56 protein-coding genes and 1 riboswitch (1 of these 57 running past the window's edge) are annotated in these 55947 nt (G+C 70.6%); of the genes, 27 read left to right on the top strand and 29 right to left on the bottom strand.

The window, feature by feature from the left end:
* From OG959_RS11510 to OG959_RS11495, 4 genes are all read right to left on the bottom strand, one after another.
* On the bottom strand, positions 1–180 hold the beginning of the coding sequence (locus OG959_RS11510) for an ABC transporter substrate-binding protein (RefSeq protein ID WP_326658063.1). 966 nt of this gene lie to the left of the window's left edge; only the first 180 of its 1146 coding nucleotides appear in the window; its start codon is at positions 178–180; the stop codon falls past the left edge of the window.
* 32 nt (positions 181–212) lie between these two features.
* Positions 213–1085 carry an ABC transporter permease gene (locus OG959_RS11505; RefSeq protein ID WP_326658062.1) on the bottom strand — a complete coding sequence of 291 codons (873 nt, stop codon included), beginning with the start codon at positions 1083–1085 and terminating at the stop codon, positions 213–215.
* The gene (locus OG959_RS11500) at positions 1082–1900 is read right to left on the bottom strand and encodes an ABC transporter ATP-binding protein (protein ID WP_326658061.1); all 819 of its coding nucleotides are present in this window, start codon (positions 1898–1900) and stop codon (positions 1082–1084) included. Before OG959_RS11500 ends, OG959_RS11505 begins: the two co-directional genes overlap by 4 nt.
* Before the next feature lie 203 nt (positions 1901–2103).
* Positions 2104–2523, bottom strand: coding sequence for a Fur family transcriptional regulator (locus tag OG959_RS11495; protein WP_326658060.1), 420 nt, complete (start codon positions 2521–2523; stop codon positions 2104–2106).
* Positions 2524–2699: 176 nt separating this feature from the next.
* On the opposite strand from OG959_RS11495, the gene OG959_RS11490 reads away from it, so the two are divergent.
* The gene (locus tag OG959_RS11490) at positions 2700–4151 is read left to right on the top strand and encodes a catalase (protein ID WP_326658059.1); all 1452 of its coding nucleotides are present in this window, start codon (positions 2700–2702) and stop codon (positions 4149–4151) included.
* Positions 4152–4286: 135 nt separating this feature from the next.
* Here the strand turns inward: OG959_RS11490 and OG959_RS11485 are convergent, their stop codons facing one another.
* The gene (locus tag OG959_RS11485) at positions 4287–4688 is read right to left on the bottom strand and encodes a CBS domain-containing protein (RefSeq protein ID WP_326658058.1); all 402 of its coding nucleotides are present in this window, start codon (positions 4686–4688) and stop codon (positions 4287–4289) included.
* A 196-nt stretch (positions 4689–4884) separates the two neighbouring features.
* The gene (hisN, locus tag OG959_RS11480) at positions 4885–5685 is read right to left on the bottom strand and encodes a histidinol-phosphatase (RefSeq protein WP_326658057.1); all 801 of its coding nucleotides are present in this window, start codon (positions 5683–5685) and stop codon (positions 4885–4887) included.
* 153 nt (positions 5686–5838) lie between these two features.
* Between hisN and OG959_RS11475 the strand changes: the two genes are divergently transcribed.
* On the top strand, positions 5839–6537 hold the full coding sequence (locus OG959_RS11475; protein WP_326658056.1) for a TetR/AcrR family transcriptional regulator: 699 nt from the start codon (positions 5839–5841) through the stop codon (positions 6535–6537).
* Here OG959_RS11475 and OG959_RS11470 read toward each other — a convergent pair.
* The 4 genes from OG959_RS11470 to OG959_RS11455 all read right to left on the bottom strand — a co-directional run bounded on the left by OG959_RS11470 (position 6467) and on the right by OG959_RS11455 (position 10067).
* A complete protein-coding gene (locus tag OG959_RS11470; RefSeq protein WP_030915586.1) occupies positions 6467–6790 on the bottom strand; it encodes a DMT family transporter in 324 nt (107 codons plus the stop codon). The genes OG959_RS11475 and OG959_RS11470 overlap by 71 nt on opposite strands.
* A gap of 151 nt (positions 6791–6941) precedes the next feature.
* Complete coding sequence (gene rsgA / locus OG959_RS11465; protein ID WP_326658055.1) at positions 6942–7958, bottom strand: ribosome small subunit-dependent GTPase A; 1017 nt, start codon at positions 7956–7958, stop codon at positions 6942–6944.
* A 3-nt stretch (positions 7959–7961) separates the two neighbouring features.
* Entirely contained in the window at positions 7962–9302 is a 1341-nt protein-coding gene (gene aroA, locus OG959_RS11460) for a 3-phosphoshikimate 1-carboxyvinyltransferase (protein WP_326658054.1), read from the bottom strand.
* A 51-nt stretch (positions 9303–9353) separates the two neighbouring features.
* The gene (locus tag OG959_RS11455) at positions 9354–10067 is read right to left on the bottom strand and encodes a M50 family metallopeptidase (RefSeq protein WP_326658053.1); all 714 of its coding nucleotides are present in this window, start codon (positions 10065–10067) and stop codon (positions 9354–9356) included.
* Between the two features lie 83 nt (positions 10068–10150).
* Here OG959_RS11455 and OG959_RS11450 point away from each other — a divergent pair, with 83 nt between their 5' ends.
* From OG959_RS11450 to OG959_RS11410, 9 genes are all read left to right on the top strand, one after another.
* Positions 10151–10966, top strand: a complete 816-nt coding sequence (locus OG959_RS11450) for an SOS response-associated peptidase (RefSeq protein WP_326658052.1) — start codon at positions 10151–10153, stop codon at positions 10964–10966.
* A 50-nt stretch (positions 10967–11016) separates the two neighbouring features.
* Entirely contained in the window at positions 11017–11667 is a 651-nt protein-coding gene (locus OG959_RS11445) for an alpha/beta hydrolase family protein (RefSeq protein ID WP_326658051.1), read from the top strand.
* A gap of 284 nt (positions 11668–11951) precedes the next feature.
* The gene (locus OG959_RS11440; RefSeq protein WP_018105559.1) at positions 11952–12608 is read left to right on the top strand and encodes a sigma-70 family RNA polymerase sigma factor; all 657 of its coding nucleotides are present in this window, start codon (positions 11952–11954) and stop codon (positions 12606–12608) included.
* A complete protein-coding gene (gene rsrA / locus OG959_RS11435; protein ID WP_219567557.1) occupies positions 12605–12925 on the top strand; it encodes a mycothiol system anti-sigma-R factor in 321 nt (106 codons plus the stop codon). Before OG959_RS11440 ends, rsrA begins: the two co-directional genes overlap by 4 nt.
* 104 nt (positions 12926–13029) lie before the next feature.
* Positions 13030–14451 carry an HD-GYP domain-containing protein gene (locus tag OG959_RS11430; RefSeq protein WP_326658050.1) on the top strand — a complete coding sequence of 474 codons (1422 nt, stop codon included), beginning with the start codon at positions 13030–13032 and terminating at the stop codon, positions 14449–14451.
* Positions 14448–15740: an HD-GYP domain-containing protein gene (locus OG959_RS11425; RefSeq protein ID WP_326658049.1), complete on the top strand. Its 1293-nt coding sequence runs from the start codon at positions 14448–14450 to the stop codon at positions 15738–15740. Before OG959_RS11430 ends, OG959_RS11425 begins: the two co-directional genes overlap by 4 nt.
* A 90-nt stretch (positions 15741–15830) precedes the next feature.
* A complete protein-coding gene (locus OG959_RS11420; protein WP_219567555.1) occupies positions 15831–16823 on the top strand; it encodes a tetratricopeptide repeat protein in 993 nt (330 codons plus the stop codon).
* A gap of 127 nt (positions 16824–16950) precedes the next feature.
* Complete coding sequence (def, locus tag OG959_RS11415; protein WP_326658048.1) at positions 16951–17589, top strand: peptide deformylase; 639 nt, start codon at positions 16951–16953, stop codon at positions 17587–17589.
* 163 nt (positions 17590–17752) lie between these two features.
* Positions 17753–18484, top strand: coding sequence for a D-Ala-D-Ala carboxypeptidase family metallohydrolase (locus tag OG959_RS11410; protein WP_326658047.1), 732 nt, complete (start codon positions 17753–17755; stop codon positions 18482–18484).
* A gap of 44 nt (positions 18485–18528) precedes the next feature.
* Here the strand turns inward: OG959_RS11410 and OG959_RS11405 are convergent, their stop codons facing one another.
* Together OG959_RS11405 and OG959_RS11400 are read right to left on the bottom strand one after the other, a co-directional pair.
* Entirely contained in the window at positions 18529–20442 is a 1914-nt protein-coding gene (locus OG959_RS11405; RefSeq protein WP_326658046.1) for a family 20 glycosylhydrolase, read from the bottom strand.
* 104 nt (positions 20443–20546) lie between these two features.
* Complete coding sequence (locus OG959_RS11400) at positions 20547–21521, bottom strand: helix-turn-helix domain-containing protein (protein WP_326658045.1); 975 nt, start codon at positions 21519–21521, stop codon at positions 20547–20549.
* An 81-nt stretch (positions 21522–21602) separates the two neighbouring features.
* Here OG959_RS11400 and OG959_RS11395 point away from each other — a divergent pair, with 81 nt between their 5' ends.
* A complete protein-coding gene (locus OG959_RS11395; protein WP_326658044.1) occupies positions 21603–21815 on the top strand; it encodes a hypothetical protein in 213 nt (70 codons plus the stop codon).
* A gap of 5 nt (positions 21816–21820) precedes the next feature.
* Here the strand turns inward: OG959_RS11395 and OG959_RS11390 are convergent, their stop codons facing one another.
* The 6 genes from OG959_RS11390 to OG959_RS11365 form a co-directional block, all read right to left on the bottom strand.
* Positions 21821–22837, bottom strand: coding sequence for a ribonucleotide-diphosphate reductase subunit beta (locus OG959_RS11390; protein ID WP_326658043.1), 1017 nt, complete (start codon positions 22835–22837; stop codon positions 21821–21823).
* A complete protein-coding gene (locus tag OG959_RS11385) occupies positions 22837–25215 on the bottom strand; it encodes a ribonucleoside-diphosphate reductase subunit alpha (RefSeq protein WP_326658042.1) in 2379 nt (792 codons plus the stop codon). The genes OG959_RS11390 and OG959_RS11385 overlap by 1 nt, the downstream gene beginning before the upstream one ends.
* A gap of 147 nt (positions 25216–25362) precedes the next feature.
* Positions 25363–25461, bottom strand: a riboswitch (adenosylcobalamin-variant (AdoCbl-variant) riboswitch).
* 67 nt (positions 25462–25528) lie between these two features.
* Positions 25529–26041, bottom strand: a complete 513-nt coding sequence (locus OG959_RS11380; protein ID WP_326658041.1) for a GNAT family N-acetyltransferase — start codon at positions 26039–26041, stop codon at positions 25529–25531.
* A gap of 116 nt (positions 26042–26157) precedes the next feature.
* Complete coding sequence (mctP, locus tag OG959_RS11375) at positions 26158–27792, bottom strand: monocarboxylate uptake permease MctP (protein WP_219567546.1); 1635 nt, start codon at positions 27790–27792, stop codon at positions 26158–26160.
* Complete coding sequence (locus OG959_RS11370; protein ID WP_326658040.1) at positions 27789–28043, bottom strand: DUF3311 domain-containing protein; 255 nt, start codon at positions 28041–28043, stop codon at positions 27789–27791. The genes mctP and OG959_RS11370 overlap by 4 nt, the downstream gene beginning before the upstream one ends.
* A 247-nt stretch (positions 28044–28290) precedes the next feature.
* A complete protein-coding gene (locus tag OG959_RS11365; RefSeq protein WP_326666331.1) occupies positions 28291–29061 on the bottom strand; it encodes a GntR family transcriptional regulator in 771 nt (256 codons plus the stop codon).
* A 281-nt stretch (positions 29062–29342) separates the two neighbouring features.
* On the opposite strand from OG959_RS11365, the gene OG959_RS11360 reads away from it, so the two are divergent.
* From OG959_RS11360 to OG959_RS11345, 4 genes are all read left to right on the top strand, one after another.
* Positions 29343–30641, top strand: a complete 1299-nt coding sequence (locus OG959_RS11360; protein ID WP_326658039.1) for a sugar ABC transporter substrate-binding protein — start codon at positions 29343–29345, stop codon at positions 30639–30641.
* A gap of 128 nt (positions 30642–30769) precedes the next feature.
* Positions 30770–31783 carry a carbohydrate ABC transporter permease gene (locus OG959_RS11355; protein ID WP_326658038.1) on the top strand — a complete coding sequence of 338 codons (1014 nt, stop codon included), beginning with the start codon at positions 30770–30772 and terminating at the stop codon, positions 31781–31783.
* Positions 31780–32643 (top strand): carbohydrate ABC transporter permease, encoded by an 864-nt coding sequence (locus tag OG959_RS11350; RefSeq protein WP_326658037.1) that lies wholly within the window; start codon positions 31780–31782, stop codon positions 32641–32643. Before OG959_RS11355 ends, OG959_RS11350 begins: the two co-directional genes overlap by 4 nt.
* Before the next feature lie 7 nt (positions 32644–32650).
* Positions 32651–34201 (top strand): glycoside hydrolase family 3 protein, encoded by a 1551-nt coding sequence (locus tag OG959_RS11345; RefSeq protein WP_326658036.1) that lies wholly within the window; start codon positions 32651–32653, stop codon positions 34199–34201.
* A gap of 85 nt (positions 34202–34286) precedes the next feature.
* On the opposite strand, the gene nagB is transcribed toward OG959_RS11345, so the two are convergent.
* Entirely contained in the window at positions 34287–35072 is a 786-nt protein-coding gene (gene nagB, locus OG959_RS11340) for a glucosamine-6-phosphate deaminase (protein WP_326658035.1), read from the bottom strand.
* A gap of 218 nt (positions 35073–35290) precedes the next feature.
* Between nagB and OG959_RS11335 the strand changes: the two genes are divergently transcribed.
* Together OG959_RS11335 and OG959_RS11330 are read left to right on the top strand one after the other, a co-directional pair.
* A complete protein-coding gene (locus OG959_RS11335) occupies positions 35291–36361 on the top strand; it encodes an SIS domain-containing protein (protein ID WP_326658034.1) in 1071 nt (356 codons plus the stop codon).
* A gap of 366 nt (positions 36362–36727) precedes the next feature.
* Complete coding sequence (locus tag OG959_RS11330; protein ID WP_326666329.1) at positions 36728–38194, top strand: sensor histidine kinase; 1467 nt, start codon at positions 36728–36730, stop codon at positions 38192–38194.
* Between the two features lie 181 nt (positions 38195–38375).
* Here the strand turns inward: OG959_RS11330 and OG959_RS11325 are convergent, their stop codons facing one another.
* Together OG959_RS11325 and OG959_RS11320 are read right to left on the bottom strand one after the other, a co-directional pair.
* Entirely contained in the window at positions 38376–38633 is a 258-nt protein-coding gene (locus OG959_RS11325; RefSeq protein WP_003953983.1) for a WhiB family transcriptional regulator, read from the bottom strand.
* A 318-nt stretch (positions 38634–38951) separates the two neighbouring features.
* Positions 38952–39920, bottom strand: a complete 969-nt coding sequence (locus OG959_RS11320) for a diacylglycerol/lipid kinase family protein (RefSeq protein WP_326658033.1) — start codon at positions 39918–39920, stop codon at positions 38952–38954.
* 245 nt (positions 39921–40165) lie between these two features.
* Between OG959_RS11320 and OG959_RS11315 the strand changes: the two genes are divergently transcribed.
* Complete coding sequence (locus OG959_RS11315; protein ID WP_326666327.1) at positions 40166–40558, top strand: hypothetical protein; 393 nt, start codon at positions 40166–40168, stop codon at positions 40556–40558.
* Positions 40559–40619: 61 nt separating this feature from the next.
* On the opposite strand, the gene OG959_RS11310 is transcribed toward OG959_RS11315, so the two are convergent.
* The 3 genes from OG959_RS11310 to OG959_RS11300 form a co-directional block, all read right to left on the bottom strand.
* Positions 40620–41546 (bottom strand): RNA polymerase sigma factor SigF, encoded by a 927-nt coding sequence (locus tag OG959_RS11310; RefSeq protein WP_371602880.1) that lies wholly within the window; start codon positions 41544–41546, stop codon positions 40620–40622.
* Between the two features lie 50 nt (positions 41547–41596).
* A complete protein-coding gene (locus tag OG959_RS11305) occupies positions 41597–42010 on the bottom strand; it encodes an anti-sigma regulatory factor (protein ID WP_067163834.1) in 414 nt (137 codons plus the stop codon).
* A gap of 231 nt (positions 42011–42241) precedes the next feature.
* The gene (locus OG959_RS11300; RefSeq protein WP_326658031.1) at positions 42242–42502 is read right to left on the bottom strand and encodes a UBP-type zinc finger domain-containing protein; all 261 of its coding nucleotides are present in this window, start codon (positions 42500–42502) and stop codon (positions 42242–42244) included.
* A gap of 35 nt (positions 42503–42537) precedes the next feature.
* On the opposite strand from OG959_RS11300, the gene OG959_RS11295 reads away from it, so the two are divergent.
* The gene (locus OG959_RS11295; RefSeq protein WP_326658030.1) at positions 42538–44139 is read left to right on the top strand and encodes a Na+/H+ antiporter; all 1602 of its coding nucleotides are present in this window, start codon (positions 42538–42540) and stop codon (positions 44137–44139) included.
* Here OG959_RS11295 and OG959_RS11290 read toward each other — a convergent pair.
* From OG959_RS11290 to OG959_RS11275, 4 genes are all read right to left on the bottom strand, one after another.
* The gene (locus OG959_RS11290) at positions 44115–45086 is read right to left on the bottom strand and encodes a 1-aminocyclopropane-1-carboxylate deaminase/D-cysteine desulfhydrase (protein WP_326658029.1); all 972 of its coding nucleotides are present in this window, start codon (positions 45084–45086) and stop codon (positions 44115–44117) included. The two genes, OG959_RS11295 and OG959_RS11290, sit on opposite strands and share 25 nt — an antisense overlap.
* 44 nt (positions 45087–45130) lie before the next feature.
* Entirely contained in the window at positions 45131–45721 is a 591-nt protein-coding gene (locus OG959_RS11285; RefSeq protein WP_326658028.1) for an N-acetylmuramoyl-L-alanine amidase, read from the bottom strand.
* A 149-nt stretch (positions 45722–45870) separates the two neighbouring features.
* Positions 45871–47067, bottom strand: coding sequence for a globin domain-containing protein (locus tag OG959_RS11280; RefSeq protein WP_326658027.1), 1197 nt, complete (start codon positions 47065–47067; stop codon positions 45871–45873).
* Positions 47068–47160: 93 nt separating this feature from the next.
* A complete protein-coding gene (locus OG959_RS11275; protein ID WP_326658026.1) occupies positions 47161–47610 on the bottom strand; it encodes an RrF2 family transcriptional regulator in 450 nt (149 codons plus the stop codon).
* 179 nt (positions 47611–47789) lie between these two features.
* On the opposite strand from OG959_RS11275, the gene OG959_RS11270 reads away from it, so the two are divergent.
* The 5 genes from OG959_RS11270 (at position 47790) to OG959_RS11250 (ending at position 52729) form a co-directional block, all read left to right on the top strand.
* A complete protein-coding gene (locus tag OG959_RS11270; RefSeq protein WP_326658025.1) occupies positions 47790–49196 on the top strand; it encodes a family 2B encapsulin nanocompartment shell protein in 1407 nt (468 codons plus the stop codon).
* A gap of 142 nt (positions 49197–49338) precedes the next feature.
* Complete coding sequence (locus OG959_RS11265; protein ID WP_326658024.1) at positions 49339–50385, top strand: family 2 encapsulin nanocompartment cargo protein polyprenyl transferase; 1047 nt, start codon at positions 49339–49341, stop codon at positions 50383–50385.
* Between the two features lie 118 nt (positions 50386–50503).
* Positions 50504–51172, top strand: coding sequence for a DUF6304 family protein (locus OG959_RS11260; RefSeq protein WP_326658023.1), 669 nt, complete (start codon positions 50504–50506; stop codon positions 51170–51172).
* A gap of 175 nt (positions 51173–51347) precedes the next feature.
* Positions 51348–52367, top strand: a complete 1020-nt coding sequence (locus tag OG959_RS11255) for a DUF1648 domain-containing protein (RefSeq protein ID WP_326658022.1) — start codon at positions 51348–51350, stop codon at positions 52365–52367.
* 2 nt (positions 52368–52369) lie between these two features.
* A complete protein-coding gene (locus tag OG959_RS11250; RefSeq protein WP_326658021.1) occupies positions 52370–52729 on the top strand; it encodes a GntR family transcriptional regulator in 360 nt (119 codons plus the stop codon).
* 138 nt (positions 52730–52867) lie between these two features.
* Here the strand turns inward: OG959_RS11250 and snpA are convergent, their stop codons facing one another.
* Entirely contained in the window at positions 52868–53548 is a 681-nt protein-coding gene (gene snpA, locus OG959_RS11245) for a snapalysin (protein WP_326658020.1), read from the bottom strand.
* Between the two features lie 258 nt (positions 53549–53806).
* Here snpA and OG959_RS11240 point away from each other — a divergent pair, with 258 nt between their 5' ends.
* Both OG959_RS11240 and OG959_RS11235 read left to right on the top strand, forming a co-directional pair.
* Positions 53807–54757: a LysR family transcriptional regulator gene (locus tag OG959_RS11240; protein ID WP_326658019.1), complete on the top strand. Its 951-nt coding sequence runs from the start codon at positions 53807–53809 to the stop codon at positions 54755–54757.
* Positions 54758–54893: 136 nt separating this feature from the next.
* Positions 54894–55907 carry an NAD-dependent epimerase/dehydratase family protein gene (locus OG959_RS11235; protein ID WP_326658018.1) on the top strand — a complete coding sequence of 338 codons (1014 nt, stop codon included), beginning with the start codon at positions 54894–54896 and terminating at the stop codon, positions 55905–55907.
* Positions 55908–55947: the final 40 nt, after the last annotated feature.

Here is a 55947-nt window from a genome sequence, read left to right as displayed (position 1 = left end):
TGCGAGGTCCGAGGGGTCGGTCCAGCCGCCGGCGCCGCAGCCGGCGACCGGCTTGACGGTGCGCGGTGCGGTGTCGGCGGCGGCGTCGCCGGACGGGTCGTTCCCGGCGCAGCCCGCAGCGCCGAGCAGGGACGCCGCCACGAGCACAACGGTGCAGGTGAAAGGGGTACGTGTACGCACAGTGCCTCCGTACGGGGAGCGGGTGGAACCGTTCACGACTGACTGCGGCCGCGGTCGCGCGGGGCCCACGGGGTGAGTAGCCGGCCCGCGATCCGCACGACTTCGGAGAAGACGACGCCGAGCACCGCCACGCAGACGATGCCGACGAACATCACGTCGTTCTGGAACAGGGCGCGGGAGTCGAAGATCAGGTGCCCGAGCCCGTCGGCCGCCGCGATCTGCTCCGAGGCGACGATGACCAGGACGGCCACCCCCGCCGCGATCCGCGCACCGACCAGGACGGCGGGGAGTGAGGCGGGCAGCAGGATGTGCCGGAACATCTGCCAGGGCGAGGCGCCGAACACCTGCCCCGCGTCGCGGTGTCCGGACGGGACGGCGAGCACGGCTGCCATCGTCGAGATCCAGACGAAGAAGAAGACGGTGGCGGCGACCAGGGCGATCTGCGGTCCCTCGCCGAGGCCGAACATATTGAGGAACACCGGCAGCAGCGCCAGCTTCGGTACGACGTAGAGGGCGTCGAGCAGCGGTTCCAGGGCGGCCCGGACGAGCGCGAGCGAACCCATCAGCAGGCCGAGGGCGTAACCCGCGACCGTGCCGATCGCGTAGCCGCCGAGGACCCGTTTGAGCGTGGCCCGGACGTCCGGCCACAGATCGCCGTCGGCCGCCCGGTCCCAGCCGTCCGCGAGGATGGTCGAGGGCGCGGGGTAGACGCGTTCGTCGATCCAGGACCTGGCGGCGGCCAGTTGCCAGAGCAGGACCAGGAGCAGCGGGACGGCGACGGCGAGCGCGACCTCCAGCGTGCGGCGCCTGCGATGGGTGCGTACGGGATGGAGTTCCTGCGGCCCCGGCCTGCGGACCAGGACCTGTTCCTCAGGGGTGGTGGTGGACTTCAGGGCTGTGCTCATGCCTGCGCCGCCTCTCCGCGTACTTCGACGCGCAGCAGTTCCCACAACTCGCTCTTCAACGCGGTGAACTCGGGGGTCGAGCGGATGTCGCCGGTGCGCGGCCGGGCGAACGGCGGGCGGTGTTCGGCGATGATCCGGCCCGGTCTGGCGGACATCACCAGGACCCGGTCGCCGAGCACGATCGCCTCCTCCAGGCTGTGGGTGATGAACAGGGTGGTGGTGCGTGTGGTCTGGGTGAGGTCCAGCAGTTCGTCCTGCATGATCGTGCGCAACTGGGCGTCGAGCGCGGCGAACGGCTCGTCCATCAGCAGGATCTCGGGCTCGACGGCGAGCGCGCGGGCGATCGCCACGCGCTGGCGCATTCCGCCGGAGAGCTCGGCGGGATAGGCGCCGGCGAAGTCGGCGAGACCCAGCCGGGCCAGCCAGTCGCGCGCTCTGGCATCGGCCTCGCGGCGGGGCACGCGCTGGATGTCGAGGCCGAAGCGGACGTTGGCCAGGACGGTCTTCCAGTCATGGATCCCGTAGTCCTGGAAGATCATCGCTGCCGGGCGGGGCGACGCCGTACGGATGGACAGCTCCCCGGCGGTGGGCCGCAGGAGTCCGGCCGCGATCCTCAGCAGGGTGGACTTGCCGCAGCCGGACGGTCCGACGATGCAGGTGAACTCGCCCGGTGCGATGTCGAGATCGACGGGGCCGAGTGCGGCCAGGGCCCGGGTGCCGCGCCCGAAGGAACGGGACAGGGCGTGGGCCCGGAGTTTGGGCGCGGTGACGGACGGCGCGGTTGCCTGGGGTGGGTTCGGGTGCGGGTCTCCCACGGGTGTCTCCTCGTGCACATCGAGGTGCACAGCCGTCGCGGGGGCGGCTGTGATCGCCGATGACGATATGACGACCCGTCAGATTGGGGAAGGGGGTGCGCGACGGCGGAGGGGTGGCCGGCCCCGCCGCGGGCGGCGGCCCGGACATGACGAAAGCGCCCCCACCGGAACATCCGGTGAGGGCGGAGGGGGAGTCGTTCAGGTCAGGCGGGAGCGGCGCAGTTCGGGCAGATGCCGCGGTACGTCATCTCGACGCCGGAGATCATGAAGCCGAAGCGTTCACCGGCCGGCAGGTCCGCGAGCGGGTCGCCCGCCGGGTGCACGTCGCGGATGGCGCCGCACTTCGCGCAGACCAGGTGGTGGTGGGGGCGGTGCGCGTTCGGGTCGTAACGCTTCGCCCGGCGGTCGGTGGAGACCTCGATGACCTCGCCGAGGGTCACCATCTCGCCCAGGGTGTTGTAGACGGTGGCGCGGGAGATCTCGGGCAGCCTGGCGACGGCCCGCGCGTGGACCTCGTCGGCCGTCAGATGCACATGGTCCCCGTCGAGGACCTCGGCCACGACGCGCCGTTGTGCGGTCATGCGCCAGCCGCGTCCACGGAGTCGTTCCAGCAGGTCACTCATGGCGCAAGCCTAGCAGTGGCGGGCGCCTGGTCCTGAACGGGTGTGGATTTGGATGCTGCATTGACTTGGACTTAGTCCATTGTAGGATCAGATACGACATAGGCCAGGGACAGGCTGTGCTCGCCATGACGCCATGACGGCGTGGCGTATACGCAGGAACGACGCAGGAGGCGCACGTGACACAGGGACCGCTCACTACGGAGGCCGGCGCACCGGTCGCCGACAACCAGAACAGCCAGACCGCGGGCGTCGGCGGTCCGGTTCTGGTGCAGGACCAGTCGCTGCTGGAGAAGCTCGCGCACTTCAACCGTGAGCGCATTCCGGAGCGCATCGTGCACGCCCGCGGCGCCGGTGCGTACGGCACGTTCACCCTGACCCGTGACGTCTCGCAGTGGACGCGTGCGAAGTTCCTCTCCGAGGTCGGAAAGCAGACCGAGACGTTCCTGCGGTTCTCCACCGTCGCGGGCAACCTCGGCTCCGCCGACGCGGTGCGGGACCCGCGTGGTTTCGCGCTGAAGTTCTACACCGAGGACGGCAACTACGACCTCGTCGGCAACAACACCCCGGTGTTCTTCATCAAGGACGCCATCAAGTTCCCGGACTTCATCCACACCCAGAAGCGCGACCCGTACACCGGCTCGCAGGAGGCGGACAACGTCTGGGACTTCTGGGGTCTGTCGCCCGAGTCCACCCACCAGGTGACCTGGCTCTTCGGAGACCGGGGCATACCCGCCACGCTGCGCCACATGAACGGGTACGGCTCGCACACCTACCAGTGGAACAACGAGGCCGGCGAGGTCTTCTGGGTCAAGTACCACTTCAAGACCGACCAGGGCATCAGGAACCTCACCCAGGACGAGGCCAACAAGCTCGCGGGTGAGGACCCGGACAGCCACCAGCGCGACCTGCGTGAGTCCATCGAGCGCGGCGAGTTCCCGTCCTGGACCGTGCAGGTCCAGATCATGCCGGCGGCCGAAGCGGCGGCGTACCGCTTCAACCCGTTCGACCTCACCAAGGTGTGGCCGCACGCGGACTACCCGCCGGTCGAGATCGGCAGGCTCGAGCTCAACCGGAACCCCGAGAACGTCTTCGCCGAGACCGAGCAGTCGATCTTCAGCCCCGCACACTTCGTGCCCGGCATCGGTCCGTCCCCCGACAAGATGCTCCAGGGCCGCCTCTTCGCGTACGGCGACGCGCACCGCTACCGCGTCGGCATCAACGCCGACCACCTGCCGGTCAACCGCCCGCACGCCACCGAGGCGCGCACCAACAGCCGTGACGGGTACCTGTACGACGGCCGTCACAAGGGTGCGAAGAACTACGAGCCGAACAGCTTCGGCGGCCCGGCCCAGACCGACCGCCCCCTGTGGGAGCCCACCCAGGTCACGGGCGGCACCGGCACCCACGAGGCGCCGAGCCACGCCGAGGACGACGACTTCGTACAGGCCGGGAATCTCTACCGGCTCTACTCCGAGGACGAGAAGACCCGGCTGATCGACAACCTCGCCGGGTTCATCGCGAAGGTCTCGCGCGATGACATCGCCGAGCGTGCGATCAACAACTTCCGCCAGGCCGACGGCGACTTCGGCAAGCGCCTGGACGCTGCCGTCCAGGCGCTGCGCGCCTAGGGTCTTCGTTTGGATCAGGCCGGACCCCGCGAGCCCGGCATGATCCAAACGAGAGGCCCTAGTCCTTCAGTCGCGGGACCGGCCGGTTCCCCTGTGCGGGGGCCGGCCGGTCCCGCGTCCGGCCGGGCCGCCGCCTCAGCCGACCAGCTCCACCGGATGGCGCCTGGCCGGTGTCCAGCAGCGGATGATGTCGCGCACCGAGACGATGCCGACCGGTCCGTCGTCGTCCAGCACGATCAGATGCCGGAAGCCCCCGTGTGTCATGGCCTCGGCCGCCTCCTCCAGGGTCCAGGTGGGTGCGGCGAAGACCACATCGGTCGTCGTGTGGGTGGAGGCGGTCTCCGTATCGGGGTCCTGCCCCGATCCCACCGCGTTGAGGATGTCGCGCTCGGTGATGATGCCGAGCCCGCAGGTGTCCGGGTCGTGGACGACGGCTGCTCCGATCCGGCGCGCCGACATCAGCCGGGCGGCCTGGCGGAGGGTGTGGGTCGGGCCGATGGTCAGGACCATCGTGCTCATGGCGTCACGGACGAGCATGAAGGGAGCCACCTCCTTCGTGAAGCGACTCTGTGAGTCGATTCACAAGTTCACAAGTGGGGGGACTCTCAGAGTTGCACCGATATGAGGCGGCAACAAGGGGGAGCGGAGATCGTTCGAGGGGCGTGCGGTGGTGCGGCACGCCCCTCGTCGGTTCCGTTCGCTGCTCAGGACCGTGCGGCCCGGTACGGCGAGGTCAGTAACGCTGGTTCAGGTAACCCAGAAGTTCCTGGTGGAGCGTCCCGTTCGAGGCCGCGGCATTCCCGCCGCCCGGTCCGCTGACTCCGTCCAGGCTGGTGAACAGGCCACCCGCCTCCTGGACGATGATCGCGTTCGCGGCCATGTCCCAGAGCGAGAGCTCCGGCTCCGCGCAGATGTCGACCGAACCCTCGGCGACCATCATGTACGGCCAGAAGTCACCGTACCCACGGGTGCGCCAGCAGGCCCTGGTCAGGTCCATGAAACCGTCCAGCCGGCCCTGCTCCTCCCAGCCGGTCAGCGAGGAGTACGCGAACGAGGCGTCCGCGATGCGCTCCACCTTCGAGACACTGAGCCTGGTCGCGGAGGTCAGGCTGCGGCCGGAGAACGCACCCGCGCCCTTCGCGGCCCACCACCGGCGCTGCAGCGCCGGTGCCGACACCACGCCGACCACCGGCTGGAAACCGTCCTCGCCGGCCTCCATCAGGGAGATGAGCGTCGCCCAGACAGGCACGCCGCGAACATAGTTCTTGGTGCCGTCGATCGGGTCGATCACCCAGCGGCGCGGACCCGTCCCCTCGATCCCGTACTCCTCGCCCAGGATCGCGTCGCGCGGCCGTGCCCGATGGAGGTGGCCGCGGATCAGCTCCTCGGCGGCCTTGTCGGCCTCGCTCACCGGCGTCATGTCCGGCTTGGTCTCGACCTTGAGGTCCAGAGCCTTGAACCGGTCCATCGTCGTCGCGTCGGCGGCGTCCGCCAGCACGTGGGCAAGGCGCAGATCATCGTGGTAGTCGGGCATGCCGTCACAGTATCCACCGCGGGTGAACGGAGCCACAGGGCCCCGGAGGCTGCGTGAAGCCTTGACAGTGCGGGGGAGCGCCTCAACTCTGAAACGCAGAGCCCCTGGGCCCTGTCCGGAGTGCCGGACACGGCCCTGGCGTGGGAGGCGACGATGCCGACAGCGCGGGAAGCACTGCTGGACGCCGCCCACGCGGCGCTCGCCGCACGGCCCTGGCCCACCGTGCGGATGGTCGACGTCGCCGCGGCCGCCGGGGTGTCCCGGCAGACGCTCTACAACGAGTTCGGCAGCAAGGACGGACTGGCCCGGGCCCTGGTCCGGCGCGCCGCCGACAGCTATCTCGCCGGCGTCGAACGGGCCCTGGCATCCGCCGGCGGCACGGGCGACAGGCTCGCCGCCACCGCCGCCTGGACGGTCCGCGCCACACGGGCGAACGCCCTGGTCAGGGGGCTGCTCACGGGCTGCTGGGGTGAGCGGTTACCCCACCCCGTCGCCGCGCCGCGACGCCCTGCCTCCGCCGTGCCCGCCCAGCGCAGGGCCGACGCCGGACCACCGACCCCCGCCGAACTCCTCGGACAGGTCAGGGACCGGGCGGTGGCCGTACTGGACGACGGGCGCCCGCCGCACGACCCGGCCGCCCTGGCCATGACCTGCGAGCTCGCCCTGCGGCTCGCCCTGTCCTACGCGCTGGTGCCCGGGGGCGGTGCGGGAGACGGGGTGCAACTGGTACGGGACGTCGTGGAACGGCTGCCGGACGCGGATGCGCGACCGGGGTGGCCCGTCAGTGCGAGGAGCCGGACAGCTGAAGACCGATCACACCGAGGATCACCAGAGAGATCGAGACCAGCTTGAGCGTGGACACCACGTCGTCCAGGAAGACCATGCCGTAGATCGCGGTGCCCGCGGCCCCGATGCCGGTCCACACCGCGTAGGCGGGCCCGACGTCGAGCTTCTTCAACGACAGGGTCAGCAGACCGAAACTGCCGAGGGCGAAGATGCAGAAGGCGATGGTCGGCCAGAGCCGGGTGAAGCCGTGCGAGAGCTTGAGGCAGACCGCGAAGCCGGTCTCCAGAAGTCCCGCGACCACGACCAGCAGCCACGCCATCGTCAGTGCCCCTCCCGCGTAGGTGACCGCCTTGTACCGCTGGGTGTGATTATGCACTTACCAATGGCGGGTGATCGCAAACGTGGCGGGGCCTGTCGCCTTCGCGTCGCTCCCGGGCCCTGCGCCCTCGTGCCGCCCGCGGCGGACGGCGTCAGTCGCCCTCGCGCCGCTCCCGGGTGGACAGCAGCCGGCGCAGCGAGTCCAGCCGTGCCGGATCGGCGTGCCCCGCCGCCACCCAGGCGTCCAGCGCACATTCCGGTTGCTGGCTGTCGTGGGTGCACCCGCGCGGGCACTCCTCGGTGCCGGGCTGGAGGTCGGGGAACGCGTTGATGACCCGGGACGGGTCGATGTGGTGCAGCCCGAAGGAGCGGACGCCGGGGGTGTCGATCACCCAGCCCCGGTAGTCCGGCAGCGGGAGCGCCAGCGCCGACGTGGTGGTGTGCCGGCCGCGGCCGGTGACCGCGTTGACGACCCCGGTGGTGCGGCGCCTGTCCTTGGGGACGAGGGCGTTGACCAGGGTGGTCTTGCCGACACCGGAGTGCCCGACGAAGGCGGTGACCCGGTCGTTCAGCTGCTCGCGGACCCGGTCGGCCGCGTCGCCGTTCTCCAGTTCCTCGCGGCTGGTGACGATGAACGGGACCCCCAGCGGGGTGTAGGCCTCCAGCAGCTTGTCCGGGGAGGCCAGATCGGACTTGGTCAGCACCAGGAGAGGGGAGAGCCCGCCGTCGTACGCGGCGACCAGACAGCGGTCGATCATGCGCGGCCGGGGTTCCGGATCCGCCAGTGCGGTGACGATCGCCAGCTGGTCCGCGTTGGCCACCACGACCCGCTCGAACGGGTCGTCGTCGTCGGCCGTCCGGCGCAGCACCGTCCGGCGCTCACCGATCCGGACGATCCGGGCGAGAGTGTCCTTCTCGCCGGACAGATCGCCGACGATGGAGACGGTATCGCCCACCACCGCGGCCTTGCGGCCCAGCTCACGGGCCTTCATCGCGACGACCGTACGGCCCTCGACGAGACAGGTGAGGCGGCCGCGGTCCACGGTGAGGACCATGCCCTCCTCGGCGTCCTCGTGCTTGGGCCGGATGTGCGTACGAGGCCGGTTGCCCTTGCGGTTGGGGCGGACCCGGATGTCGTCCTCGTCGGGGTTCTTGCCGTAGCGGCGCATGTCTCAGGCCCCGAGCATTCCGGTCCACATCTGCGGGAAGTCGGGCAGGGTCTTGGCGGTCGTCGCCACGTTCTCGATCTCCACTCCGGGGACGGCAAGGCCGATGATCGACCCCGCGGTGGCCATGCGGTGGTCGTCGTACGTATGGAAGGTACCGCCGTGCAGCGGCCGGGGCCGGATGTGGAGGCCGTCGGCGGTCTCGGTGACGTCGCCGCCCAGCTCGTTGATCTCCTTGGTGAGCGCGGCCAGCCGGTCCGTCTCGTGCAGCCGCAGGTGGGCGACGCCGCTCAGGGTGGAGGGGGAGTCGGCCAGGGCCGCGACGGCCGCGATGCCCGGGGTCAGCTCGCCGACCTCGCCGAGGTCGACGTCGATGCCGTGGATCCGGCCCGAGCCGGTGAAGGTCAGCCCGTGCTCGGTCAGCTCGCAGCTGCCGCCCATCGCGGTGAAGATCTCGCGCAGCGCGTCACCGGGTTGTGTGGTGCGCAGCGGCCAGTCCGGAACGGTGACCCGGCCACCGGTGACCAGTGCCGCGGCCAGGAACGGCTGGGCGTTGGACAGGTCGGGCTCCACGGTCAGGTCGCGGCCCAGCAGCGCCGAGGGGGAGACCCGCCAGACGTTCGGCTCGCCGCCCGTCTCCGGCTCGTCCACCTGGGCGCCGACGGCCCGCAGCATGTCGACGGTCATCCGGATGTGGGGCATCGAGGGCAGCAGGGCGCCGGTGTGGCGTACCTCCACGCCCTGGTTGAAACGCGGCGCCGACAGCAGCAGCGCCGAGACGAACTGGGAGGACGAGGAGGCGTCGATCGCGACCGGGCCGCCGTCCAGCGCGCCGCCGCCGTGCACGGTCATCGGCAGGGAACCGCGGCCGTCGTCGTCGATCCGGGCGCCGAGCACGCGCAGGGCGTCGATCACGCCCGTCAGCGGGCGCTCGTAGGAACGGGGGTCGCCGTCGAAGCGGACCGTCCCGTTGGCCAGGGTCGCCACGGGGGGCAGGAAGCGCATGACCGTACCGGCGTTGCCGACATCGACGGTGACCGGGCCGTGCAGACCGGCCGGGATGACCCGCCAGGCCTCGCCCGAACCGTCGGGGCCGCCGGCGACGGACGAGCTGGAGGACACCGTCTCCTCGATGCCGACGCCCATCGCGCGCAGCGCCTCGGCCATCAGCAGGGTGTCGCGGGAGCGCAGCGGGCGGCGCAGCCACCCGGGCTCCGAGGAGAGCGCGGCGAGCACGAGCGCGCGGTTGGTGACCGACTTCGATCCGGGCACCGTGACGGTGGCGTCGACGGCTCCGCTCGCGTGAGGGGCGGGCCAGAGGGCGGGGTGCACGGAACTTTCGGTCATGGGGTCACTTTAGAGCGTCGGGCAAACGGGGCGTGGCGGCGCGGGCCGGGCTCACAGCCCCAGCAGCCAGCGGCCGCCGCCGATGAGCGAGCAGAGCGACACCGCGTGGAACAGGAACAGCCACAGCGCGGCCGGCACGTCCGTCAGCCGGGACAACTGGTCCGCGTCCGAGTCCGGTGCCCCGCCGTGCCGCCGCTTGGACTGCAGCTCGAACGCCGGGCGCACACCGCCCAGCAGCAGGAACCACACCGCGCTGTAGGCGAACAGGGACTGCCAGGCGGGCGAGGCCAGCCAGGACACCAGCAGGAAGAGCGATCCGGTGAGGATGACCGTCAGCGCCCCGTACACATTGCGGATCATCACCAGCATCACCGCGAGCAGCGCCGTGGCCAGCCACAGCAGCAGCGTGATCCGGCCGTTCACCAGCAGCCAGGCACCGCCCAGACCCAGCAACGGCGGTGCGGTGTAGCCCGCCGCGGCGGTCAGGACCATGCCGATCCCGGTCGGCTTGCCCCGGCTCACCGTCAGCCCGCTGGTGTCCGAGTGCAGCCGGATGCCCGAGAGCTGCCGTCCGGTGACCAGGGCGATCAGCCCGTGGCCGCCCTCGTGGGCGATGGTGATCGCGTTGCGTGACAGCCGCCATATGAAGTTCGGTACGACGGCGATGAGCGCGGCGGTGGCGGTCACCACCACCAGCCACTGCTCGGGGGCGGGCTGGGTGCCGAAGACGCGGTCCCACAGATTGCCGAGATCGGTGCTGTCCATGGTGTGGGCGGCTCCTTGCGGTATTGGCGTCATTGACGTCATCGGGGTCCGGTCCGGATGACGGTCGTGGCAGTCTGGCACCTATGTGCGGACGGTATGCAGCGAGTCGGCGGCCCGAGGATCTGACCGGACTCTTCCAGGTGGAGAAGTGGGAACCGGCCGAGACGCTGGAACCCGATTACAACGTGGCGCCGACCAAGGAGGTCTACGCCGTACTGGAACGTCCTGTGAAGGACGCCGACGACCAGCGTCCGGTTCGCCAGTTGCGCGCCCTGAAGTGGGGACTCGTGCCCTCCTGGGCCAAATCCCCGGAGGGCGGCGCCCGGATGATCAACGCCCGCGCCGAGACGGTCCACGAGAAGCCGTCCTTCCGCCGCCCCTTCGTCTCCCGGCGCTGCATCCTGCCGGCCGACGGCTATTACGAGTGGGTGACCGGCAGCGAGGAGCGGCAGCTGGAGGAGAAGGGGCGGAAGAAGCGCCCCCGCAAGCAGCCGTACTTCGTGACGCCCGCCGACGGATCGGTCTTCGCCATGGCCGGTCTCTACGAGTTCTGGCGCGACCGGACCCTGCCGGACGACCACCCCCGGGCCTGGTGGGTGACCTGCTCGGTGATCACGACCGAGGCGGAGACGGCCCCGCTGGCCGTCGCGCCCGCCGAGGGCCCGTCCGCGCTCGCCGACATCCACCCCCGGATGCCGCTGATGCTGACCCCGGACCGCTGGGACGACTGGCTCGACCCGTCCCGCACCGACGTCGAGGAGCTGCGCGGGCTGCTCGCGCCCCCGCCCGGCGGGCTCATGCGGGCGTATCCGGTGGCCACCGCCGTCAGCAACGTCCGCAACAACGGACCGGAGTTGAAGGACGAGCTCGCCGCGCCCGAGGTGAGCACGCTGTTCTGAGGGACGTGCCGTACCCCGGGCGGCTCGCCGCGGGTTGGTTGGATGGGGGCGTGAAAGCCACCGAGAAGGAACCCCGCACCGAGACTGTCGACACCGAGCCCGGTACGGCTCGGATCACCTGGCTGCCCGCGGAGAAGCCCCGCCTCCTGCTCGCGCTCGGACACGGCGCGGGCGGCGGCATCGAGGCCCGGGACCTCAAGGCCCTCGCCGCCGCGCTGCCCGCCCACGGGGTGAGCGTCGCTCTGGTGGAGCAGCCCTGGCGGGTCGCCGGGAAGAAGCTGGCGCCCGCCCCGAAGACCCTGGACACCGGCTGGCGGGGCCTGTGGCCGGCACTGGCGGCACCGGGGCTCCCGGTCGTCGCCGGAGGGCGCAGCGCCGGGGCCAGGGTCGCCTGCCGGACCGCGGCGGAGCTCGGCGCCCGGGCGGTCCTCGCGCTCAGCTTCCCGCTGCACCCTCCGGGCCGCCCCGAGAAGTCCCGCGCCGACGAGCTCCTGGGCTCCGGCCTCCCCACGCTCGTCGTCCAGGGCGGCAACGACCCGTTCGGCAAACCCGCCGAATTCCCTCCGGGGGAGTACCAGATGGCCGAGGTGCCGCACGGGGACCACGGCTTCGCCGTCCCCAAGCGCTCCGGGCTGACCGAGGACCGGGCGATGGAGATCCTCACCACGTCCGTGACCGGCTGGCTGGCCGGAATCGTGTGATCCGGGACCGGCCCGGGACCCGGGAATGTTGAACGGGGGGCCGCTGTTGTTCGGGACGTCGGTACACCAACGTCGTCTGTGGAGAGGGAGTCCGTCGCATGGGTTCGACCATCTGCCCGCGTCGCTCGAACGCCGCTGACCTGGAGTGGACGGTGCTGCATGCGGCCAAGACCACTCCCGAGCGGGCACTGAGCGGATCGGATCGACAGCCCGCGTCGGACCAAGGTCGACTATTCTCCGATTCGAGCGGGTCCGGTTTCGGCTCCGCCACAGCGTTGGAGGAGGTGGGTCCGGTCACTGGGACCGACACAGGGACCGACGACGGCCGCCCGCAGGAGACGACCGCCGAGCGCAACGCGCGCTTCGAGCGCGATGCCCTCGGTTTCCTCGACCAGATGTACTCGGCCGCGCTGCGCATGACGCGCAACCCCGCGGACGCCGAGGATCTGGTCCAGGAGACGTACGCCAAGGCGTACGGCTCCTTCCATCAGTTCCGTGAGGGCACCAACCTCAAGGCGTGGATGTACCGCATCCTCACCAACACCTTCATCAACTCGTACCGCAAGAAGCAGCGCGAACCCCAGCGCAGTGCGGCCGAGGAGATCGAGGACTGGCAGCTGGCCCGTGCCGAGTCGCACATGTCGACCGGTCTGCGCTCCGCCGAGTCCCAGGCTCTTGACCACCTGCCCGACTCCGATGTGAAGTCTGCGCTGCAGGCCATCCCCGAAGAGTTCCGCATCGCCGTCTATCTCGCCGATGTAGAGGGCTTTGCCTACAAGGAGATCGCGGACATCATGGGGACTCCCATTGGTACGGTGATGTCCCGACTGCACCGGGGCCGCCGTCAACTGCGCGGCATGCTGGAGGACTACGCCCGTGACCGCGGGCTCGTCCCGGCGGGCGCCGGTGAGTCGGACGATCGGAAAGGCTCGGGCTCATGAGCTGCGGAGAGCCGCACGAGACGGAGTGCGCTGAGGTCCTCGATCACCTCTACGAGTTCCTCGACCGGGAGATGCCCGACAGCGACTGCAACAAGTTCGAGGTGCACTTCGGCGAGTGCTCCCCGTGCCTGGAGAAGTACGGCCTGGAGCAGGCCGTGAAGAAGCTGGTCAAGCGCTGCTGCGGTCAGGACGACGTCCCGGCCGACCTGCGCTCGAAGGTGATGGGCCGGATCGACCTGATCCGGTCCGGGCAGGCGGTACCGGAACAGGACGTCACGGTCTCCGACACCGAGCTGCCGGCCGCCGCCAACGAATGACGCATCACCCGAACGTGCTAATCGCAGTCGACGGCACTCTGCCGGGACGCCCAACTCGCTAGCCTGACGCCTCCATTGGCGATGCTGGGGGGCGGGCGGAACGGGTGAGAGCCTTACGTGGCGCGGCGCGGGCGTACATCCTGGCCGTCGCGCTCGGCGCAGCCCTGTGTGTTCTGCCCGCGCTGCGTCCCGGCGCGGGCACCCCGTGGACCACCCTCGGACTGCTCACCGGGCTCTACCTCGTCTGTGAACTGCCCGGCCGCTGTCCGTTCTTCGGCAGCTCCGTGCCCATCAGCGCCGGATCGTTCTTTCCCCTGCTGCTCGCCGCCGCTTTCCTGCTGCCGCCCCCGGCCGCCGCACTGGTCGCGATCCCGGGCTCGCTCGTCGGGCGGGTGGAGAAGCCGCCCGCCACGGCCCGCCGGATCTGGCGGGCCGGCCAGCTGGCCGTCACCGTCTGGGCGGCCTCGTCGGTGCACACGCTGCTCGGTGGCCCCACCGCGCTCGGCGGCCCGGGGCCGGACCGGCTCCCCGACCTCCCGTACGCGCTGCTGCCCGCCTGCACCGCCGCGCTGGTCTTCAGCCTCGTCCTGACCGCCCTGGACGGCTCCATCCTCGCCGCGGCGGAACAGCTGCCCCTGCGGCGCGCCTGGAGCGGGCTGCTGCCGCGTTCGCTGGGGCCGCACCTGGTGCACGGTCTCGCCGGGCTGATGATGGCGATCCTGTGGCACAGCTCGTACGGGCCGCTGGCCGCGCTCTTCGTCCTGCTGCCGATGTACATCTCCTGCTGGGTCTTCGCCCAGTACCACCGTGAGCACGCCGCGCACCGCGCCACGATCAGGGCCCTCGTGCAGGCCGTCGACATCAAGGACACCTACACCCGGGGGCACAGCGAACGGGTGGGGCGCGCGTCCGTGCTCATCGCGCGGGAGCTGGGCATGGCGCAGGAGCGCATCGAGGTGCTCCGCTTCGCCGGGATCCTGCACGACGTGGGGAAGCTCGGGGTGCCGACGAGGGTGCTGCGCAAGGACGGACCCCTGACGCCGGAGGAACGCCGGGTGATCGAGCTGCACCCGGAGTACGGCCACGAGATCGTCCGCGGCATCGGATTCCTCGGCGAGGCCCGGGCCGCGATCCTGCACCACCACGAACGGCTCGACGGCAGCGGGTACCCGTACGGGCTGACCGGCCGCCGGATCCCCGAGTTCGCCCGCGTCGTCGCCGTCGCCGATGCCTTCGACGCGATGACCTCGACCCGCTCCTACCGGCCGGGGCGCCCGGTTCCGGTCGCTGTGGAGGAGCTCAAGCGGTGTGCGGGCACCCAGTTCGACCCGCAGATGGTCCGGGCGCTGGCGCGGGGGCTGGAACGGCACGGGTGGTCGGGGGCCGCGACGGCGGACGAGGCGCGGGTTCCGGTGCCGCGGGGGCAGGACGCGGCCAGGGACGTGGCTGCCGGGTCCGCCCCAGAACGGGTGCGTCATCGGTCGCCGGACGGACCCGGTCGCGGCGCCCCGGACCGTCCGCGGTGAGCCCCCGGTGGATACGGCTGCCGCCCGTCGTCCTGGCCGTCCGTGGCGCGGCCCTCGCGCTCGCCGCCGCAGGGCTGGTGCACACCTTGTGGCACGGCGTCCACGAACCCGGCCACGCCCTCGCCTTCGGGCTGCTCATCACCATCGGTGAGCTGGCCCGCTGGGGCGCCCAGCCGGGGGAACGGGAGCCCGCGCCGCTCGGAGCGGCCGGGGCGCTCGCGTACGCCCTGCTCGGAAGCAGCGGCGGGGAGCCGACCAGCCACGGGGTGCTCCAGGTGATCGCCGTGCTCGTCGCGGCGCAGCTCGTCGCCTCCGTGCCCCATGTCGCGCGGGGCAGCGGGCCCGGCCCCGACCAGGTGGCCCGCCGCGTCCTGACCGTCACCTTCGCGGCCGTCTGCTTCCAGCCGCTGTACAACTCCGGCCGGTCCGGCGACTGGTTCGGCGACGGCCCGTACTACGCGGCCTTCCTCCTCGTGCTCCTCGGCCTCACCGCCCTGTGCGACGCCGTGCTCGGCGCCCTGCTGCTGCGGGCCCGCACACTGCCCCGCAGCCTCCGGGCGGCCGGACTGACCCCCGTCCCCTACGGGCCGCTGCTCCGCGACGAGCTGCGGGCGCTGGGCGGCATCGGGTCGGCGGTCTGTGCCACCGGTGCCGTGATGGCGCTCGGGGTCGCCGTCGCCGGGCTGTGGGCGCTGCCCGTCCTGTGCGTACCGCTGCTCCTCACCCAGGTGTCCTTCCGCCGGTTCGCCGCGGTGCGCACCACCTACCGGCAGACCATCGCCTCGCTCGCCCGGTCCACCGAGATCGCCGGGTACACCCCGCACGGCCATGCCCGCAGGGTGGCGGTGCTCTGCACGGCCGTCGGGCGTGAGATGGGCCTCTCCGGGCCCGACCTCACCGTCCTGGAGTACGCGGCGCTGATGCACGACATCGGCCAGCTCTCGCTCGTCGACCCGGTACCGGACGGGGCGACCGCCTCCCTGCCGGCCGCCGAGCAGCGCCGGATCGCCCTGCTGGGCGGGGCCGTGGTCCGCCAGACCGGGGTGGACACCGAGGTCGCCGTCGTCGTGGAACAGCAGGCGGACCCCTACCGCGAGCAGCCGCTTTCCGCCAGGATCGTCCGGGCGGTCAACGCATACGACGACCTGTGCGGGGAAGGGATCGGCGGGCCGCTCGGCGCCCTGGAACAGCTCAGGCTCGGGACCGGCCGTGATTACCAGCCCCAGGTGGTGGAATCGCTCGCCAGGGTTCTGGCCAGGGGCGGTCTGACCCCCGTCCCGCCTGGGTAACCCATGGGTAATGAGCGGGCGTCCGGCCGGGCATGGTTGGATGCGAAGAGAGTGGAAAACGAGGGTGTCCAGTCGGGACAGGCGGGAATCGTGAGGATCTTCGGGAAGGTACGGCATCGGCCCTCCGCCTCTTGGCGGCAGGCCACGGACCGCGCGTTCACGCTGATCGGCGACGGCCGGTACGAGGACGCGGGCGCGCTGCTGACGCGTGCGGCGGACCTGGAACCCTGGCTCTCCGAGTCCTGGTTCAACCTGGCGCTGCTGCACAAGTTCCGGCACGACTGGGAACAGGCGAGAGCCGCGGGCCTGCGGGCCGTCGCGCTGCTCGACAAGGAGTCCGGCGCCCCCGACTGGTGGAACGTCGGGATCGCCGCCACCGCACTCCAGGACTGGCCGCTGGCCCGCCGGGCCTGGCAGGCGTACGGGCTGAAGGTGCCAGGCGGCGGCCAGCAGACTCCGGCGGCGGGCAGCGAGCCGGTCGGCATGGAGCTGGGCAGCGCGGCCGTGCGGCTGTCGCCGGAGGGCGAGGCCGAGGTCGTCTGGGGCCGCAGGCTCGATCCGGCACGGATCGAGGTGCTGTCGATCCCGCTGCCGTCGTCCGGGCGGCGCTGGGGCGAGGTCGTCCTGCACGACGGGGTGCCGCACGGCGAGCGGATCACCGCGGCCGGGCCCTCGTACCCGGTGTTCGACGAGATCGAGCTGTGGGCCCCGTCCCCCGTCCCCACCTGGGTGGTGCTCCTCGAAGCGGCCACCGAGGCGGACCGCGACGCGCTGGAGCAGCTGGCGTCCGATGCCGGTTTCGCCGCCGAGGACTGGTCCTCGTCCGTCCGGCTGCTGTGCCGGGCCTGTTCGGAGAGCCGGATGGAGAGCGACGAGGGCGACGGCGAGCACCTCGACCCGCACGACCACAGCGAGCCGGGCCATCCCGGCCCGCTGGGCCACCGCACCGCCGGCGAGCTGTGGGTGCCCGAGCGCGAGTGCGGTCTCGCGGCGCCCGCGGGGCTGGTGCGCGGGCTGCTCGACGGCTGGGTGGCGGACAGCCCGGACAGCCGGGAGTGGCGGGATCTCGAAGAAGTCTGCTGACGTCTCGAAGAAGTCGGCCTACGGGTGCCCGTAGGCTGTACGCGCACCGATTCCGGTGCTCGGGCGCCCGGGTTCTCGCGAGCCGCGGATCCCGGGTTTCAGGTTGTGAGGAAGGCGTACGGCGGACATGGCGCAGCAGGAGACGGACGAGCAGATCAGCGTCGACGAGGAAGGGTTCCTCATCGACACCGAGGACTGCGAGGCGCGTGAGGCGGCACACCGCGAGCGCGGCACCTCGCGCCCGATCACGGTCGTGGGCAACCCGGTCCTGCACAAGGAGTGCAAGGACGTCACCGCGTTCGACGACGAGCTGGCCCAGCTGATCGACGACATGTTCGCCAGCCAGCGGACGGCGGAGGGCGTGGGCCTGGCCGCCAACCAGATCGGGGTCGACCTCAAGGTCTTCGTCTACGACTGCCCGGACGACGACGGGGTCCGGCACACGGGCGCCATCTGCAACCCGGTGCTCGACGAGCTGGCGCCCGAGGAGCGCGTCCTGGACGACTCCAACGAGGGCTGCCTCTCCGTCCCCACGGCGTACGCCTCGCTGGCCCGCCCGGACTACGCGGTGGTGCGCGGCCAGGACGCTCAGGGCAACCCGGTCAAGGTGCGGGGCGACGGCTACTTCGCCCGCTGCCTCCAGCACGAGACCGACCACCTGTACGGCTACCTGTACATCGACCGCCTCTCCAAGCGCGACCGCAAGGACGCGCTGCGCCAGATGGCGGAGAACACCCCGCGCTACGAGGTCGTCCCGAACGACTGATCCGGCCGGCGCGCAGCCGCGAGGGGCCCCGTACCGGTACGCCGGGACGGGGCCCCTGCCCCGTTTCTGTCCCGTCAACTTGCGTTCTTCCATGCATAGTTGACGCGCGTCGACTCGTCCGCCAGGCTCACACTCCACACCTTCTCGCGGTAGGGAGCCCCCCATGCTCAGACGTTCCGCACGACTCCTGCTCGGCCTTGTCATGACCATGGCATTCGCCTTGGGCGGGGCGGTGGTGACCGCCGGCACCGCACAGGCCGACGACTGCTACACCTGGACCCGCACCCTCTCCTCGGGCGCCACCGGCAACGATGTCGTCCAGCTCCAGATCCGGGTGGCCGGATACCCCGGATACAACTCCGTACTCGCCATCGACGGTTCCTACGGGCCCGCCACCACGGCCGCCGTCAAACGCTTCCAGGCCGCCTACGGACTGGCCGCCGACGGTGTCGCCGGCCCGGCCACCCAGTCCAAGCTCTACGCCCTCCAGGACGGCGACTGCACGCCCGCCCACTTCACGTACGCCGAGCTGAACCACTGCAACAGCACCTGGGCGGGTGGTGCCGTCTCGGCGGGCACCGCCAAGGCCAACGCGCTGAGCACCATGTGGAAGCTGGAGGCGCTGCGGCACGCGCTCGGTGACCGTCCCATCACCGTCAACAGCGGCTTCCGCTCCACGTCCTGCAACAGCGCGGCCGGCGGTGCGTCCAACAGTCGTCACCTGTACGGCGACGCGGCCGACCTGGGCGGGATCGCCTTCTGCACCCTGGCCCAGCAGGCCCGCAACCACGGGTTCAACGGGATCCTCGGCCCGGGCTACCCGGACCACAACGACCACGTCCACGTGAACCAGGGCCCCAGCCACTACTGGTCGGCGCCCAACTGCGGCATCTGACACGCCTGTGGGGCCCGCCGCACCGGCGGGCCCCACAGCCGCGGTCAGGCGGACTTCGCGCTCAGGCGCGTCCCGCCCGTCGTCTGCACGGCGGCACCGTCCGTGGCCCGCTCCGTCAGCCGGAGCTGCGAGACCGCGTTGCGCAGGACCAGGGCCCCGGCTCCCGCGTCCAGCTGCCAGCGCTGCGTGCGCGCGCCCGCCGCACAGGACCCGAGCGACAGCTCGGCCCCCACCTCCAGCGGGGCGCCCAGGTACTTCTTCCCGCGCGCCGCCTCCAGGCACAGCCCGCTGTCCGCGGACTTCACGGTGTAGTACCCGTCGGAGGTCGCCGTCAGCGTCCAGACCGCCTTCGCGTCCCGGGCCAGCGACACCCCGGCGCCGGCGCCGGCGCCGGGCGCCAGAGTCTTCGCGCCCGCGGTCAGCCGGTACGTACCGTCGGCCAGGGGGGCGCGGTCGGTGTTGTCCCAGCCCGGGGCGTGCCCGATCCGCCGGGCCAGCGCCTCGAAACCGGCGTACGTCGCACTCGGCTTCGGGCCGCCCCAGGTGGCCTGCGCGATGAAGCGCAGCGGCATGAAGACCTTCGCCTCGACCTCGTTCTCGGTCTCGGCGGCCGCGCTGTCCGGCCACAGGCTGATCTTCGCGCCGGTCAGGTTCGCCGCCGTGGCAGGCAGCGTCTGGCCCTCGAAGCGCAGGGGCGTCCAGTCGCTCTCGTACAGCTCCTGGGTCTTCATCGTGTAGCCGCCGCGCACCAGGTACAGCGCGTACGCCGAGTTCATCACCGGACGGCCCTCGGCCAGCAGCGCGGACGGCTGCTGGATGGCGCCGCCGCCCAGCCAGTGCTCGACGGTGATGTCACGGTCGAGGGGGACGACGCTGTTACGGCCGACGAGTCCGTCGTTCCAGATCCGCAGTGACCGGCCGTCGGCCTTCACATGGGCGTTGACCTGGTTGATGAAGTCGACGAAGAGATCGTCGGGGGTGGCCGTGGCGCCGAACTTCGCGACGGCGGCCGTCCGCAGCTGCGGATAGTTCGGGTACGAGGAGCCGATCATGTACTCGTCGGCGCCCATGTGCCAGGTGCGGGTGTCCCACACCTCCAGGGCCTCGTCGACCATCGAGGTGTAGTACGTCAGTGCCTCGGGGCGTGAGATGTCCAGCCGGGGCGGCGAGGCGACGCCGTCCTTGTCCTTGAGCTGGAGTTCCGGGTGGTTCTCCAGGTAGGTGTCCATGTGGCCGGGGGAGTTGATCTCCGGCACCAGGTCGATGTGGTACTTCTTCGCCATCGCGACCAGGGCCCGCACCTGCGGCTTCGTGTAGTAGCCCCAGAACGCCGACTCGGGGTCGACGTCGCTCCTGACCTTCGCCTCGATCCAGAGCTGGTTGAGCTTCTGCGAGGCCATGTCCTTCATCAGCCGCTCGAACCAGGGCAGCGAGACGTTGATGTAACACGCGCACACCCCGACTCCGCGCTCGCGGTACGCGGGCACGTCGGTCGCCGAACCGCGGGCGGCCCGCCCGTCGTCGTTCAGCAGCTGGAGCACCGAACGCGAACCGTAGAACACGCCCGCCGATGTCGCGGCGGTGACCGTGACCCGGTCACCGACGTCGAGGCGGTAGCCCTCCGCGCCCAGCGAGCTCTTCAGGGAGGCGTCCTGGCGCAGCACGATGTCACCGGCGCGGGCCCTGCCCCGCGAGACCGGGGCCTTCCCCGCCAGCTCGCCCGCGAACCGCGCCGCATCGGCAGCCGTGCGCTGCTCGCGCACCCCGTCCAGCACGATCCTCGCCCGGTCGGTGAGGGTGAACTCCCCTTCGCCGGGCTGCCACTGCCGCAGTGACGGCAGCACCTCGGGCGGCGGCGCGGCGGCGGCCGCTCCGTCCTGGGCCGAGGCGCTCTGCAGGGGCAGCAGAGTGGCGGCGAGCGCGGCCACCACGGCCCCGATGGTCCTTCGTTTAGCCATCCGGATGTCCATGCGCCCGACCCTGACGCGTCTCCGGCGGCCCGGTCCATGGACAGGTGAAGGAATCGGTTGGACGAATGATCCGATGTCAGGTCTGTGAACGATCAGGCGACGTCGGTCAACTCGGTCGGGCCACGGAAGGTTCGGCGATACGCGTTCGGCGTGGTTCCCAGGGAACGAACGAACTGATGGCGGAGCGCGGCGGCGTTGCCGAAGCCGGTCCGTCCTGCGATCGTATCCATCGTTTCATCGGATGTCTCCAGGAGGTGCTGCGCCAGGAGTACCCGCTGGCGCAGCAGCCAGCGGTACGGCGTGGTGCCCGTCTCCTGCTGGAAGCGGCGGGCGAAGGTGCGCGGGGACATGTGTGCCTGGGCGGCGAGCTGTTCGACGGTCATTTCCTGGTCGAGGTGACGCTCCATCCAGGCGAGCGTGTCGCCGACCGTGTCGCAGCGGGTGCGCGGCAGCGGGCGCTGGATGTACTGCGCCTGACCGCCGTCACGGTGCGGCGGCACCACCATGCGGCGGGCGATGGTGTTGGCGGCGGCGGTCCCGTACTCCTGGCGGACCAGGTGCAGGCAGGCGTCGATCCCCGCGGCCGTGCCCGCCGACGTGATGACCGGGCCCTCGTCCACGTACAGCACGTCCGGCTCCACGACCGCGCGGGGGAAGCGGCGCGCCAGCTCGGCGGCGTGACGCCAGTGGGTGGTGCAGCGCCGCCCGTCCAGCAGCCCGGCCGCGCCCAGCACGTACGCCCCCGAGCAGACGCTCAGCACCCTGGCCCCGCGGTCCACGGCCCGGCGCAGCGCCTCCAGGACCTCCTCGGGGTACTCCCGGTCCACGAAGTGGGTGCCGGCCGGGACGGCGATGAGGTCGGCCTCTTCCAGGCGGTCCAGGCCGTGGGGGGTGGTGATGGTGAATCCGGCATGGGTGCGGAGTACCGGGCCCTCGGCGGAGACCACGGCGAAATCGTGCACCGGCAGCCCCTCCTCGCTGCGGTCGAGTCCGAACACCTCGCACAGCACTCCGAGTTCGAAGGGGTTCACGTCGTCGAGCAGCAGGGCGGCCACGTTTTTCAGCATGACATCAGTGTGGCAGTAATTCGATGCTCCATGACAGTCCTGCCACTGCCGCGATCGGTCGGGACCGGCGAGAGTAGAGGCATGAACACATTCCTGAACTTCCTGGGCATATCCGCCGTTTTCGCTCTCGTCCTGCTGCCGGCGCTGGCCGGTATCGCCCGCGAACGCCGCATCGACCGTGAACTGGGGGAGGCGGAACGGGCCCGGAGCGCCGAACCCCCGCGAACGGCGGACGCCGCACGGCCGGTGAGGGCCGCACGGCGTCCGTACGTCAGAAGCTGGGCGAGGATCTGAAGGATCTAGAAGTCGTCGTCGAAGCCGACCGTGCCCTCGACCGCCACCTGGTAGGCGGACGGGCGGCGCTCGAAGAAGTTCGTCAGCTCCTGGACGCCCTGGAGCTCCATGAACGAGAACGGGTTCTCCGAGCCGTACACCGCGGGGAAGCCCAGCCGGGTGAGCCGCTGGTCGGCGACGCACTCCAGGTACTGGCGCATCGACTCGGTGTTCATCCCGGGCAGGCCCTCGCCGCACAGGTCGCGGCCGAACTGCAGCTCCGCCTCGACGGCCTCCTTCAGCATGTCGGTGACCTGCTGCTGGAGGGCGTCGTCGAAGAGCTCCGGCTCCTCCTTGCGGACGGTGTCCACGACCTCGAACGCGAAGTTCATGTGCATGGTCTCGTCCCGGAAGACCCAGTTGGTCCCGGTGGCGAGGCCGTGCAGCAGACCGCGCGAGCGGAACCAGTACACGTAGGCGAAGGCGCCGTAGAAGAACAGCCCCTCGATGCACGCCGCGAAGCAGATCAGGTTCAGCAGGAAGCGGCGGCGGTCGGCCTTCGTCTCCAGCCGGTCGATCTTCTCGACCGAGTCCATCCACCGGAAGCAGAACTGCGCCTTCTCACGGATCGACGGGATCTCCTCGACCGCGTCGAACGCGGCCGCCCGGTCGTCCGGATCGGGCAGATACGTGTCGAGCAGCGTCAGATAGAACTGGACGTGCACGGCCTCCTCGAACAACTGCCGCGACAGGTACAGCCGCGCCTCGGGAGAGTTGATGTGCTTGTACAGCGTCAGCACGAGGTTGTTGGAGACGATCGAGTCGCCGGTCGCGAAGAACGCCACCAGCCGGCCGATCAGATGCTGCTCGGCGGGCGACATCTTGGCGAGGTCCGCCACGTCGGAGTGGAGGTCGACCTCCTCCACGTGCCAGGTGTTCTTGATCGCGTCCCGGTAGCGCTCGTAGAAGTCCGGGTACCGCATCGGTCGCAGGGTCAGCTCGAAGCCCGGGTCCAGCAGGTTCTTGTCGTTGTTGGAGCTCATTACTGGCAGGCCTCGCAGGACTCGGGGTTTTCCAGGGAGCACGCGATCGCGTCCGCGTCGGGCGCGGGTGCCTGCTCGGGAATGGGTGCCGCGGACGCCGCGCGGGCGATCCGGGTCGCCGGGCGGGAGCGCAGGTAGTACGTCGTCTTCAGCCCCTGCTTCCAGGCGTACGCGTACATCGAGGAGAGCTTGCCGATCGTCGGCGTCTCCAGGAACAGGTTCAGCGACTGGCTCTGGTCGAGGAACGGCGTACGGGCCGCCGCCATGTCGATCAGTCCGCGCTGCGGGATCTCCCACGCGGTGCGGTACAGCGCCCGCACCTCCTCGGGGATCCAGGCGAAGCCCTGCACCGAGCCGCTCGCCTCGCGCAGCGCCTCACGGGTCCGCGCGTCCCACACGCCGAGCTTCTTCAGCTCGTCCACCAGATAGGCGTTGACCTGGAGGAACTCACCGCTGAGCGTCTCGCGCTTGAAGAGGTTGGAGACCTGCGGCTCGATGCACTCGTACACGCCCGCGATCGAGGCGATCGTCGCCGTCGGCGCGATGGCGAGGAGCAGGGAGTTGCGCATCCCGGTCTTCGCGACCCGTGCGCGCAGCGCGTCCCAGCGCTCCGGCCAGTTCAGCTCGGTGTCGTAGTGGTCCGGGTGCAGCACGCCGCGGGCGGCACGCGTCTCGGACCAGGCGGGCAGCGGGCCCGAGCGCTCCGCGAGGTCGCAGGACGCCTCGTACGCCGCGAGCATGATGCGCTCGGAGATCCTCGTCGACAGGGCGCGGGCCTCGGGGGAGTCGAACGGCAGCCGCAGCTGGAAGAAGACGTCCTGGAGACCCATCGCGCCCAGGCCCACCGGCCGCCAGCGGGCGTTGGACCGGCCGGCCTGCTCGGTCGGGTAGAAGTTGATGTCCACGACCCGGTCGAGGAACGTCACGGCGGTACGCACGGTGGCGTCCAGGCGCTCCCAGTCGATGGTGCCGTGGGAGACGAAGGCGCCGAGGTTGACCGAACCCAGGTTGCAGACGGCCGTCTCGCCGTCGTCGGTGACTTCCAGGATCTCGGTGCACAGGTTCGAGGAGTGCACGACCCGGCCCGGCTCGGCCGTCTGGTTCGCAGTCCGGTTGGAGGCGTCCTTGAACGTCATCCAGCCCTGGCCGGTCTGGGCCAGCGTGCGCATCATCCGGCCGTACAGCTCACGGGCCGGCATGGTCTTGCGGGCCAGGCCCTTGGCCTCCGCGGCCCGGTACGCGGCGTCGAACGCGTCGCCCCACAGGTCGACCAGCTCGGGCACGTCGGCCGGGGAGAACAGCGACCAGGTGCCGTCCGTGTCGACCCGGCGCATGAACTCGTCGGGGATCCAGTGCGCCAGGTTGAGGTTGTGCGTGCGCCGCTGGTCCTCGCCCGTGTTGTCGCGCAGCTCCAGGAACTCCTCGATGTCCGCGTGCCACGTCTCCAGGTAGACGGCGGCGGCGCCCTTGCGGCGGCCGCCCTGGTTGACGGCGGCGACGGAGGCGTCGAGCGTCTTCAGGAACGGCACGATGCCGTTGGAGTGCCCGTTGGTGCCGCGGATCAGCGAACCGCGGGCACGGATACGGGAGTACGAGAGGCCGATGCCGCCCGCGTGCTTGGACAGCCGCGCCACCTGGTGGTAGCGGTCGTAGATCGAGTCCAGCTCGTCCAGCGGGGAGTCCAGCAGGTAGCAGGAGGACATCTGCGGGTGCCGGGTACCGGAGTTGAACAGTGTGGGGGAGGAGGGCAGGTAGTCCAGCCGGCTCATCAGCCCGTACAGCGCCGCGACCTCGTCCAGGGCGCGCGCGGAGGTGTCCTCGGCCAGCCCGGCGGCGACGCGCAGCATGAAGTGCTGCGGGGTCTCGATGACCTCACGGGTGTGCGGGTGGCGCAGCAGATAGCGGCTGTGCAGGGTGCGCAGGCCGAAGTAGCCGAAGCGGTCGTCGGAGCCGTCGGCGAGCGACTGCCCGACGAGCGCGTCCAGGGCGGCGGCGTGGAGGGTCACGAACTCGGCGGTGCGGTCCGCGATCAGGCCCTCGCGGTGCCCGACGGCGACCGAGGCGGAGAACGACGTCGCGCCCTGCCCGGCGGCCTCGTCCGCGATGGTGCGGGTGAGGAGGCGGGCGGCGAGCCGGGAGTAGGCGGGGTCCTCGGAGATCAGGCCCGCGGCGGCCTCGGTGGCCAGCGAGCGCAGCTCGGCCTCGTCCGACCGGGCGTTGCGGCCGCGCAGCGCTGCGGCGGCGACGCGTCCGGGGTCGGTGTCGGGCAGATCGGCGGTGAGGTCGGTCAGGGTCCGCAGCAGTGCGGTTCCCGGTCCGTCGCTCGTGGTTCCCGTTGATTCGGCCGCTGAAACCGGATCGGCTGGCGCGATGGTCACGCGGTGCTCTCCCTCGCTCGGCTCGGGGCCTTCGGGGAGCGGAGGGCGGCCGGGCGGAGCGCGGCAGGGCAGCGCTCCGTGCGGCGTCCACCGGCCCATCCACGAGGCCCGGACGTCTGGGCATCCGGATCGGTCGAGCCGGATGCGCTGTCGGCAGGACCTCGGACTACGGGGTGCGCAAAAGCGCACCGATCACACCGTTGCGGGACAGTTCCGGATTCGCACCGGATTTCCCTGCGGCGACAGCAGGCATGAGCATACATGTGGGGGCTGCCCGATGCGGCAGCCCCCACATGTTGTGTCGTGCTCGCTCTCATACCGAAGGGCGCAGCTCCAGACGGAACGTCAGCAGGGTCAGGTCGGCGACGGGGCTCCAGTCCCTGTCGGGGGTGCGGTGGAAGCCGAGTCGCCGGTAGATCCGGTGAGCCCCGTGCATCGCCGGCTGCGTCGACAGGACGATCCCCGAGACCCCCGCGGTGGCCCGTGCACGGTCGACACAGGCCCGTACGAGCGCCTCCCCGGCTCCTGCGCCCCGGGCCTCGCGGGAGACCGCCAGCGTCCGGAATTCCGCCTCGTCCGCCGCTGCGATGTCGGCCCACGGGTTCCCCGGGGGTGCGTAGGTGACCCCGCCCAGAACACGTCCCTGCGCGTCGGCCGCCACCAGCACCTCGGCCTCGGCCGCCCGGCGGGGGACGTCGCGCAGCTGCGTCAGGTACGGATCGCCGTCGCCGAACTCCAGGAGGCCGTCGCCGAGATAGGCCTCGGCGGTGATATCGGCCAGGATGGTGTGCTCGGCGGTCTCGATCGGCCGGATCGTTATGTCCATGGGGGGAGTCTGCCGCACGGGCGGGCCGTGGCCGCAAGCGACTTCCGCGAGACGTGCGAACGGGCCGCCGCGCCTCTCCGGGGAGGGGTGCGACGGCCCGTTCACGCGGCGGGTGGTCAGTGACCGCCCGGAGCACCGGCGGTGGCCGGCGGGAGTTCCGTCTTCACGCCCGGGTCTCCCGCGTCCGCGGTGTAGTCGCCCGGGGAGGTCTCGTCGACCCCGGCGGGCGCCTTCACGGCGTTCAGGACGAAGGTGAGGACGACGACGACCACGACGTTCAGCACGAAGGCCGTCAGACCGATGTAGCCGATCTCGCCGATACCGGGGATCTCCTTGGAGGACCCGCCGAAGTGCTTCTGGGTCGGGCTGGCGACCCCGTAGGCGGCGATCGTGCCGTACAGCATGCCGACCGCCCAGCCCGCGAGCAGCGCCCAGCGGTGGAACCACCGGGTGAACAGCCCGCCGACCAGGGCCGGCATCGTCTGGAGGATCCAGATCCCGCCGAGCAGCTGGAAGTTGATCGCGACCGTCTTGTCCATGGTGAGGACGAAGGCGAGCGCGCCGACCTTCACCAGCAGCGACACCAGCTTGGAGACCTTGGTCTCCTGCGCGGGTGTGGCGTCGGGCTTCAGGAAGTCCTTGTAGATGTTGCGGGTGAACAGGTTCGCCGCGGCGATCGACATGATCGCGGCGGGCACCAGGGCGCCGATACCGATGGCGGCGAAGGCCACGCCCGCGAACCAGTCGGGGAACATGTTCTCGAACAGCTGCGGGATCGCCAGCTGGCCGTTGTCCACCTTGACGCCGGCGGCGATCGCCATGAACCCGAGCAGCGCGAGCAGCCCCAGCATCAGCGAGTACAGCGGCAGGATCGTCGTGTTGCGGCGGATCACGTCACGGCTGCGGCTGGAGAGCGTCGCCGTGATCGAGTGCGGATACATGAAGAGAGCCAGCGCGGAGCCGAGCGCCAGGGTGGCGTAACCCCACTGGCCCGCCTCACCCGGAGCGAGACCGGCGACCGGTTTTCCGGCCGCCTCGTTCTTCGCGGAGAACGCCTCGCCCGCCTTGGCGAAGATGTCGTCGAAGCCACCGAGCTTGATCGGGATGTAGATGATCGCCACGGCGATGACCAGGTAGATCAGCCCGTCCTTGACGAACGCGATCAGCGCGGGGGCGCGGAGCCCGGAGGAGTACGTGTACGCGGCGAGCACCGCGAACGCGATCAGCAGCGGCAGGTCCTTGATGAACCAGTGCGTGTTCTCGCCGCCGCCGACGCCCATCACGTCCAGCACCGCCTGGATGCCGACGAGTTGGAGGGCGATGTACGGCATCGTGGCGAGGATGCCGGTGACGGCGACCGCCAGCGAGAGCCCCTTGGAGCCGAAGCGGCCGCGGACGAAGTCCGAGGTGGTGACGTAGCCGTGCTTGTGCGACACCGACCACAGACGCGGCAGGAAGGTGAAGATCAGCGGGTACACCAGGATGGTGTAGGGCACCGCGAAGAAGCCGGCCGCGCCCGCCGCGTAGATCGCCGCGGGAACGGCGACGAAGGTGTACGCGGTGTAGAGGTCGCCGCCGAGCAGGAACCAGGTGACCCAGGTGCCGAACGACCTGCCGCCCAGTCCCCATTCGTCGAGGCTGGCCTCGTTCTCGGCCTTGCGCCACCGGGCGGCCATGAAGCCGACGACCGTGACGGCCAGGAAGAAGAAGATGAAGACGCCGAGCGCGACGCCGTTCACGCCGTCCTTCATGCTGACGCACCCCCCTTGCGGGCGCGCTGGTCACGCTGCCACAGCTTGTACGCGACCATCGTGAGCGCCGTCGAGATCAGCACCCAGAGCATCTGGTACCAGTAGAAGAACGGGATCCCGATGAAGGTCGGGTCGACCTTGGCGTACGAACTCACCCAGAGCATCGCCACGAACGGCGCGACGAGACACAGGGCGATGACCACCCGCATGGGTGTGACGGTGGGTGGTTTTCCTTCTGGTTCTTCCGGCATGGCGGCGACTCCGTCCCCTCACTGATCACCAGTTGTAATGCGCAGGAAATCTAGGCGAGGGTTCCGGCCACCGTCACCCCCTGTCCGCATTGCGGTCCGGCAACGGTCCTGACGTGTCGGACAGATGGTCGAAATGACGTCATACGTCGGTGAGTTGGTGCAGACCAATGGCCCACTCGAAGGGGCGGGGCAGCGAACAGCCCCCGTGGGAACGCTTCCACGGGGGCTGTTCGGGGTGACGGGGTCTTCAGTCCAGCGGACGCTTCAGGCGGGCCACGAACTTGTAGCGGTCGCCCCGGTAGACCGAGCGGACCCATTCGACCGGCTCGCCCTGTCCGTCCAGTGAGTGCCGGGACAGCATGAGCATCGGCAGGCCCACGTCCGTGCCGAGCAGGCCGGCCTCGCGCGGGGTGGCGAGGGAGGTCTCGATGGTCTCCTCGGCCTCCGCCAGCCGCACGTCGTACACCTCGGCCAGGGCCGTGTACAAGGACGTGTACTTGACCAGCGAACGCCGCAGCGCGGGAAAGCGTTTGGCCGAGAGGTGGGTGGTCTCGATCGCCATCGGCTCACCGCTCGCCAGGCGCAGCCGTTCGATCCGCAGTACGCGGCCGCCCGTGGTGATGTCGAGCAGCCCGGCGAGCGTGTCGTCGGCCGTCACGTAGCCGATGTCCAGTAGCTGGGACGTCGGTTCCAGCCCCTGGGCGCGCATGTCCTCGGTGTACGAGGTGAGCTGCAGGGCCTGCGAGACCTTCGGCTTGGCGACGAAGGTGCCCTTGCCCTGGATGCGCTCCAGTCGCCCCTCGACGACCAGTTCCTGAAGTGCCTGGCGCACGGTGGTGCGCGAGGTGTCGAACTCGGCGGCCAGGGTCCGTTCGGGGGGCACGGGGGTCCCCGGCGGCATCGTGTCCGTCATGTCGAGCAGATGTCGCTTCAGCCGGTAGTACTTCGGGACGCGCGCGGTACGCGTGCCCGCGCCCGCGCCCGTCTCGTTCTCCGCACTGCCCCCGTCGGCACCCATGGCCCGCCTTCCCGACTGCTGCGTTGCTGCCGTCACCGGCTCCTCCGTCTGTCGCGGCTCACATGGTGGCACGGTCCGGTCACGGCTCGTCGCCCTCCCTCAGGTGTCGGTCCTATAACGGACGCGAGTGCACTTCTTATACACCCTTGACACCCCTAAAGGTCTAGGCCAAGCTCCCGGTACTGGTCTAAACCATTAAAGACCAGGTCCCAGCCCCAGTAGTACTCGTCGACGATTTTGCGCGGTGGGCGGGGGGTTGCAGCATCCCTGAGGAGGGTGGCGTGAAGCGCAAGCTCATCGCGGCGATCGGCGTCGCGGGCATGTTGGTTTCCGTGGCGGCATGTGGTTCCGACGACAAGGCATCGTCGCAGGACCCGAAGGACCGCAAGGAAAACCTGACCGTCTGGCTCATGGGCGAGGCCCAGTCGACCTGGCCGGAACTGGTCAAGGACGCCAACGCCGAGTTCAAGAAGAAGTACCCGAACGTCACGGTCAAGGTTCAGTACCAGCAGTGGGCTGACAAGGTAAAGAAGCTCGACACCTCCCTCGGTGGCGACAAGTTCCCGGACGTTGTCGAGCTCGGCAACACCGAGACCATGCAGTACATCCTCAACGGCGCACTCGCCGAGGTCGACACCAAGAAGTACGAGAACTCGGACACCTGGATCAAGGGTCTGAAGGACACGTGCTCCTACGAGGGCAAGACCTACTGCGTCCCGTACTACGCCAGCGCCCGTCTCGCGGTCTACAACAAGGACATGCTGAAGGCCGGTACCGGCAGCGACGTCCTTCCGCAGAACGAGACCGAGTTCCTCACGGCCATGGACAAGGTCTCGGCCGAGCTCGCGAAGAAGGACAAGCGCGCCTCGTCCCTCTACTACCCGGGCCGTTACTGGTACGCGGCCATGTCCTACGTCGCGGCGTACGGCGGCCAGATCGCCAAGTACGACGAGGGCTCCAAGGAGTGGAAGGCCAGCCTTTCCAGCCCCGAGGCGCAGAAGGGCATCCAGCACTTCGTCGACCTGGTCAAGAAGTACAACAAGGCCGACCAGACGAAGGACGAGCAGGACCACGCCAACGTCATGGCCAACGAGAAGGCCGGAGTCATCTACGGCCAGGCCTGGGAGGCCGGCAGCGTCACCACCGGCGAGAACGGCAACCCGAAGCTCGAGGGCAAGATCGCGACGGCCGGTATGCCCGGCCCGAACGGCAAGGCGCTCCCCTCCTTCATCGGTGGTTCCGACCTGGCCGTCGTCTCCAAGTCGAAGGTCCAGGACCTCGGCCAGGAGTGGATCTCGCTCTTCACCAACGCGAAGTCCATGGAGGTCCTCGCGTCGAAGAACATCCTGCCCAACAACGAGAAGCAGCTTGAGCCGCTGAAGGCCAAGCCCGAGACGGCCGCCATCGCCAACGCGGTGCCGGACGCCTGGTTCACGCCGATCGCGCCCGGCTGGGCCTCCATCGAGAAGGAGGAGATTCTGGAGAACATGCTCCTGAAGATCCTCAAGGGCACCTCGGTCGCCGACGCCTCCAAGAAGGCCGACAGCGAGATCGACGCGCTGATCAACAAGAAGGCCTGATCAACAAGAAGGCCTTCGCCTTCTGATCGCCAGGCGGGGGCCCGGCACTGCGCCGGGCCCCCGCTCCTTTCGCAAAGAACGCCGTGTTTTCCGGGGCCTGCCTCGGACCCGCGATGGAAGGTCGCCACGTGACTGCCGCCGATACCAAGGCCGCCGGGCCACCGGTCCCCGTACCACGTGATCCCCAGGTGGACGGGAGCCCGCTGTCCGATGAGGGCGGCAAAGGGCCCCGTACACAGAAGAGGAAGCGGAAGAAGGGTGAACTCCTCCCCTACTTCCTGATCCTCCCGGCGATCGTGGCGATCGCCGCCGTCTACCTCTACCCGCTCGGCAAGACCGTCATCATGTCCTTCCAGGACATGGGCCGGCGCGAGCTGTGGAGCGGTGAACCCGCGCCGTGGGTCGGGCTGGACCAGTTCACCAACATCCTCGGTGACTCCGAATTCTGGTGGGTCACCTTCCGCACCGTGGTCTTCATGGCCATCTGCGTGACGCTCACCATGGGCATCGGCCTGCTGATCGCCCTGCTGATGCGCCGCCTCTCCAACTGGGTCCGGCTGATCCTGACCTTCTGCCTGATCGCCGCCTGGTCGATGCCGCTGATGGTCGCCGCCTCGATCTTCCGGTTCATGGCCGACTCCGACTACGGGCTCATCAACACCCTCATCGCGAAGGTCGCCGGCGAGGACTTCCTCGGCCACAACTGGTACCTGGACCCCGTCCAGGGTTTCGGGATCATCACCCTCCTGGTGGTCTGGGGCGCCATCCCCTTCGTCGTCGTCACGCTGTACGCGGCTCTCACCCAGGTCCCCCAGGAGCTGGAAGAGGCCGCCTCGCTCGACGGCGCCAGCAGCTACGGCGTCTACCGCTACGTCACCTGGCCGGTCATCAAGCCGGTGTTCAGCATGGTGGCCACCCTCTCGGTGATCTGGGACTTCAACGTCTTCGGCCAGATCTGGCTGCTCCGCGGCAGCAAGCCGGAGCCGGAGTACGAGACCCTCGGCCTCTACTCCTACTCCAAGGCCTTCGAGTCCACCTCCTTCAGTCAGGGCACCGCGATCGCCCTGATCACGGTGCTGCTGCTGTCCGGCGTGGCCGTGTACTACCTGCGCCAGCTCATGAAGACGGGAGAGGTCGAATGAGCACCACGACCGACACACCACAGGTCCTGCGCCCCGACCGCAAGAAGTCCCGCGTCGGCCTGAACATCCTCGGCCTCGGCATCGCCCTGGTCATGGTCTTCCCGGTCTACTGGCTGGTCATCAGCGCACTGCGGCCCAGCCGCGAGATCCGCTCGTACGACCAGACCCTGTGGCCCTCGTCGATCACCTTCGACAACTTCGTCCGGGCCACGGAGCAGCCGAACTTCGGCACAGCGATCCAGTCCAGCCTGATCGTCTCCGTCACCGCCGTGGTCGGCGGCATGATCATCGCCACCCTGGCGGCGCTCGCCATCGGCCGGTTCCGCTTCTTCGGCCGCAAGACCCTGGTCCTGATCCTCATCCTGGTCCAGATGCTGCCGCCGACGGCGATGCTCATCCCGATCTACGCCCAGCTCAACGCCATGGGCGGGATCGACGAGTACTGGAGCCTGATCGTCGTCTACCTGGTCTCCACCCTGCCGTTCGCGACGATCATGATCCGCGGCTTCGTGGTGAACATCCCGGTGGAGCTGGAGGAGTCGGCGATGGTCGACGGCTGCACCCGCTTCGGTGCCTTCCGCCGCGTCATCCTGCCGCTGCTGGCGCCCGGCCTCGCCGCCGCGTCGATCTTCGCACTGGTCAACGCGTGGAACGAGTACCTCTTCGCCTACATCCTGATCAACGACAACTCCAAGTACACGCTCAACGTGTGGCTGATGACGTTCACGAGCGAGCGCGGTACGGACTATGGCGCCCTGATGGCGGCATCGACCATGATCGCCCTTCCGGTCGTCATCTTCTTCATGATCGTCCAGAAGAAGATGGCCGCGGGTCTCACCTCCGGCGCCGTGAAGGGATAACGCCGCCATGACCACCCTCACATCCACCACGGACACCGTCACCCGCGACGCCCTCGCCGTCCTGCAGCCGGGTTTCACCGGCACCACGGCACCGGACTGGCTGCTGCGCCGGGTCGGCGAAGGCCTCTCGTCCGTCGGGCTGTTCGGCCGCAACATCGAGTCGCCCGAGCAGCTCGCCGCGCTCACCGCCCAGCTCCGTGCCGAGCGTGACGACGTGCTCGTCGCGATCGACGAGGAGGGCGGCGACGTCACCCGTCTGGAGGTGCGGCACGGCTCGTCCTTCCCGGGCAACCTGGCGCTCGGCTCCGTCGACGACGTCGCCCTGACCCGTGCCGTCGCCAAGGAGCTCGGCCGCCGGCTCGCCGACTGCGGCGTCAACCTCAACTGGGCGCCCTCCGCGGACGTCAACTCCAACCCCGGCAACCCGGTCATCGGGGTGCGGTCCTTCGGTGCCGACCCCCACCTGGTCGCCCGGCACACCGCCGCGTACGTCGAGGGCCTGCAGGCCGCCGGCGTCGCCGCCTGCACCAAGCACTTCCCGGGGCACGGCGACACCGCGGTCGACTCCCACCACGCGCTGCCCCGCATCGACGTGGACCTCGAAACCCTGCACGCCCGTGAACTGGTGCCTTTCCGGGCGGCCATCGCAGCGGGTTCCAAATCGGTGATGAGCGCGCATATCCTGCTTCCCGCGCTCGACCCGCACCGCCCGGCGACCCTGAGCCCGCAGATCCTGACCGGTCTGCTGCGCGAGGAGCTGGGCTACGACGGCCTGATCGTCACCGACGCCGTGGAGATGCAGGCCATCGCCTCGACGTACGGGATCGAGCGCGGCTCCGTCCTCGCGATCGCGGCGGGTGCCGACGCGCTCTGCGTCGGCGGCGGCCTCGACGACGACAGCACCGTCCTGCGGCTGCGCGACGCGCTGGTCGCGGCGGTCCGTGCCGGTGAACTGCCCGAGGAGCGGCTGGCGGACGCCGCCGCCCGCGTACGGGCCCTCGCGTCCTGGACGCGTCGGGCCAGGGGGGCTGTCTCGGAGCCGGGCGCGGCAGTGCAGGAGGGGACCGCGCCCGGCACCGGACACAGCACGGGCATCGGTTCGGACGTCGGCCTGATCGCCGCCCGCCGCGCGGTGAAGGTGACCGGCACGGGCGAGCCGCTCAGCGGACCGGCGTACGTCGCCGCGTTCACCCCGGTCGCGAACATCGCGGTCGGTGACGAGACCCCGTGGGGCGTCGCCGCCGAACTGACCAGGCTGCTGCCGGGCACCGAGACCGGCACGTACAGCGGCGAGACCGAGGCACCCGGGGCCGGTGCGCTGCGGGCCGCGGGGGAGCGGCGCATCGTCGCGGTCGTCCGTGACGCGCACCGCCACCCGTGGATGACCGAGGCCCTCGACGTGGTGCTCGCGGCGCGCCCGGACACGATCGTGGTCGAGATGGGTGTCCCCCAGGCCGGCCCCAGGGGCGCCCTCCACATCGCCACCCACGGCGCCGCCAGGGTCTGCGGCCTGGCGGCGGCGGAGGCCATCACACAATCAAGCCCGTCCGGCGCTTGAGAACAAAGGCGTCCAGCAGGACGCCCCGCACGCAAGAGGGCCGGGACACCACACGGTGCCCCGGCCCTCTCGCGTACCGCCGGAACTAAATGCCCTGCCACAGCGGCTTCGCCGCATACGTGGCGCGGAAGTAGTCCGCCAGCTTCAGCTTGGACGCCGCCGCCTCGTCGACGACGATCGTCGCGTGCGGGTGCAGCTGCAGCGCCGACGCGGGCACGATCGCGGCGACCGGTCCCTCGACCGTCTGCGCCACGGCGTCCGCCTTGCCCTCGCCCGTCGCGAGCAGGATCGGGTGGCGGGACTCCAGGATCGTGCCGATGCCCTGGGTGATGACGTGGTGCGGCACCTGTTCGATGTCGTTGTCGAAGAAGCGCGCGTTGTCGACCCGTGTCTGGTCGGTCAGCGTCTTGATCCGGGTGCGCGAGGCGAGTGAGGAGCACGGCTCGTTGAAACCGATGTGTCCGTCCGTGCCGATGCCGAGCAGCTGGAGGTCCACCCCGCCGGCGTCGGCGAGCGCCTGGTCGTACGCCTCGCAGGCGGCCTGGACGTCCTCGGCGGAGCCGTCGGGGCCCATGAACGACGCCTCGGAGAGCCCGAGCGGCTCGACGACCTCGCGCAGCACCACGGAGCGGTACGACTCCGGGTGGCCCGCCGGCAGCCCCACGTACTCGTCGAGCTGGCAGATGCGGGCGCGCGACGCGTCCACCGCGCCGGAGCGGACCTTCTCGGCCAGCGCTCGGTAGATGGGCAGCGGGGTCGATCCGGTGGCAACGCCGAGAAGGGCGTCGGGCTTACGGCTGAGCAGGGCGCCGATGGCCCCCGCGATCAGTTCGCCGCCTGCCTTGGCGTCCGGGACGATGACAACTTCCACGCGGGGCCTGCCGATCTAGAGTTGACGATATGTGGTATAGACCAATCTAAGTCCTAATCTAGCAGAACTCCCGTTCCCGGACACGGCCCCCCGGTGCCCGTCGGCCCTGTGTTTCGGGGCGCGCCGGTGCCGTCCCCGCCGGTGCCGTCCGCTGGCGGGCCCACGGTGCCCCGTGTTGACTTGACCGACGCACCGCGACACTCCGGGAGGCACCAGACATGTCCGCCACGTACCCGGCCGACGAGGGCGAGCAGCCCGGCCGGATCATGTCCGGCGAGATGGCCGAGCAGCCCGAGATGCTGCGGCGCATCCTCGACCGCGGGGCACCCGCCATCCGGGCGGTCGCCGCCGAGATCGCGGGCCGGAAGCCACGCTTCGTCCTGCTCACCGCCCGCGGCACGTCGGACAACGCCGCGCTCTACGCGAAGTACCTGCTGGAGATCACGCTCGGTCTGCCCTGCGGCCTGGCCTCGATGTCCACGACCACCGCGTACGGCGCGAAGCCGGACCTCAGGGACGTCCTGGTCATCACCGTGAGCCAGTCCGGCGGATCGCCCGACCTGGTGGCCTCGACGAAGGCCGCCCGGGAGGCCGGCGCGGTCACGCTGGCGGTGACCAACAGCCCGGACTCACCGCTCGCCGCGGTCTCCGAGTACCACATCGACATTTTGGCCGGGCCGGAGAAGGCCCTGCCCGCCACCAAGACGTACACCGCCTCACTGCTCTGCCTGTACCTCTTCGTGGAAGGGCTGCGCGGCGGCGACGGCGCGGCGGCCGCGATCCTGCCGGAACTCGCCGGCGCGATCCTGGCGCGCAAGGACGAGGTCAAGGCCCTGGCGTCCCGCTACCGCTTCGCCGAGCGCATGGTCATCACCTCGCGCGGCTACGGCTACCCCACGGCCAAGGAAGCCGCCCTGAAGCTGATGGAGACGAGCTACATCCCCGCCCTGTCCTACTCCGGCGCCGATCTGCTGCACGGTCCGCTCGCCATGGTCGACAACATCTCGCCGGTGATCGCCGTGGTCACCGACGGCCGGGGCGGCGAGGCGCTCCAGCCGGTGCTCGACCGGCTGCGCGGCCGTGGTGCGGACCTTTTCGTGGTCGGCCCGAAGGCCCAGGTGGAAGCGGCCTCCGCGGGCTTCGTGCTCCCCACGGCCGGGGTCGCCGAGGAGGTCCAGCCGATCCTGGAGATCCTGCCGCTGCAGATGCTGGCCTACGAGGTGACGATCGCCCGCGGCCAGGACCCGGACGCGCCGCGTGCGCTCGCGAAGGTCACGGAGACCCGCTGACCCGCCGCCGAAACCGCCTCCGGAAACACCCGCGGGCCGCGGCGCCGGGCCGGGACCCTCAGCCCGACCAGCACCGCAGCCCGGAGTAGGACCGCCCGTCAAGGGCGATCGGCTCGGCCGGCGGTGTGCGGTGCCCCCGGCCGGGGAGAGGCACCCGGCGCAGTCAGGGCAGAGAGCGCGGGTACCTCGTTCCGCTCTCCTGTGCGGGGAGAGCGGAGGCTCTGTCTTCAGCATTGTGGACTAGACCACTCGCGGTGTCCATCCACGGGACGCGGCGATTTCCGGCCCTTCCTCTTGCACGTACGGGCGGGCCGTCCGGTTCGGAACCTGTCCGCATCCACAGGTACGCTCGCACACGTGCCCTCCATGAACGACCTCGTCCGCCAGCACACCGCCCTGAGTGACACCGACCTCGAGTGGCTCCATCTGCTGGTCTCGGAGTGGCAACTGCTCTCCGACCTGTCCTTCGCCGACCTCGTTCTCTGGGTCCCCACACGTGACGGTACGCGCTACGTGTCCGTGGCCCAGATGCGGCCCAACACCGGCCCCACCTCCTACCAGGACGACATGGTCGGCCATCTGGTCCCGCGCGGCCGCCGTCCGCTGCTGGACGCGGCGCTGGACGAGGGCCGGATCGTGCGCGAGGGCGACCCGGAGTGGCGGGAGGAGGTCCCCGTACGCGTGGAGTCGATCCCCGTACGCAGGGAGGGCCGCGTCCTGGGTGTCATCGCGCGCAACACCAACCTGCTCACGGTCCGCACCCCGTCCCGGCTGGAACTCACCTACCTCCAGTCCGCCTCCGACCTGGCGCAGATGATCGCGGCCGGTTCCTTCCCGTTCCCCGGCCAGCAGGTCGACATGGACGCCTCGCCGCGGGTCGGCGACGGACTGGTCCGGCTCGACGCCGACGGTGTCGTCCAGTACGCCAGCCCCAACGGCCTCTCCGCCTACCACCGCCTGGGCCTCGCGTCCGACCTGGTCGGACAGCACCTCGGCGGGATCACCGCCGAACTCGCCCCCTCCCGCGGCCCGGTGGACGAGGCGCTGGTCAAACTGGCCAGCGGTTACGCGCCACGGGAGTTCGAGGTCGAGTGCGCGGGCGGCGTGATCCAGCTCCGGGCGATCCCCCTCAAGCCCAAGGGGGTCCGCATCGGCTCGCTGGTCCTGCTGCGCGACGTCACCGAACTGCGCCGTCGTGAACGTGAGTTGATCACCAAGGACGCCACCATCCGGGAGATCCACCACCGGGTGAAGAACAACCTCCAGACGGTGGCCGCCCTGTTGCGCCTGCAGGCCCGCCGGATGGACTCCCCGCAGGGCCGTGAGGCACTCAACGAGGCGGTGCGGCGCGTCGGTTCGATCGCCATCGTCCATGAGACGCTGTCCCAGAATCTGGACGAGCGGGTGGAGTTCGACGAGATCGCCGACCGGGTCATCGCCATGGTCGCCGAGATCTCCCCGGGCAAGGTCACCTGTCGGCGCACCGGACGGTTCGGCATCCTCGACGCCGAAGTGGCCACCCCGCTGGCGATGGTCCTCACCGAGGTACTGCAGAACGCCCTGGAGCACGCGTTCGGCGTGGCCGAGTCCGGCACGGTCGAGGTCTCCGCGGTGCGCGGCGGTTCGCCCACGGAAGGACGGTTGCTGATCACCGTTCAGGACGACGGCTGCGGTCTGCCCGAGGGATTCGACCCGCAGCGCGCCGGGAATCTGGGACTCCAGATCGTGCGGACGCTGGTGGAGGGCGAGCTGAGCGGCTCGTTCGGCATGGTGCCGGCGCCCGAACGCGGCACCCAGGTCGTGCTCGACATCCCGGTCCGCGCCGACAAGTAACCCGTACGGACGCAAGCGGCACGCACACACGCACAGCAGAGAGCCCGGACCGTTGGTAACGGTCCGGGCTCTCTGGTCAAGCATGCGCTTCGTGGGGTACTGCGCGCTGCGACTCGGGGGGCGGGGTGATGCGTACGCTCTGTACGCGCCGCCTGGCTGAGGTTCGTAGCGGTGGCGTCGGTCAGGCGCTGGCGTTACGCGCCCGGTTGCGAGCGGCGCGGCGCTTCATTGCGCGGCGCTCGTCCTCGCTGAGGCCACCCCAGACGCCGGAGTCCTGGCCGGACTCGAGCGCCCACTGCAGGCACTGCTCCATGACGGGGCAGCGACGGCAGACGGCCTTGGCTTCCTCGATCTGCAGCAGCGCAGGACCGGTGTTGCCGATGGGGAAGAACAGCTCCGGGTCTTCCTCACGACAAACGGCGTTGTGACGCCAGTCCATGGCTGCTACCTCTCCTTGGTATACGTACTGTGGCTTGTGAATGTGAACGCTTTCACGAATCCCCCCGCAAGTGTCGGGCCGACGCCCAGATGAACTGGTTGTGGTCCTGTGCAGTGAGGAGGGGTTCTGGCTTTCAGCGGAGGCCGTTGTTGCGGGCCGTCCCGATCGCCATGTAGAGATTCGCAAACCTCGGCGACGGATACAACCCCTTCTGGAAAGTTTTTTTTGATTCCTCGGTGTCGGCTAGGTCACAGCCGTACTTCTAGAGGGTGGAGCCCAGTCCAAACGTTCGAGTTAAAGGACTTTGGTCCCTTCCACTCACACAATCACACGCAGTGCACGGCGTACGCCTGTGAACGTCACACTTGTACGCAGTCCCAGGTGGTCACCGTCCATCTGGAGGGGCAGTGGGGCCTTTGAATGCAAGGTGAAGTCCGTGAGGTCATGCAGTGAAACGGCGTGCTTACCGCGCGGACCCTTTTCCGGGCTCGAAGTGAGCAGCTGCGTGGCGTACCGGGTGACGGCCGGGGTGGACAGTCGCTGCAGGCCGAGGACGTCCAGGGCGGTGTCGAACGACGCCTTCGGGGAGGCGTAGATCGGCCGGTTCCCCAGGTACGTCCAGGGAGCCGTGTTGCAGATTATGGAGAGCGCGAGGTCGGTGACCGGGTCCTGGCCGGGCACCTCCAGGGTGATGATTCCCTGCCGTCGATGCGGCTCCTCGAGGAACTGGCGCATCACCTGGCGCACGTACAGGGCATGGGTCGAACGCTTGCCGCGTTCGCGCTGCTGTTCGACACGGCCGATCACACCGGCGTCGAATCCGAGGCCGGCGCAGAAGGTGAACCAGCGCTCCGGGACCGATTCGTCCTCCGTGCCGGGGGTTCCGGCCGCCAGGCCGAGGCCGACCGTCCGTTCGGTGCGGTTGGCCAGCGCGTCCAGGATGGCGCCCGTCGCCTCCACCGCGTCGTTCGGGAGGCCGAGGGCGCGGGCGAAGACATTGGTCGAGCCGCCGGGGACCACGGCGAGTTTCGGCAGGTTGTCGATGTCGGGGCCCTTGTGGAGCAGGCCGTTCACGACTTCGTTGACCGTGCCGTCTCCGCCGAGCGCGACCACGAGATCGATGTCGTCGCTGTCGGCGGCCCGTCGTCCCAGGTCACGGGCGTGCCCGCGGTACTCCGTGGACACGGCCTCCAGCTTCATTTCGCTGGCCAGTGCATGAATCAGCACGTCACGGGTCCGCGCACTGGTGGTGGTAGCAGCTGGATTGACCACAAGAAGTGCGCGCATGACCGCCAGACTACCTACCGCGAGGTATCGGCCTGAAGTCCTGCCCGGATGCCTTCACGCTGCGTGACGACGTGGGTGCGGCGCGGGGGTCCGTGCGTGTGTCGCCTCCGCCCGGCCGGAGGCGTTCCGACCCCGGCTTCACTTTCGTGCGCCGGGGATGCCAACCTGCAAGGGTGAGTACTCAGCAGAACGCGCCCTCGCCGACGCCCTCGGCCGAACCGCCGAAGCCGGCCAGGCTCACGCTCGTGGCCGGCCTCAGCGCCCTCGAAGGGGCGGCCCTCGTCATCGGCGGTGTCTCCATGCTGGTGATGGGGCTGCTCGGCCGCCCCGACAGCCCGCAGCAGGCCGAAATGGGCGGCCTGACGGTGATCGCCCTGGGGCTGATCCCGCTCTTCGCCGCCCGCGGGCTCCTTCGGCGACGGAGCTGGAGCCGCGGACCCGCACTCATCACGCAGATCATCGCGCTGCCGGTGGCCTGGACGCTGCTGCGGTCCCAGGGGGCGCTGATCCCGGCCGGCATCGTGCTCGCCGCGGTGGCGCTGACCGCGCTGTACCAGCTGGCCCGCCCGGCGACCATCGAGGCGCTCGGCATTCGCCGGCCGGGCGCGACGCCCGACACGGACAGCGCCGACGCCTGAGGCGCGGTACGGCGGCCTCGGGCCGGCCGGACGGGTGCCGTCCGGCCGCCCCTGCGCCCGCCTACTCCTCGACGAGCAGCCGCTCGCGCAACTGGGCCAGGGTGCGGGCCAGCAGCCGGGAGACGTGCATCTGCGAGATGCCGACCTCCTGAGCGATCTGCGACTGGGTCATGTTGCCGAAGAAGCGAAGCAGCAGAATCCGCTTCTCGCGCGGCGGCAGGTCCTCCAGCAGCGGCTTGAGCGACTCCCGGTACTCGACACCCTCCAGCGCCTCGTCCTCGGAGCCGAGCGTGTCCGCGACCGCGGGGGACTCGTCGTCCGTGTCCGGCACGTCCAGCGAGAGCGTGCTGTAAGCATTGGCCGATTCCAGGCCCTCCAGGACCTCTTCCTCGGAGATGCCGAGCCGCTCCGCCAGCTCGTGCACCGTGGGCGAGCGGCCGTGCTGCTGGGAGAGCTCCGCGGTCGCCGTGGTCAGCGAGAGCCGCAGCTCCTGGAGCCGGCGCGGCACCCGCACCGCCCAGCCCTTGTCGCGGAAGTGCCGCTTGATCTCGCCGACGACCGTGGGCGTCGCGTACGTCGAGAACTCGACGCCGCGCTCCGGGTCGAACCGGTCGACCGACTTGATCAGACCGATCGTGGCGACCTGGGTCAGGTCGTCCAGCGGCTCGCCGCGGTTGCGGAAGCGCCGCGCCAGGTGCTCCACCAGCGGCAGGTGCATCCGCACCAGCCGGTTGCGCAGCTCCGCCTTCTCGGGTGACCCGTCCGGGAGCTTGCCCAGCTCGATGAACAGCGCCCGCGCCCCGCTGCGGTCGTGTGGATCGTGGTGCCCGTGCTCGCTCATCTGGCCCGCCCGCTCCGCCTGCGACTTCTCCACCGCGACCGTAATGCCGGCGGGCCCCTGTGCCCCGTCCACCGCACGGGGCAGGTCCGCCCCGTCCACCGGATGAGGCAGGGCCTGCTGCTCCGGGATGCCTGCTGCGCGCACCACCCCTGGTCGGATCGTCTCGTCCCGCACAGGACCGTCCCCGTTCCCGTTGCTCACGCCGGCCCGGGTCCCGCGCCGCGCTGTTTGTACAGGCTGATGCTGACCGTACGGTCATCGGCGACCGAGGAGTCGACCTTTCCGGCCAGTGCGGAGAGCACCGTCCAGGCGAACGTGTCGCGCTCCGGGGCCCGGCCGTCCGTCGTCGGGGCCGAGACCGTCACCTCGAGAGAATCGTCGACGAGCCGGAACACGCAGCTGAGGACGGAACCCGGCACGGCCTGCTGGAGCAGGATCGCGCAGGCCTCGTCGACCGCGATACGAAGATCCTCGATCTCGTCGAGAGTGAAGTCCAAACGCGCTGCGAGACCGGCCGTGGCCGTACGCAGCACCGACAGGTAGGCACCCGCAGCGGGCAGCCGGACCTCTACGAAGTCCTGATTCCCGGGCTCGCCTGCGATCTGGGACACCCTCACCTCCAAGGTGGCACAAACTCTTCGAGGATCCGGGAAGGGTCGCCCGGAGCCATGCGGTACGTCTTCGGTTCTTGGTCCGGCGACGCTATCGCGATCCATGATGCCGTGTCGCCGAGACCCCATCCCATGACTGTCACTCATGGTAAGCCCATGAGTACACACAGTGGCTAGGGGTCTGCGACGGTCAATTACGAACAACAGGCGCCGGTTTGACGTACCCACACGTCAGACGATCGAACCGTCCTCGAAGCACCAGCGCCAGCTCTCGCCGGCCTCGAAGCTCCGCATCACCGGGTGACCGGTCTCCTTGAAGTGCCCCGTGGCGTGCTGGTGGGGCGACGAATCGCAGCAGCCGACATGCCCGCAGATCAGGCAGAGTCGCAGTTGCACGGGGTGGGTGCCCGCCGCCCGGCATTCGAGACAGGTCTCGGAGAGGGCTGCGGGCTCGGGGCGCGGCAGGTCCGGTACATGCGGGCACTCGCTCATGATGGCCAGGTTACGACGGATGCGAGGACCGTGAGATGGACGCATTGCCACTGGTGGCACTGGTCGCAGCCAGTGCGGCGACGGCCGGTCTGGCCCGCCGGACGCCGGTGCCGGCCCCGCTGCTGCTGGTGGCCCTCGGGCTGATCGGCTCGTACGTGCCCGGGGTGCCGACGTACACACTGGACGCACACATCGTGCTGCCGCTCCTGCTGCCACCGCTGCTGTACACGGCGGCCGTGGACAGCTCGTACCTGGACCTGCGGGCCAACATCCGCCCCGTCGCGCTGCTCTCCGTCGGCTACGTGCTGTTCGCCACCGTCGCGGTGGGCTGGCTGGCGTACCGGCTGGTGCCCGACCTGCCGCTCACGGCCGCGCTGGTGCTGGGCGCCGTCATCGCCCCGCCGGACGCCGTCACCGCCGCGGCCATCGCCCGCCGGGTCGGCCTGCCCGCCAGGATCACGACGATCCTTCAGGGCGAATCCCTGGTGAACGACGCCACCGCGATCACCGCCTACAAGGTGGCGCTCGCCGCGGCCGTCGGCGAGGGCATGAGCTGGGGCGGCGGGATCGGCGAGTTCCTGCTGGCCTCGGTCGGCGGTGTCGGTGTCGGACTGGTCCTCATGGTCCCGCTGCACTGGCTCCGCACACACCTCAGGGAGCCCCTGCTCCAGAACACCCTGTCGCTCCTGATCCCGTTCGTGGCGTACGCGGCCGCGGAACGCGTGCACGCCTCCGGAGTGCTCGCGGTCGTCGTCGTCGCGCTCTACCTGGGCCACCGCTCCTGGCAGGTCGACTTCGCCACCAGGCTCCAGGAGGCCGCCGTCTGGAAGATGGTCGCGTTCATCCTGGAGTCCGCCGTCTTCGCCCTGATCGGCCTCCAGTTGCCCTTCGTACTGAAGGGGCTCGGTACGTATGCCGTCGCCGAGGCCCTCTGGTACGCGGTGGCGGTGTTCCTGGCGGTCGTCGTCGTCCGGTTCATCTGGGTCTATCCGGCGACCTATGTGCCCCGCCTGCTGTCGAAACGCATCCGGGAACGGGAACCCGAGACCAACTGGACCTCACCGCTGATCGTCGGCTGGGCCGGGATGCGCGGCGTCGTCTCGCTCGCCATCGCCTTCTCCATTCCCCTGGTCACGAGCGACGGCGACGCGTTCCCGGCACGCAACCTGGTGTTGTTCCTGACCTTCACCACGGTCATCGGCACGCTGGTCGTCCAGGGGCTCACGCTGCCGGTCATGGTGAAGGTCCTGAAGCTCCCGGGCCGCGACCGGCAGGCCGAGACGCTCGCCGAGGCGCAGGCCCAGAGCGAGGCGTCCACGGCCGCCGAGGCGCGCCTGGAGGAGCTGCTCACCGACCGGCGCAACAGCCTGCCCCAGCCGCTCACCGACCGGCTGCGCACCGTCCTGGAACGCCGCCGCAACGCCGTCTGGGAGCGCCTCGGGGCGGCCAATCCGGTGACGGGCGAGTCGGCGGACGACACCTACCGGCGGCTGGCCGGCGAGATGATCGAGGCCGAGCGCGAGGTCTTCGTACGGCTGCGGGACGAGCGCAGCATCGACGACGAGATGATGCGGACGCTGCTCAGGCGCCTCGACCTGGAGGAGGCCGCGGCCTACCGGGAGGAGTCGGACGACTGATCCTCCGGGGGTGCGTCAGGACGCCCCGTGATGACGGCCGCGACCGCGCTTCCGGCGGGGAACGCGCCCTCACCGGCCAGCACGGTGAGCGCGTACAGGAGTTTGGCCACATAGAGCCGCTCGACCGGAAGCCCGTGGCGGTCCTCGAAGTCGTCGGCGAACGCGTGCAGGGCGGGTGTGGTGCGGGCGTACCCGCCGAAGTGGAAGCGTTCGTCCAGGGACCACGTGCCGGCCGGTCCGCCGAACGCCTCCCGCTGGAGGTCCCGGACCGTGTCCCCCAGGAAGCCGCCCCGCAGGACCGGGATGCCGAGGGCGCGCTGCCCGGGGGCCAGTCCCGCGGCCAGCCCGGCGAGGGTGCCCCCGGTGCCGCAGGCCACCGCCGCCACGCCGGCCGCCCCGCGCAGCTCGCGGCCGAGCTCTGTGCAGCCCTGTGCGGCCAGGGCGTTGCTGCCGCCCTCCGGGATGACCTCGCACTCTCCGTAGGCGCTCAGCAGCCCTGCCAGAACCCGCGGATCGGCCTTGGCGCGGTACGTCCGGCGGTCCACGAAGTGCAGCAGCATGCCGTCGGCCGCGCACCGGGCCAGCGAGGGGTTGAGCGGGCGGTGTGCGAGCTCGTCGCCCCGGACCACGCCGATGGTGCGGAAGCCCAGCAGCCGGCCCGCGGCGGCCGTGGCCCGCAGGTGGTTGGAGTAGGCGCCGCCGAAGGTCAGCACGGGACGGCCGGCCGCCGCGCGGAGGTTCGGGGCGAGTTTGCGCCACTTGTTGCCCGGCAGGTCCGCATGGATCAGGTCGTCGCGCTTCAGGAGCAGCGTCACGCCGTGACGCGCGAAGCGCTCGTCCCCGGCCGGCTGCAGGGGCGACGGGAGCACCGGCCGCAGCCGGGAGAGGCCGGGGTCCTGTCCGGAGTACCCGGCAGGACCCGGCGCGTCGGGGGACGTGGAGGGCATGGCCCCATTGTGGCCGCGCCCCCGTCCGGGGGCGGGCCCCCGGGCTACTTAAGACGGTCGTGGATCCGTGCCCGCATGGAGGTCATCGAGAAGCCGCGCGGGTCGACCTTGCCGGGCTGCCACTCCCGGTGGCCGATGACCGAGCGGGAGGTCCAGTTGTGGTGGCGGCAGACCGCGGCCGCCGCCTTTTCGATGGCTTCGAGCTGGACGGCCGGCCAGGGGTCCTTGCCGTCGCCGAGGTTCTCGCACTCGAAGCCGTAGAAGTGCCGGTTCCCGTCGGTGTTGGTTTCGTTGTCCGACGGCAGGCCCTTCTCGGCGATGACGGCGCGCAGGACGTCGTCGTCGCCGAGCCCGGCGTGGTTGGCCCGTCCGTAGCCGACCAGGTGGACCCGGCCGTCCTTGGCGATGACGCCGTGGCACAGCGGCCCCGGCAGTGCCGCATAGCCGTCGCGGCAGATCCGGACGGTGGCGGCGGTGCCCTTGGTGACCGTGTGATGGATCATCACGCCGTTGACCGGCCCCCAGGGGCCCTTGTGGTTGCGGTTGTGGGTGCGCCAGTCGCCGACCTGGACGACGGTGAGCCCTTCGTCCTTCAGTGCGTCGAGAAAGGTGCTCGCGGACATGGATGAGGACATGACCGACTCCTTCGTGCGTGGGGGGAGTGTGTCCGTACAGCGCTTGTACCCGACGGACGGGGTCCCGGACCAGTCACGGGGAGATTCCGGGGCCCTGTTCGGACGGTGTGCGAGCCGATCCGGTCAATTCCGCGAGCACCGGCCGCCGCTCAGCCCTGGGCGAGCCACAGGTCGGGGCCGAACACCTCGTAGTGGATGTCGGCCGCCGGGACGCCCTTGGCGAGCAACTGGGTGCGCACGGCCCGCATGAAGGGCAGAGGGCCGCAGAGGTAGGCGTGGGTGCCGGACGGGATCGTCACGCCGGTCAGGTCGACGAGGCCGGTGCGGTCCGCCGGGTGGCCCTGCTCAGGGGTCTCGTACCAGAAGTGGGCCGCGGCGTCGGGGAGTTCGGCGGTGAACAGGGCGTGGTCGGAGCGCAGCGCGTGGTCGGCGGGGGAGCGGTCGCCGTGCACCACGGTCACCGGCGCGCGGTGGCCGGAGTCCGCGAGGTGCTCCAGCATCGACAGCATCGGGGTGCAGCCGATGCCCGCCGATGCGAGCAGGAGCGGGGCGTTTGCGGACTTCAGTACGAGGTCGCCGTACGGGGCCGAGACGCGGAGCCGGTCACCGGTGCGGACGTGGGAGTGCAGCTGCTGCGAGACCTCGCCGTCGGGGGCGCCGCCGCCGTGCACCCGCTTGACGGTGAACGAGCGGAGCGCCGAACCGGGGGCGCGGGAGAGGCTGTACTGGCGTATCTGGCGTGCCCCGTCGGGGAGTTCGACCTGCACGGACACGTACTGGCCGGGGCGGAAGGCGGGGGCGGGGGCGCCGTCTGCCGGGCGGAGCTGGAACGTGGCGACGTCCGCGGTCTCCTCGGTGCGCGAGACGACCTCCCACGCGCGCCAGACGTCGCCGGCGACGACGCCCTGCTGTGCGTACAGGCGCTCCTCGATGGCGATCAGGGCGTTGGCCATCAGCCAGTAGACCTCGTCCCAGGCGGCCGCGACCTCGGGGGTGACCGCGTCGCCGAGCACTTCGGTGATGGCCGCGAACAGGTGGGTGTGCACGACGTCGTACTGGGCGGCCGTGACGCCGAGCGAGGCGTGCTTGTGCGCGATGCGGTCGAGCATCACGTCGGGACGGGTTCCGGGGTGCTCGACCAGTTGGGTCGCGAACGCGGCGATGGAGCCGGCGAGCGCCTGGCGCTGGGCGCCGGAGGCCTGGTTGCCGCGGTTGAACAGATCGCGCAGCAGCTCGGGGTGGGCGTCGAACAGCTTGCGGTAGAAGAGATCGGCGATGTCCCCGATGGCCGCGCCGACGGCGGGAAGCGTGGCACGGACGGTGGCGGCCGACGGTTCGGAGAGCATCGGTAACTCCTCGGATTCATAATTGGCATCTCAGATGCGCATTTAAAGTCAGTGTAGGAACCGGGCTGTGGGCCCGGTCCGGCGGGGGGTGGTTCAGGCGTCCGAGGGCGGTCCGCTGCTGATGCCGATCAGCAGCGGACCGGTCGGCGAGGAGACCAGTTCGGAGACGGTGAGCGGGTCGAGCGAGACGTAGAAGGCCTCCGAGGCCGCACGCAGGGCGTGGCGCAGCCGGCAGTCCGACCGCAGCGGGCACGGGGTGGCGCCCTCGCACTCGACGACGTCACCCGGGCCTTCGAGCTCGCGGACGAGCCCGCCGATGGAGGTGGAGCGGCCGGCCGGGGTGAGGGCGAGTCCGCCCCCGCGGCCCCGTCGCGCCTCGACCAGGCCGAGGTGCTGGAGGCGGGCCACGACCTTCGCGGCGTGGGAGTACGGCACCTGCATGGTCGCCGCCACCTCCCGGGTGGTCGGCGGGTCCTCGTTCTCCACGACGGCCAGACGCATCAGCACGCGCAGTGCCACGTCGGTGAATCTCGTCAGCCGCATGGCGGTCACGGTAAGTGAATTGGCATTCCGTATGCAAATTAACCGGGCCGACGGGCATCGCGCAGCGTTGTGCCCAGCCCAAAGCCCGATTAGTCACACTCTTTTGTGTAATGGCGTGGCGAGTCCGCATGCTGAAAGGTTCTTCTCGCAGGTCAGCCGATGAATCGAGAGGACGACAGATGTCCGTTGGTGAAGAGGTTCAGAACGTGCAGGTGCCGCCGCAGCAGAGTCTTGGTACGGCAGCCGCGCGGAACCTCGCGACGACCACCAAGTCCGCTCCGCAGATGCAGGAGATCACCTCGCGGTGGCTGCTGAAGATGCTTCCGTGGGTCCAGGTGCAGGGCGGCACGTACCGGGTGAACCGCCGGCTGAGCTATTCGGTCGGGGACGGCAGGGTGACCTTCGTACAGACAGGGGACCGGGTCTCCGTGATCCCCGCCGAGCTCGGTGAACTTCCGGCTCTGAGGGACTTCGGGGACGAGGAGGTGCTCGCCGAACTCGCCAGGCGGTGCGAACAGCGCGACATTCCCGCCGGACAGCTCCTGGCGACGGCGGGCGAGGCGGCGGACCGGGTCTTCCTGCTGGCGCACGGAAAGGTCGAGAAGGTCGGCACCGGGCCCTACGGGGACGAGACGGTGCTCGGGGTCCACGCGGACGGCGCCTACTTCGGGGACCACTCCCTGATCGAGGGCGACGCCCTCTGGGAGTACACGGCCCGCGCCGTCACTGCGTGCACGGTCCTGACCCTGAGGCGGGCCGATGTGCTCAACCTCGCCGAGCGGGCCGACTCGCTGCGCACCCACCTCGCCGGGCTGCTCGCCATTCCGCACCAGCGCACCAACAAGTACGGCGAGGCGGAGATCGACCTGTCCGCGGGGCACAGCGGCGAGGCCGTCGTCCCGCACACGTTCGTGGACTACGACGCCGCACCCCGCGAGTACGAACTGAGCGTGGCCCAGACCGTCCTGAAGGTCCACAGCAGGGTCGCCGACCTCTACAACCAGCCGATGAACCAGACCGAGCAGCAGTTGCGGCTCACGGTCGAGGCGCTCCGTGAGCGCCAGGAGCACGAGCTGATCAACAACCGGGAGTTCGGCCTGCTCAACAACTGCGACTACGGGCAGCGGCTCCAGCCGCACGACGGAGCGCCCACACCCGACGACATGGACGAACTGCTGTCACGCCGCCGCGGATCGAAGCTCTTCCTCGCGCACCCGCGGGCCATCGCCGCCTTCGGCCGCGAGTGCAACAAGCGCGGTCTGGTGCCGGAGAGCGTGGATGTCGGCGGGCACCACGTGCCGGCCTGGCGCGGGGTTCCGATCTTCCCGTCCAACAAGATCCCGGTCACGGACGCCCGCACCACGTCGATCATCTGCATGAGGACCGGCGAGGCCGAACAGGGTGTCATCGGCCTCCAGCAGACGGGCATCCCGGACGAGATCGAGCCCAGCCTGTCGGTCCGCTTCATGGGGATCGACGAGCAGGCGATCATCTCCTATCTCGTGACGGCCTACTACTCCGCGGCCGTCCTGGTCCCGGACGCCCTCGGTGTCCTGGAGAACGTCGAGGTCAGCCGCTGGCGGTGAGTCCACGGGGTCCCGGGCCTGCCGGGTCCGGGACCCCGTCGGCCGCAGCCGGCGCACCCACAGCAACCACCCACGTCCCCGGCCCCCGGGACGAAAGTCATCGGGGGCCGGGGACGGCAACGACCGGGGTGACCGATTGACCATGACCCGTACCGACGCCGCCGCCACCGAGGGCAATGAGGCCGCGGCGCTCCTGGAGTACACCCGGACCCTCGTCGACCCGCATCTGCGGGCCGCGGTCGCCTCACTGCCGGGATCGATCCGGCGTGTGGCGATGTACCACTTCGGCTGGGAGAACGCCGACGGCAGCCCCGCCGCGGGAGGCGCCGGCAAGGCGATCAGACCCGCACTCGTCCTGGCCGCCACCCGTGCGCTCGGCGGCGATCCCAGAGATGCCGTGCGGGCCGCCGTCGCCGTGGAACTGGCCCACAACTTCACCCTGCTGCACGACGACGTCATCGACGAGGACCGCACCCGCCGCCACCGGGCCACGGCCTGGACCGTCTTCGGTATCCCCGACGCCGTCATCGCGGGGGACGCCATGCTGGCCCTCGCCCAGCGGCTCCTGGCCGAGGACGCGCGTGCGGTTTCGCCCCGTGCCTCGGCCCGGCTCTCCACCTGTGTCATCGAGCTGTGCGCGGGCCAGCAGGCGGACTGCGCCTTCGAGGAACGCGGGCCGGACGAGGTCACGTTGGACGAGTGCCTCACGATGGCGACGGCGAAGACGGGAGCGTTGCTCGGCTGCGCCTGCGCACTGGGCGCGCTCTACGCGGGCGTGGAGGAGCGTGCCGTCGGAGCGATGGACGGCTTCGGCCGGGAGGCCGGGCTCGCCTTCCAGCTCATCGACGACCTGATCGGCATCTGGGGCGACCCGGCCCAGACCGGGAAGCCGGTGGGCGCCGACCTCGCCGCCCACAAGAAGTCGCTGCCCGTGGTCGCCGCGCTGACCTCGGGCACCCAGGCGGCGGCGGAGCTCGCCGCGCTCTACCGGGGCCCGATGAACACGGCCGGTGAGATCAGCCGTGCGTCGGACGCCGTCGACCGGGCGGGCGGCCGCGACTGGGCCCAGGTCTGTGCCGCGGACCGCATGGCACGCGCGGTGCACCACCTGTCCAGGGCCGTGCCCGATCTGTCGGCGGCGGGAGATCTCCTGGCCCTGGCGGAGTTCGTCACCCGCCGGACGCACTGAACGGAGGCGGACGCACGCAACGGCGGCCGACCGAAGATCGGCCGAGGTCACAGGGGTCGGGCGGTGAAGTGGAGGGCGGCACGGGGAGTGTCCGAGCCACGGGCTACAGTCCCTGCCCATGACAGATGAGTCGTGGGCAGGGTGGTACCGGGACCGACAGGGCTCCGATGCCGTCATCCTCACCACCGACGGGCAGCAACTCCGGCTTCGTATCAGGGGCGTCGATTTCGAGGGCGAGAGCTTCGACGCGCTCTGCCCGGTGGCGGGCATGCCGCCGGAGAGCGGGATGTTCGCCCTGGCCGACGGGGTGCTCAACGACTGCGTCCTGGAATGGGACCTGCCGTACCCCGTCACCGCGGACGGTGAGGTCCATCAGGCCACGCTGAGCTGCCTGTTGTCGCTGCGCAGGCCCGACCCGTATCTCTACCTGGAGCTGCGCTACGGCGGCGCGGCCTTCCGGTCCCACCGGGCCGAGAGCGACTTCGGTGCCGCGCTCGCCACCATCCAGCGCTCCCTGCCGCCCGGGATCCGGCTCCGGACGTGCATCGCGTGCGCCTTCTCGGACTACTTCCCGGCACCCGGCCGAGGGCTCTCCGGCGGCCTCGCCTGCTTCCGGGGCGCCAAGGAGGCCTATCGCGGCGCGGCCGGCGAGGACGACGTGCTGGACCTGTGGGACCGGCGCAGCGGATTCGTCCAGGAGGTCTGGAGCTGCCGTGAGTTCGAGCCCCGCCCGGAGACGGGCGCGGGCACCGGTCACCGCGGCGCCTTCCCGCTCGAAACGGCCTGACCGCAGCGGCGGGCGGCACCCGCGGCCCGCATGAGACACGACATGACACTCCCTCAACCGGCCTGACGGCCCGACGCCGTCGGGCCGGTTCGTCGTTCCGGCCGGGTCCCGCGCCCCTGTCGGACGGTTGCCGCACCTTTATTGTTCTACTAGCATGCGAACAATGGAGGTTTTGATGAACCGGAAGAACGCCGGCCGCGCGGCTCTCGCCGCTCTGCCGTTCCTGCTGGCCCTCGCCGCCGACCTGATCCTTTTCGCCACGCGCCGTGACCGCCTGCCCGCCCAGCTGGCCAGCCACTTCGTGGGCAACGGCCGGGCGGACGACTACGCGGGCCGGACCTCGTACGTCGTCGTCACCACGGTGCTGCTCGTCGGCACCGGTGCGCTGTCGGCCCTGATGACCGCCCGGGGAGGGTTCCACGGCCGGGCGTACCGGCGCGTGGTCGCCTTCGGCTACGCACTCGCCGGCTTCCTGGGGTACCTGATGGCGGTGGTCCTGCTCGTCAACGTGGACGCGGCCGAAGACGCGCGGGGCCGCGCCCAGGACGTCTCGTTCCCGATGTGGCACCTGGCCGCCGCGCTCGGGGTGGCCGCGCTCGCCTTCGGGCTGGGGCTGCTGCTCGCCGCAGTCGTTCCCGTACCGGAGGAACCGTCGGCGGACGGACAGGCGGACGGGCAGGCGGACGGGCGGGCGGACAGGGCGACGGCGGGCGGGGAACGCATCGCGCTGGCCGCCGGGGAGGTAGCGGGCTGGGCGCGCAGCGCCGGGAACCGATGGCTGCTGCCCGCGGTGGCACTGACCTGCGCCGGAGGAGTGGCGCTGCTGTTCACGGTGGGTTGGAGCGCCGCGGTTCCGGTCGTGCTGGTCGGCCTGCTCCTGCTGACCTTCGCCCGCCCGAACGTGGCCGTGGACCGGCGTGGGATCACCGTCTCCGGGATGCTGCCCTGGCCGCGCGTCCAGGTGCCGCTCGACCGGATCGAGACGGCGGCCAGCCGGGACATCAAGCCGCTCACCGAGTACGGGGGCTGGGGCTACCGGATCCGGCCGGGGCGCACCGGCATCATGATTCGTTCCGGTGAGGGGATCGTGGCACGGTTGTCCGACGGCCGGGACTTCGCGGTCACGGTCGACGACTCGGCGACGGCTGCCGCGCTCCTCAACACCCTGATCGACCAGCGCCGAACGGAACACTGACCATGCTCTTCAGGGTCGACCCCACCTCCACCGTGCCGCTCGGCGACCAGATCGCGGCCTGTGTGCGCCGCGCCGTCGCCGACGGGGCCGTGGCCCCCGGCGAACGCCTGCCCGCCGCCCGGGCGCTCGCCGAATCGCTCGGAGTGAATGTGCACACGGCCCTGCGCGGCTACCAGCGGCTGCGCGAGGAAGGTCTGATCGAACTGCGGCGCGGCCGGGGCGCGGTCGTCGCGGACGGCGCCTCCCCGCACCGGGCCAGGCTCCTGGAGCGGGTGCGCGAGATGGTCGGCGCGGCGCGTGAGCTCGGCATGACGGAGGACGAACTGCTGGCCCTGGTCCGTAGCGAACTGTCGGTCGGATGACAGCCGCGGCGCATCCGCCACCGGCCGGGGGCCACCCCGTCCTGCGAGGTGGCCCTCGGTTCGCGTCCGCGAAGCGGCGCGGTTTCGCGTAGCAGTGCGGTTCCGTGAAGCAGCGCGCTTCCGTGAGGCGCCGTGAGGTCAGGAACCGCTGCGGGCGAGCGCGGCCGCGAAGCCGTTCTGCCAGAGGTAGTTCACCTGGCCGCGCTCATTGGAGTCCGGATACGGGTTGGTGCACGACGGGCCGGGCCCCCCGCCCGACATCAGCTCGCTGCACGGGCCCGAGTAGCGGTCCGGCAGGCCGAGGACATGGCCCGTCTCGTGCGTCGTCACACGAGTGGAGTCGTACTGCTGGTTCTGTGCGTAGTCGAGGAAGATGTACCCGTTTCCGTGCCCGTCCGTGCTCGCGTACGAGCCGCTCGGGTCGTTGCCCTCGTAGTACGAGAAGTCGGCGTTCGAGCCCTCCTGCAGCCGGACGTTGGAGACGGAGCTGTTCCAGATCTGCGCGCTGTTGGATATCTCCGAACGGAAGCTCGGCGCGTTCGCGGCGCTGTAGACGATGGTGACGGCCTGGGCGCCCGGGTGGGCGGCCCGCTTCTCGGCCACCGACTTCGCCACCGCCTCGAAGAACGCCTTGTTGGCGGCGGCGCTCTCGTGCGATCCGGAGTGCGGGGTGTACGCCGCGTGGACGGCGGAGGCGGATGCGGGGGGAGCGACGGGCGCCGGGGCGGCGGACGCGATCGCCGGGGCGGTGCCCAGTGCTGCGGCGAGGCCGAAGCCGAGGCCTGCCACGGCCGACATGATGGTCCTGGGGTGTCTCATGGGGGGTTCTCCTGCCGTTACCTGCGAGGGGGGACCCCGTCCGTTCAGCGGACACGGACGGAGGCGGTACGCAGTGAGTGTCGGGGAACACGGCTCCGCGCGGATGATGCCAACCGGTGATAGCGCCGCCCTATCGCCCGACGGGGACCCGCGCACGCACACCCGAAGCCGATCGGACCAACAGCCGGTGAATTGAAGCGATTTGATGGCGTTCCGGCGTCTGGTGCGGTACGACTCCGCCGCCCTACCCTCGGCAGTATGGAGCTTGAGGTGAGGCACCTCAGGGCGCTGTGCGCCATCGCCGACACCGGCAGCCTGCACCGGGCGGCCCGCAGACTGGGCGTCAGCCAGCCCTCGCTCACCACCCAGCTGCGCCGGATCGAGAACACGCTGGGCGCCGAACTGTTCAGCCGCGAACGCACCGGCTGCCGCCCCACCCTGCTCGGCCGCGCCGTCATCGGCCGTGCCCGGCCCCTCGTCGACGGCATGAGCGCGCTGGTCACCGAGGCGAAGGCGGAGGCGGACGCCGCCCGTGCCGGCGGGCCGAGGCTGCGCATCGGCTGCACCGCCAGCCGGGTCATCGGCGGCTGGCTGCGCAGACTGCGGATCCGGCTGCCCGGTACGGACATCTCGCTGCGGGTCGACGTGTCGGCCCGCGCACTGCTGCGCGCGGTCGGGGCGGGCCGGCTCGACGTCGCCTTCGTGCACGAGGTGGAGGGCTGCCCGCTGTCCGTTCCCGAGGGGCTGGAACAGCGGGTTCTGCTGGACCGCGAACCGCAGTTCATCTCCATGGCCCGCGACCACCCGGCGGCCGCCCTGCCCGTAGTGGACCTGGCCGACCTGGCCGCCGACCGGTGGATGGTCGACCCCACGGTGGACGGCGAATGGGACGGCCTGCGCCGGGTGTTCGGCGCCGCCGGCGTCGCGCCCACCGTGCTCCACGGCGACTACCTCACCGCCGCGTCGCTCGTCGTCCTCGGCGAGGCGGTGGCGCCGTGCCAGCCCACCTCGGGCCCGCGCGACGACATGGCGATCCGCCCGCTGCGCGACGACCCGCTCGCCGTCCGGCTGCTGCTGGTCTCCCGGCCGGGCGCCGACACGACGGTGGTGTACGGGGAACTGGAGGCCGCCTACCGGGAGGCGGCCCGGCGGGCGGCCGGCTATCACCAGTGGCTGCTGCGCCACCGCAGCCCGCTCGCCCTCTCCTGAACGCGGGCCGCGACGGGCCGCGAGGCGCCGCGCGATTCACCCGGCGGCGATTCTCCCGACGGCGATTCAGCCGACAGCGATTCCGCCGAGAGCGAGGATCGTTCCGGACCGGGGCGCGGGCGGGCAGAGTCGGGGCATGAGGCTTCTGATCCTGGGTGGTACGGAATTCGTCGGCAGGGCCGTCACCGAGGCCGCGCTCGCGCGCGGCTGGGAGATCACGGTGTTCCATCGCGGACGCCACGCACCGCCGCCCGGCGTCGCCGAACTCCTCGGCGACCGCACCGAGGAGGACGGCCTCGCGGCGCTGGCCGGAGTCGCCGAGCCGGGCGACGGGACGTACATCTGGGACCTGGTCGTCGACACCTGGAGCGGTGCGCCCTCGGCCGTACGGGACGCGGCCCGGCTGCTGTCCGGCCGCGCCGCGCACTACGCGTACGTCTCCAGCCGGTCCGTGTACGACTACCCGGCACCGGCGGGCCTGCCCGAGGACGGTCCGCTGGTGGAGGGCGCCTCGCCGGACGCCGACGGCGACGTCCCGTACGCGCAGGCCAAGCTCGGCGGTGAGATGGCCGCGGTGGACGCCTTCGGGGACCGGGCGCTGCTGGCCCGCGCCGGGCTGATCATCGGCCCCTGGGAGAACGTCGGCCGGCTGCCGTGGTGGCTGACGCGGATCGCCCGCGGCGGCCCCGTGCTCGCGCCCGGCACACCGGACCTGGACCTGCAGTACATCGACGCCCGCGACCTCGCGGAATGGCTGCTGGACGCTTCCGGGAAGGGCCTGCACGGCCCGTACAACCTGGTCAGCCGCCCCGGTCACACCACGATGGGCGGGCTGCTGAACGCCTGTGTGCGGACCACGGGTTCGGACGCCGAGCTGCGCTGGACCGACACCGAGCGGATCCTCGCGGCGGGCGTCGAGCCCTGGACGGACCTGCCGGTCTGGCTGCCGCCGGGGGAGCTGTACGACACCCTCCACCAGGGCGATGTCAGCAAGGCGTACGCGACGGGTCTGCACTGCCGGCCGGTCGAGGAGACGGTCGCCGACACCTGGGCCTGGCTGTGCGCAATCGGCGGTACGGCGCCGCAGCGCGCCGACCGTCCGCTGAAGGGCGTCGACCCGGCGACCGAGGCGAAGCTGCTGGCGGGCTGACGGCGGCAGTTTCGCCCGGCGGCTGCCGGCACCGCGACGG

The sequence above is a fragment of the Streptomyces sp. NBC_00385 genome, assembly GCF_035917155.1.
Lineage (GTDB): Bacteria > Actinomycetota > Actinomycetes > Streptomycetales > Streptomycetaceae > Streptomyces > Streptomyces poriferorum.
Note: the sequence above shows the minus strand (reverse complement) of the source record. Positions and strands in the feature narration are given on the sequence as shown.

What these genes read in the sequence shown, in the direction of transcription:
- OG959_RS11505 (WP_326658062.1), bottom strand. Translation starts at nt 1,085, where the DNA reads ATGAGCACAGCCCTGAAGTCCACCACCACCCCTGAGGAACAGGTCCTG.
- OG959_RS11495 (WP_326658060.1), bottom strand. Translation starts at nt 2,523, where the DNA reads ATGAGTGACCTGCTGGAACGACTCCGTGGACGCGGCTGGCGCATGACC.
- OG959_RS11485 (WP_326658058.1), bottom strand. Translation starts at nt 4,688, where the DNA reads ATGCTCGTCCGTGACGCCATGAGCACGATGGTCCTGACCATCGGCCCG.
- hisN (WP_326658057.1), bottom strand. Translation starts at nt 5,685, where the DNA reads ATGCCCGACTACCACGATGATCTGCGCCTTGCCCACGTGCTGGCGGAC.
- OG959_RS11475 (WP_326658056.1), top strand. Translation starts at nt 5,839, where the DNA reads ATGCCGACAGCGCGGGAAGCACTGCTGGACGCCGCCCACGCGGCGCTC.
- OG959_RS11470 (WP_030915586.1), bottom strand. Translation starts at nt 6,790, where the DNA reads ATGGCGTGGCTGCTGGTCGTGGTCGCGGGACTTCTGGAGACCGGCTTC.
- rsgA (WP_326658055.1), bottom strand. Translation starts at nt 7,958, where the DNA reads ATGCGCCGCTACGGCAAGAACCCCGACGAGGACGACATCCGGGTCCGC.
- aroA (WP_326658054.1), bottom strand. Translation starts at nt 9,302, where the DNA reads ATGACCGAAAGTTCCGTGCACCCCGCCCTCTGGCCCGCCCCTCACGCG.
- OG959_RS11455 (WP_326658053.1), bottom strand. Translation starts at nt 10,067, where the DNA reads ATGGACAGCACCGATCTCGGCAATCTGTGGGACCGCGTCTTCGGCACC.
- OG959_RS11450 (WP_326658052.1), top strand. Translation starts at nt 10,151, where the DNA reads ATGTGCGGACGGTATGCAGCGAGTCGGCGGCCCGAGGATCTGACCGGA.
- rsrA (WP_219567557.1), top strand. Translation starts at nt 12,605, where the DNA reads ATGAGCTGCGGAGAGCCGCACGAGACGGAGTGCGCTGAGGTCCTCGAT.
- def (WP_326658048.1), top strand. Translation starts at nt 16,951, where the DNA reads ATGGCGCAGCAGGAGACGGACGAGCAGATCAGCGTCGACGAGGAAGGG.
- OG959_RS11410 (WP_326658047.1), top strand. Translation starts at nt 17,753, where the DNA reads ATGCTCAGACGTTCCGCACGACTCCTGCTCGGCCTTGTCATGACCATG.
- OG959_RS11405 (WP_326658046.1), bottom strand. Translation starts at nt 20,442, where the DNA reads ATGGCTAAACGAAGGACCATCGGGGCCGTGGTGGCCGCGCTCGCCGCC.
- OG959_RS11400 (WP_326658045.1), bottom strand. Translation starts at nt 21,521, where the DNA reads ATGCTGAAAAACGTGGCCGCCCTGCTGCTCGACGACGTGAACCCCTTC.
- OG959_RS11395 (WP_326658044.1), top strand. Translation starts at nt 21,603, where the DNA reads ATGAACACATTCCTGAACTTCCTGGGCATATCCGCCGTTTTCGCTCTC.
- OG959_RS11390 (WP_326658043.1), bottom strand. Translation starts at nt 22,837, where the DNA reads ATGAGCTCCAACAACGACAAGAACCTGCTGGACCCGGGCTTCGAGCTG.
- OG959_RS11380 (WP_326658041.1), bottom strand. Translation starts at nt 26,041, where the DNA reads ATGGACATAACGATCCGGCCGATCGAGACCGCCGAGCACACCATCCTG.
- mctP (WP_219567546.1), bottom strand. Translation starts at nt 27,792, where the DNA reads ATGAAGGACGGCGTGAACGGCGTCGCGCTCGGCGTCTTCATCTTCTTC.
- OG959_RS11370 (WP_326658040.1), bottom strand. Translation starts at nt 28,043, where the DNA reads ATGCCGGAAGAACCAGAAGGAAAACCACCCACCGTCACACCCATGCGG.
- OG959_RS11365 (WP_326666331.1), bottom strand. Translation starts at nt 29,061, where the DNA reads ATGGGTGCCGACGGGGGCAGTGCGGAGAACGAGACGGGCGCGGGCGCG.
- OG959_RS11350 (WP_326658037.1), top strand. Translation starts at nt 31,780, where the DNA reads ATGAGCACCACGACCGACACACCACAGGTCCTGCGCCCCGACCGCAAG.
- OG959_RS11345 (WP_326658036.1), top strand. Translation starts at nt 32,651, where the DNA reads ATGACCACCCTCACATCCACCACGGACACCGTCACCCGCGACGCCCTC.
- OG959_RS11335 (WP_326658034.1), top strand. Translation starts at nt 35,291, where the DNA reads ATGTCCGCCACGTACCCGGCCGACGAGGGCGAGCAGCCCGGCCGGATC.
- OG959_RS11330 (WP_326666329.1), top strand. Translation starts at nt 36,728, where the DNA reads ATGAACGACCTCGTCCGCCAGCACACCGCCCTGAGTGACACCGACCTC.
- OG959_RS11325 (WP_003953983.1), bottom strand. Translation starts at nt 38,633, where the DNA reads ATGGACTGGCGTCACAACGCCGTTTGTCGTGAGGAAGACCCGGAGCTG.
- OG959_RS11320 (WP_326658033.1), bottom strand. Translation starts at nt 39,920, where the DNA reads ATGCGCGCACTTCTTGTGGTCAATCCAGCTGCTACCACCACCAGTGCG.
- OG959_RS11300 (WP_326658031.1), bottom strand. Translation starts at nt 42,502, where the DNA reads ATGAGCGAGTGCCCGCATGTACCGGACCTGCCGCGCCCCGAGCCCGCA.
- OG959_RS11295 (WP_326658030.1), top strand. Translation starts at nt 42,538, where the DNA reads ATGGACGCATTGCCACTGGTGGCACTGGTCGCAGCCAGTGCGGCGACG.
- OG959_RS11290 (WP_326658029.1), bottom strand. Translation starts at nt 45,086, where the DNA reads ATGCCCTCCACGTCCCCCGACGCGCCGGGTCCTGCCGGGTACTCCGGA.
- OG959_RS11285 (WP_326658028.1), bottom strand. Translation starts at nt 45,721, where the DNA reads ATGTCCTCATCCATGTCCGCGAGCACCTTTCTCGACGCACTGAAGGAC.
- OG959_RS11280 (WP_326658027.1), bottom strand. Translation starts at nt 47,067, where the DNA reads ATGCTCTCCGAACCGTCGGCCGCCACCGTCCGTGCCACGCTTCCCGCC.
- OG959_RS11275 (WP_326658026.1), bottom strand. Translation starts at nt 47,610, where the DNA reads ATGCGGCTGACGAGATTCACCGACGTGGCACTGCGCGTGCTGATGCGT.
- OG959_RS11270 (WP_326658025.1), top strand. Translation starts at nt 47,790, where the DNA reads ATGTCCGTTGGTGAAGAGGTTCAGAACGTGCAGGTGCCGCCGCAGCAG.
- OG959_RS11265 (WP_326658024.1), top strand. Translation starts at nt 49,339, where the DNA reads ATGACCCGTACCGACGCCGCCGCCACCGAGGGCAATGAGGCCGCGGCG.
- OG959_RS11260 (WP_326658023.1), top strand. Translation starts at nt 50,504, where the DNA reads ATGACAGATGAGTCGTGGGCAGGGTGGTACCGGGACCGACAGGGCTCC.
- OG959_RS11255 (WP_326658022.1), top strand. Translation starts at nt 51,348, where the DNA reads ATGAACCGGAAGAACGCCGGCCGCGCGGCTCTCGCCGCTCTGCCGTTC.
- OG959_RS11250 (WP_326658021.1), top strand. Translation starts at nt 52,370, where the DNA reads ATGCTCTTCAGGGTCGACCCCACCTCCACCGTGCCGCTCGGCGACCAG.
- snpA (WP_326658020.1), bottom strand. Translation starts at nt 53,548, where the DNA reads ATGAGACACCCCAGGACCATCATGTCGGCCGTGGCAGGCCTCGGCTTC.
- OG959_RS11240 (WP_326658019.1), top strand. Translation starts at nt 53,807, where the DNA reads ATGGAGCTTGAGGTGAGGCACCTCAGGGCGCTGTGCGCCATCGCCGAC.
- OG959_RS11235 (WP_326658018.1), top strand. Translation starts at nt 54,894, where the DNA reads ATGAGGCTTCTGATCCTGGGTGGTACGGAATTCGTCGGCAGGGCCGTC.